Origin of the sequence: Paraburkholderia gardini (assembly GCF_907164545.1) — a bacterium.
Taxonomy (GTDB): Bacteria; Pseudomonadota; Gammaproteobacteria; order Burkholderiales; family Burkholderiaceae; genus Paraburkholderia; species Paraburkholderia gardini.
The window spans coordinates 57,672-112,261 of record NZ_CAJQZB010000014.1; the positions used below are offsets into that span (position 1 = coordinate 57,672).

The 54,590-nt window shown below is 63.1% G+C and carries 60 protein-coding genes, 2 pseudogenes and 1 riboswitch (2 of these 63 cut by a window edge); of the genes and pseudogenes, 18 read left to right on the forward strand and 44 right to left on the reverse strand.

Going from position 1 to position 54,590, the window contains the following annotated elements:
- Positions 1 to 993 carry the 3' portion of a methyl-accepting chemotaxis protein gene (locus LPA37_RS12210; protein ID WP_229012679.1) on the forward strand. Its footprint begins 975 nt before the window's first position, so only the last 993 of its 1,968 coding nucleotides appear in the window; the start codon falls outside the window, past its left edge; its stop codon occupies positions 991 to 993.
- Positions 994 to 1,049: 56 nt separating this feature from the next.
- Here LPA37_RS12210 and LPA37_RS12215 read toward each other — a convergent pair whose 3' ends face one another.
- From LPA37_RS12215 to LPA37_RS12240, 6 genes are all read right to left on the reverse strand, one after another.
- Positions 1,050 to 1,667, reverse strand: coding sequence for a flavin reductase family protein (locus tag LPA37_RS12215; protein WP_228978318.1), 618 nt, complete (start codon positions 1,665 to 1,667; stop codon positions 1,050 to 1,052).
- A 46-nt stretch (positions 1,668 to 1,713) separates the two neighbouring features.
- Entirely contained in the window at positions 1,714 to 2,589 is an 876-nt protein-coding gene (locus LPA37_RS12220; protein ID WP_228978494.1) for a 3-hydroxyacyl-CoA dehydrogenase family protein, read from the reverse strand.
- 215 nt (positions 2,590 to 2,804) lie between these two features.
- The gene (locus LPA37_RS12225; protein ID WP_229012680.1) at positions 2,805 to 3,107 is read right to left on the reverse strand and encodes a hypothetical protein; all 303 of its coding nucleotides are present in this window, start codon (positions 3,105 to 3,107) and stop codon (positions 2,805 to 2,807) included.
- A 485-nt stretch (positions 3,108 to 3,592) separates the two neighbouring features.
- Complete coding sequence (locus tag LPA37_RS12230) at positions 3,593 to 3,751, reverse strand: hypothetical protein (RefSeq protein WP_228978315.1); 159 nt, start codon at positions 3,749 to 3,751, stop codon at positions 3,593 to 3,595.
- Between the two features lie 167 nt (positions 3,752 to 3,918).
- Positions 3,919 to 5,340, reverse strand: coding sequence for a hypothetical protein (locus tag LPA37_RS12235; RefSeq protein ID WP_229012681.1), 1,422 nt, complete (start codon positions 5,338 to 5,340; stop codon positions 3,919 to 3,921).
- Positions 5,341 to 5,526: 186 nt separating this feature from the next.
- On the reverse strand, positions 5,527 to 6,210 hold the full coding sequence (locus tag LPA37_RS12240; protein WP_228978313.1) for an MgtC/SapB family protein: 684 nt from the start codon (positions 6,208 to 6,210) through the stop codon (positions 5,527 to 5,529).
- Positions 6,211 to 6,386: 176 nt separating this feature from the next.
- On the opposite strand from LPA37_RS12240, the gene LPA37_RS12245 reads away from it, so the two are divergent.
- Entirely contained in the window at positions 6,387 to 7,481 is a 1,095-nt protein-coding gene (locus tag LPA37_RS12245; protein WP_228978311.1) for an AGE family epimerase/isomerase, read from the forward strand.
- 344 nt (positions 7,482 to 7,825) lie between these two features.
- A complete protein-coding gene (locus LPA37_RS12250; RefSeq protein ID WP_228978309.1) occupies positions 7,826 to 8,260 on the forward strand; it encodes a PaaI family thioesterase in 435 nt (144 codons plus the stop codon).
- Positions 8,261 to 8,341: 81 nt separating this feature from the next.
- Here the strand turns inward: LPA37_RS12250 and LPA37_RS12255 are convergent, their stop codons facing one another.
- From LPA37_RS12255 to LPA37_RS12295, 9 genes are all read right to left on the reverse strand, one after another.
- Complete coding sequence (locus LPA37_RS12255; protein ID WP_228978308.1) at positions 8,342 to 9,190, reverse strand: ureidoglycolate lyase; 849 nt, start codon at positions 9,188 to 9,190, stop codon at positions 8,342 to 8,344.
- A gap of 65 nt (positions 9,191 to 9,255) precedes the next feature.
- Positions 9,256 to 9,999 carry an SDR family oxidoreductase gene (locus LPA37_RS12260; protein WP_228978306.1) on the reverse strand — a complete coding sequence of 248 codons (744 nt, stop codon included), beginning with the start codon at positions 9,997 to 9,999 and terminating at the stop codon, positions 9,256 to 9,258.
- An 84-nt stretch (positions 10,000 to 10,083) separates the two neighbouring features.
- Positions 10,084 to 10,920, reverse strand: coding sequence for an amidohydrolase family protein (locus LPA37_RS12265; RefSeq protein ID WP_229012682.1), 837 nt, complete (start codon positions 10,918 to 10,920; stop codon positions 10,084 to 10,086).
- Position 10,921: 1 nt separating this feature from the next.
- Positions 10,922 to 11,959, reverse strand: coding sequence for an aldo/keto reductase (locus tag LPA37_RS12270; protein WP_229012683.1), 1,038 nt, complete (start codon positions 11,957 to 11,959; stop codon positions 10,922 to 10,924).
- 32 nt (positions 11,960 to 11,991) lie between these two features.
- Positions 11,992 to 13,320, reverse strand: a complete 1,329-nt coding sequence (locus LPA37_RS12275) for a UxaA family hydrolase (protein ID WP_229012684.1) — start codon at positions 13,318 to 13,320, stop codon at positions 11,992 to 11,994.
- Positions 13,321 to 13,353: 33 nt separating this feature from the next.
- Positions 13,354 to 13,674 carry a UxaA family hydrolase gene (locus LPA37_RS12280; protein ID WP_229012685.1) on the reverse strand — a complete coding sequence of 107 codons (321 nt, stop codon included), beginning with the start codon at positions 13,672 to 13,674 and terminating at the stop codon, positions 13,354 to 13,356.
- 68 nt (positions 13,675 to 13,742) lie between these two features.
- Entirely contained in the window at positions 13,743 to 14,786 is a 1,044-nt protein-coding gene (locus LPA37_RS12285; protein ID WP_228978296.1) for an ABC transporter permease, read from the reverse strand.
- Positions 14,776 to 16,302 (reverse strand): sugar ABC transporter ATP-binding protein, encoded by a 1,527-nt coding sequence (locus LPA37_RS12290; protein ID WP_228978294.1) that lies wholly within the window; start codon positions 16,300 to 16,302, stop codon positions 14,776 to 14,778. The genes LPA37_RS12285 and LPA37_RS12290 overlap by 11 nt, the downstream gene beginning before the upstream one ends.
- On the reverse strand, positions 16,299 to 17,351 hold the full coding sequence (locus tag LPA37_RS12295; protein WP_229012686.1) for a sugar ABC transporter substrate-binding protein: 1,053 nt from the start codon (positions 17,349 to 17,351) through the stop codon (positions 16,299 to 16,301). The genes LPA37_RS12290 and LPA37_RS12295 overlap by 4 nt, the downstream gene beginning before the upstream one ends.
- A gap of 251 nt (positions 17,352 to 17,602) precedes the next feature.
- On the opposite strand from LPA37_RS12295, the gene LPA37_RS12300 reads away from it, so the two are divergent.
- Together LPA37_RS12300 and LPA37_RS12305 are read left to right on the forward strand one after the other, a co-directional pair.
- Positions 17,603 to 18,394, forward strand: coding sequence for an IclR family transcriptional regulator (locus tag LPA37_RS12300; RefSeq protein ID WP_228978290.1), 792 nt, complete (start codon positions 17,603 to 17,605; stop codon positions 18,392 to 18,394).
- A 118-nt stretch (positions 18,395 to 18,512) separates the two neighbouring features.
- On the forward strand, positions 18,513 to 19,055 hold the full coding sequence (locus LPA37_RS12305; RefSeq protein WP_229012687.1) for a hypothetical protein: 543 nt from the start codon (positions 18,513 to 18,515) through the stop codon (positions 19,053 to 19,055).
- Between the two features lie 196 nt (positions 19,056 to 19,251).
- On the opposite strand, the pseudogene LPA37_RS12310 reads toward LPA37_RS12305, so the two are convergent.
- The 3 genes and pseudogenes from LPA37_RS12310 to LPA37_RS12320 form a co-directional block, all read right to left on the reverse strand.
- Positions 19,252 to 19,521: pseudogene (locus LPA37_RS12310) on the reverse strand (type II toxin-antitoxin system RelE/ParE family toxin); the annotation flags it as partial.
- Positions 19,522 to 19,528: 7 nt separating this feature from the next.
- Positions 19,529 to 19,798: a type II toxin-antitoxin system ParD family antitoxin gene (locus LPA37_RS12315; RefSeq protein ID WP_228978287.1), complete on the reverse strand. Its 270-nt coding sequence runs from the start codon at positions 19,796 to 19,798 to the stop codon at positions 19,529 to 19,531.
- Between the two features lie 167 nt (positions 19,799 to 19,965).
- A complete protein-coding gene (locus LPA37_RS12320) occupies positions 19,966 to 22,365 on the reverse strand; it encodes a GNAT family N-acetyltransferase (RefSeq protein WP_229012688.1) in 2,400 nt (799 codons plus the stop codon).
- Positions 22,366 to 22,554: 189 nt separating this feature from the next.
- A riboswitch (yybP-ykoY riboswitch) is annotated at positions 22,555 to 22,741 on the forward strand.
- A 90-nt stretch (positions 22,742 to 22,831) separates the two neighbouring features.
- Between LPA37_RS12320 and LPA37_RS12325 the strand changes: the two genes are divergently transcribed.
- A complete protein-coding gene (locus tag LPA37_RS12325) occupies positions 22,832 to 23,842 on the forward strand; it encodes a sodium:calcium antiporter (protein WP_229012689.1) in 1,011 nt (336 codons plus the stop codon).
- Between the two features lie 172 nt (positions 23,843 to 24,014).
- On the opposite strand, the pseudogene LPA37_RS12330 reads toward LPA37_RS12325, so the two are convergent.
- The 6 genes and pseudogenes from LPA37_RS12330 to LPA37_RS12355 form a co-directional block, all read right to left on the reverse strand.
- A pseudogene (locus tag LPA37_RS12330) lies at positions 24,015 to 24,251 on the reverse strand (MFS transporter); the annotation flags it as partial.
- Positions 24,252 to 24,423: 172 nt separating this feature from the next.
- Positions 24,424 to 26,025, reverse strand: coding sequence for a peptide chain release factor 3 (locus tag LPA37_RS12335; protein ID WP_228978282.1), 1,602 nt, complete (start codon positions 26,023 to 26,025; stop codon positions 24,424 to 24,426).
- A gap of 770 nt (positions 26,026 to 26,795) precedes the next feature.
- Positions 26,796 to 27,110 (reverse strand): H-NS histone family protein, encoded by a 315-nt coding sequence (locus tag LPA37_RS12340; protein WP_229012690.1) that lies wholly within the window; start codon positions 27,108 to 27,110, stop codon positions 26,796 to 26,798.
- Positions 27,111 to 27,225: 115 nt separating this feature from the next.
- Positions 27,226 to 28,425, reverse strand: coding sequence for a serine hydrolase domain-containing protein (locus LPA37_RS12345; RefSeq protein WP_229012691.1), 1,200 nt, complete (start codon positions 28,423 to 28,425; stop codon positions 27,226 to 27,228).
- Between the two features lie 133 nt (positions 28,426 to 28,558).
- The gene (locus LPA37_RS12350) at positions 28,559 to 28,765 is read right to left on the reverse strand and encodes a hypothetical protein (RefSeq protein WP_228978492.1); all 207 of its coding nucleotides are present in this window, start codon (positions 28,763 to 28,765) and stop codon (positions 28,559 to 28,561) included.
- Positions 28,766 to 28,958: 193 nt separating this feature from the next.
- The gene (locus LPA37_RS12355; protein WP_229012692.1) at positions 28,959 to 29,102 is read right to left on the reverse strand and encodes a hypothetical protein; all 144 of its coding nucleotides are present in this window, start codon (positions 29,100 to 29,102) and stop codon (positions 28,959 to 28,961) included.
- Positions 29,103 to 29,654: 552 nt separating this feature from the next.
- Between LPA37_RS12355 and LPA37_RS12360 the strand changes: the two genes are divergently transcribed.
- On the forward strand, positions 29,655 to 30,302 hold the full coding sequence (locus tag LPA37_RS12360) for a helix-turn-helix transcriptional regulator (protein ID WP_229012693.1): 648 nt from the start codon (positions 29,655 to 29,657) through the stop codon (positions 30,300 to 30,302).
- A gap of 38 nt (positions 30,303 to 30,340) precedes the next feature.
- Here the strand turns inward: LPA37_RS12360 and LPA37_RS12365 are convergent, their stop codons facing one another.
- From LPA37_RS12365 to LPA37_RS12375, 3 genes are all read right to left on the reverse strand, one after another.
- Positions 30,341 to 30,634 (reverse strand): hypothetical protein, encoded by a 294-nt coding sequence (locus LPA37_RS12365; protein WP_229012694.1) that lies wholly within the window; start codon positions 30,632 to 30,634, stop codon positions 30,341 to 30,343.
- A gap of 67 nt (positions 30,635 to 30,701) precedes the next feature.
- A complete protein-coding gene (locus LPA37_RS12370) occupies positions 30,702 to 31,196 on the reverse strand; it encodes a BON domain-containing protein (RefSeq protein ID WP_229012716.1) in 495 nt (164 codons plus the stop codon).
- Between the two features lie 76 nt (positions 31,197 to 31,272).
- A complete protein-coding gene (locus LPA37_RS12375; RefSeq protein WP_324251878.1) occupies positions 31,273 to 32,745 on the reverse strand; it encodes a sigma-54 interaction domain-containing protein in 1,473 nt (490 codons plus the stop codon).
- Positions 32,746 to 33,079: 334 nt separating this feature from the next.
- On the opposite strand from LPA37_RS12375, the gene LPA37_RS12380 reads away from it, so the two are divergent.
- Complete coding sequence (locus tag LPA37_RS12380; protein WP_228978272.1) at positions 33,080 to 34,480, forward strand: GntP family permease; 1,401 nt, start codon at positions 33,080 to 33,082, stop codon at positions 34,478 to 34,480.
- Between the two features lie 89 nt (positions 34,481 to 34,569).
- On the opposite strand, the gene LPA37_RS12385 is transcribed toward LPA37_RS12380, so the two are convergent.
- Both LPA37_RS12385 and LPA37_RS12390 read right to left on the reverse strand, forming a co-directional pair.
- Positions 34,570 to 34,830 (reverse strand): DUF6723 family protein, encoded by a 261-nt coding sequence (locus LPA37_RS12385; RefSeq protein WP_229012695.1) that lies wholly within the window; start codon positions 34,828 to 34,830, stop codon positions 34,570 to 34,572.
- Positions 34,831 to 34,935: 105 nt separating this feature from the next.
- Complete coding sequence (locus LPA37_RS12390) at positions 34,936 to 35,208, reverse strand: hypothetical protein (protein WP_229012696.1); 273 nt, start codon at positions 35,206 to 35,208, stop codon at positions 34,936 to 34,938.
- 222 nt (positions 35,209 to 35,430) lie between these two features.
- Here LPA37_RS12390 and LPA37_RS12395 point away from each other — a divergent pair, with 222 nt between their 5' ends.
- Positions 35,431 to 35,634 (forward strand): cold-shock protein, encoded by a 204-nt coding sequence (locus LPA37_RS12395; protein WP_090535384.1) that lies wholly within the window; start codon positions 35,431 to 35,433, stop codon positions 35,632 to 35,634.
- Between the two features lie 204 nt (positions 35,635 to 35,838).
- Here the strand turns inward: LPA37_RS12395 and LPA37_RS12400 are convergent, their stop codons facing one another.
- Complete coding sequence (locus LPA37_RS12400; protein ID WP_229012697.1) at positions 35,839 to 36,693, reverse strand: CHAD domain-containing protein; 855 nt, start codon at positions 36,691 to 36,693, stop codon at positions 35,839 to 35,841.
- Positions 36,694 to 36,817: 124 nt separating this feature from the next.
- Between LPA37_RS12400 and LPA37_RS12405 the strand changes: the two genes are divergently transcribed.
- Positions 36,818 to 37,180, forward strand: coding sequence for a hypothetical protein (locus LPA37_RS12405; RefSeq protein WP_228978263.1), 363 nt, complete (start codon positions 36,818 to 36,820; stop codon positions 37,178 to 37,180).
- 94 nt (positions 37,181 to 37,274) lie between these two features.
- On the opposite strand, the gene LPA37_RS12410 is transcribed toward LPA37_RS12405, so the two are convergent.
- Positions 37,275 to 37,931, reverse strand: a complete 657-nt coding sequence (locus LPA37_RS12410; RefSeq protein ID WP_229012698.1) for an H-NS histone family protein — start codon at positions 37,929 to 37,931, stop codon at positions 37,275 to 37,277.
- Between the two features lie 158 nt (positions 37,932 to 38,089).
- Between LPA37_RS12410 and LPA37_RS12415 the strand changes: the two genes are divergently transcribed.
- Positions 38,090 to 38,758 carry a hypothetical protein gene (locus tag LPA37_RS12415; protein ID WP_228978508.1) on the forward strand — a complete coding sequence of 223 codons (669 nt, stop codon included), beginning with the start codon at positions 38,090 to 38,092 and terminating at the stop codon, positions 38,756 to 38,758.
- On the opposite strand, the gene LPA37_RS12420 is transcribed toward LPA37_RS12415, so the two are convergent.
- The gene (locus LPA37_RS12420) at positions 38,713 to 38,973 is read right to left on the reverse strand and encodes a DUF2866 domain-containing protein (RefSeq protein ID WP_324251879.1); all 261 of its coding nucleotides are present in this window, start codon (positions 38,971 to 38,973) and stop codon (positions 38,713 to 38,715) included. The genes LPA37_RS12415 and LPA37_RS12420 overlap by 46 nt on opposite strands.
- Before the next feature lie 643 nt (positions 38,974 to 39,616).
- Between LPA37_RS12420 and LPA37_RS12425 the strand changes: the two genes are divergently transcribed.
- Positions 39,617 to 39,889, forward strand: a complete 273-nt coding sequence (locus LPA37_RS12425) for a DUF1488 family protein (protein ID WP_228978260.1) — start codon at positions 39,617 to 39,619, stop codon at positions 39,887 to 39,889.
- A gap of 70 nt (positions 39,890 to 39,959) precedes the next feature.
- Here LPA37_RS12425 and LPA37_RS12430 read toward each other — a convergent pair whose 3' ends face one another.
- Positions 39,960 to 40,907, reverse strand: coding sequence for an RDD family protein (locus tag LPA37_RS12430; protein ID WP_229012699.1), 948 nt, complete (start codon positions 40,905 to 40,907; stop codon positions 39,960 to 39,962).
- Between the two features lie 114 nt (positions 40,908 to 41,021).
- Positions 41,022 to 41,636: a J domain-containing protein gene (locus LPA37_RS12435; RefSeq protein WP_229012700.1), complete on the reverse strand. Its 615-nt coding sequence runs from the start codon at positions 41,634 to 41,636 to the stop codon at positions 41,022 to 41,024.
- A gap of 288 nt (positions 41,637 to 41,924) precedes the next feature.
- Between LPA37_RS12435 and LPA37_RS12440 the strand changes: the two genes are divergently transcribed.
- Positions 41,925 to 42,323: a RidA family protein gene (locus LPA37_RS12440; RefSeq protein ID WP_228978254.1), complete on the forward strand. Its 399-nt coding sequence runs from the start codon at positions 41,925 to 41,927 to the stop codon at positions 42,321 to 42,323.
- Positions 42,324 to 42,440: 117 nt separating this feature from the next.
- Positions 42,441 to 42,737 (forward strand): PXPV repeat protein, encoded by a 297-nt coding sequence (locus LPA37_RS12445; protein ID WP_228978251.1) that lies wholly within the window; start codon positions 42,441 to 42,443, stop codon positions 42,735 to 42,737.
- A 166-nt stretch (positions 42,738 to 42,903) separates the two neighbouring features.
- Here the strand turns inward: LPA37_RS12445 and LPA37_RS12450 are convergent, their stop codons facing one another.
- From LPA37_RS12450 to LPA37_RS12465, 4 genes are all read right to left on the reverse strand, one after another.
- Positions 42,904 to 43,491 (reverse strand): PqiC family protein, encoded by a 588-nt coding sequence (locus tag LPA37_RS12450; protein ID WP_229012701.1) that lies wholly within the window; start codon positions 43,489 to 43,491, stop codon positions 42,904 to 42,906.
- Entirely contained in the window at positions 43,488 to 45,032 is a 1,545-nt protein-coding gene (locus tag LPA37_RS12455) for a PqiB family protein (RefSeq protein WP_229012702.1), read from the reverse strand. The genes LPA37_RS12450 and LPA37_RS12455 overlap by 4 nt, the downstream gene beginning before the upstream one ends.
- A 76-nt stretch (positions 45,033 to 45,108) precedes the next feature.
- Positions 45,109 to 46,380, reverse strand: coding sequence for a paraquat-inducible protein A (locus tag LPA37_RS12460; protein ID WP_229012703.1), 1,272 nt, complete (start codon positions 46,378 to 46,380; stop codon positions 45,109 to 45,111).
- Positions 46,381 to 46,485: 105 nt separating this feature from the next.
- The gene (locus LPA37_RS12465) at positions 46,486 to 47,148 is read right to left on the reverse strand and encodes a DUF3313 domain-containing protein (protein WP_229012704.1); all 663 of its coding nucleotides are present in this window, start codon (positions 47,146 to 47,148) and stop codon (positions 46,486 to 46,488) included.
- Between the two features lie 308 nt (positions 47,149 to 47,456).
- Here LPA37_RS12465 and LPA37_RS12470 point away from each other — a divergent pair, with 308 nt between their 5' ends.
- On the forward strand, positions 47,457 to 48,053 hold the full coding sequence (locus LPA37_RS12470) for a TetR/AcrR family transcriptional regulator (RefSeq protein ID WP_229012705.1): 597 nt from the start codon (positions 47,457 to 47,459) through the stop codon (positions 48,051 to 48,053).
- A gap of 223 nt (positions 48,054 to 48,276) precedes the next feature.
- On the opposite strand, the gene msrA is transcribed toward LPA37_RS12470, so the two are convergent.
- Complete coding sequence (msrA, locus tag LPA37_RS12475; protein WP_228978236.1) at positions 48,277 to 49,017, reverse strand: peptide-methionine (S)-S-oxide reductase MsrA; 741 nt, start codon at positions 49,015 to 49,017, stop codon at positions 48,277 to 48,279.
- Between the two features lie 112 nt (positions 49,018 to 49,129).
- Positions 49,130 to 49,642, reverse strand: coding sequence for a peptide-methionine (R)-S-oxide reductase MsrB (gene msrB / locus LPA37_RS12480; protein WP_228978234.1), 513 nt, complete (start codon positions 49,640 to 49,642; stop codon positions 49,130 to 49,132).
- 344 nt (positions 49,643 to 49,986) lie between these two features.
- Here msrB and LPA37_RS12485 point away from each other — a divergent pair, with 344 nt between their 5' ends.
- On the forward strand, positions 49,987 to 50,595 hold the full coding sequence (locus tag LPA37_RS12485; RefSeq protein WP_229012706.1) for a cytochrome b: 609 nt from the start codon (positions 49,987 to 49,989) through the stop codon (positions 50,593 to 50,595).
- Between the two features lie 35 nt (positions 50,596 to 50,630).
- A complete protein-coding gene (locus LPA37_RS12490; RefSeq protein WP_229012718.1) occupies positions 50,631 to 52,133 on the forward strand; it encodes a glycosyltransferase family 2 protein in 1,503 nt (500 codons plus the stop codon).
- 49 nt (positions 52,134 to 52,182) lie between these two features.
- Here LPA37_RS12490 and LPA37_RS12495 read toward each other — a convergent pair whose 3' ends face one another.
- Positions 52,183 to 52,476, reverse strand: coding sequence for a hypothetical protein (locus LPA37_RS12495; protein ID WP_229012707.1), 294 nt, complete (start codon positions 52,474 to 52,476; stop codon positions 52,183 to 52,185).
- Positions 52,477 to 52,613: 137 nt separating this feature from the next.
- On the reverse strand, positions 52,614 to 53,357 hold the full coding sequence (locus LPA37_RS12500; protein ID WP_229012708.1) for a ribonuclease activity regulator RraA: 744 nt from the start codon (positions 53,355 to 53,357) through the stop codon (positions 52,614 to 52,616).
- Positions 53,358 to 53,561: 204 nt separating this feature from the next.
- On the opposite strand from LPA37_RS12500, the gene LPA37_RS12505 reads away from it, so the two are divergent.
- The gene (locus LPA37_RS12505) at positions 53,562 to 53,963 is read left to right on the forward strand and encodes a DUF302 domain-containing protein (RefSeq protein WP_229012709.1); all 402 of its coding nucleotides are present in this window, start codon (positions 53,562 to 53,564) and stop codon (positions 53,961 to 53,963) included.
- 6 nt (positions 53,964 to 53,969) lie between these two features.
- Here LPA37_RS12505 and atpE read toward each other — a convergent pair whose 3' ends face one another.
- Positions 53,970 to 54,209 (reverse strand): F0F1 ATP synthase subunit C, encoded by a 240-nt coding sequence (atpE, locus tag LPA37_RS12510; RefSeq protein ID WP_228875659.1) that lies wholly within the window; start codon positions 54,207 to 54,209, stop codon positions 53,970 to 53,972.
- Between the two features lie 104 nt (positions 54,210 to 54,313).
- Positions 54,314 to 54,590, reverse strand: partial view of a pentapeptide repeat-containing protein gene (locus LPA37_RS12515; RefSeq protein ID WP_228978222.1) — the 3' end only. The gene runs 452 nt beyond the window's last position; 277 of the gene's 729 nt are visible here — the last part of the coding sequence; its start codon lies off the right edge, out of view; the stop codon is at positions 54,314 to 54,316.

Sequence of the window (54,590 nt, forward strand, 5' to 3'; positions counted from 1 at the left end):
CGCTTCCTCGTGGTCGGTTTCGTACTGGTCGCGGCGTTCGCGGCGATCTTCCTGTTCGCCGTGCGCCGGATGGTCAGCCGTCCGCTCGACGAGGCGGCAAAAGCGTCGGAGCGGCTCGCTTCGGGCGATCTGAGCGTGCGCGTCGCGAACGGCCGCACGGACGAAATCGGCCGCCTGCTGACGGCCATCGACGGCATCGGCGAAGGACTTGCGCGCATCGTCACGCAGGTGCGCGGCGCGTCGTCGAACATGACGCAGGGCACGGCGGAAATCGCCGCCGGCAGCGGCGACATCGCGGCGCGCATCGCGACGCAGGCGAGCAGCCTCGAGGAAACCGCGGCGAGCATGGAACAGATCACCTCGACCGTGCAGCAGAACGCCGCGAACGCCGCGCAGGCAAACACGCTCGTCACGAGCGCTTCGGACGCGGCGCTCGACGGCGGCCGCGCGGTGCAGCGCGTCGTGGCGACGATGGGCGACATCAGCCGTTCGTCGCAGAAAATCGCCGACATCACGACGGTCATCGAAGGCATCGCGTTCCAGACCAACATCCTCGCGCTCAACGCAGCGGTCGAAGCCGCGCGCGCGGGCGAACACGGCAAGGGCTTCGCGGTGGTCGCCTCCGAAGTGCGCGCGCTCGCGCAGCGCAGCGCGGCGGCGGTCAAGGAAATCGAGGCGCTGATCGGCGAATCGACGGCGCGCGTCGAATCCGGCTACAGGATCGCCGAAGAAGCCAGCACGACGATGAACGGCATCGTCGAACAGGTGGAACGCGTGCGCGCGATCATGAGCGAGATCAGTGTCGCTTCGAGCGAACAGTCGGGCGGCATCGAGCAGGTGAACCTCGCCGTCACGCAGATCGGCGAGGCGACGCAGCAGAACGCGACGATCGTCGGTGTGGCCGAACACGCCGCCGCCGACCTGCGCGATCAGGCGGAACGGCTTGCGCAGGTGGTCGGTGTGTTCAAGCTGGAGACGTCCGGGCGGCAATGACGTGCAACGCGCGGCCGGGCCTGCCGGAACCGCGGGCCCGTGCGCAGTAGCGCGGCCTACGCCGTCGGCCGGAACATCTGGAACATCTCGCCGATCTGTGCGTAATCGGCGCGATAACCGGCGCGCATGATCGGCTGCGCGGCGTGCGTGTCGAACAGGCCGTCCTTCAGGAACGCCTTCTGGATATGCACGCCGACCACCTGACCGAGCGCCAGATAGTTGTCCATCGGCGTGCCGTCGAGCGCATGCAACCGGATGATCTGCAACAGCCTGCATTCGAGCGCGGCAGGCGCCTGCGCGACATGCGGCACGCCGATGTTGCGCCCGGCGGCGGGCGTGAGCCCCGACAGTTCGAACTCGTCGACTTCGGGTCCGACCGGCGCGGACGACTGGTTCATCTGCTCCGCGAGCGGCCGCGTCGCGAGATTCCACGCGAATTCGCCGGTCGCCTCGATGTTGCGGATGCTGTCCTTGTAGCCTTCGCTGCTAAAGCCGATGATCGAAGGAGACGTCGCGAACGCGCCGAAGAAACTGTACGGCGCGAGATTCAGGCGGCCTTCGGGCGAACGCGTCGAGATCCAGCCGATCAGGCGCGGCGCGACGATCGCCTTGAATGGATCGTGCCGCAGACCGTGGCCTTCGGCGGGATCGTAGAAATGGACGTCGGGATTCATGGGCGGCTGCCTCCAGGGGTTGAACAAATAGCGTCGTTCACCGTGCTCAACCGCGGCTGATCACGCGCCTGCGCCCTTCCTTCACCTGCGCCACGTGCGCGTCGTCCCAGTCGTAGAACCCCGCGCCGCTTCGCACGCCGACGCGCCCCGCACTCACCTGCTCGCGTAGCAGATCGATGACGTCTTCGTCTTTCGCGAGCGCCGGCATCAGATGCGAGGCGATGTCGACAAACGTATCGAGGCCGCCCATATCGGCGCTTTCGAACGGACCGACGATGCCCCAGCGACGCCCAAGCGATGCCTTCATCACACGGTCGACTTCTTCCGGCGTGGCGGCGCCCGAGCGCACGATATTGAGCGCCTCGCGCAGCACGGCGAACTGCAGCCGGTTGCCGACAAAGCCCGGAATCGCCTTCGCCAGTTGCACCGGCTCCATGCCGATCGCCGACATCAGCGCGACGGTTTTCGCCGTCACTTCCGGCGTGGTTTCGCTGCCTGGCACCACTTCGACGAGCGGGATCATGTGCGGCGGATTCCAGAAGTGCGCGATCACGAAACGCTCTTTGGCGCGCAACGGACCGGTCAGCGCATCCGGCGGAAAACCGCTCGTGTTGCTGGCAAGAATGGCGTCGGGGGCGAGAAGCGGGTCGAGCGCTTCGTACAGACGATGCTTGAGCGCCAGCACCTCGGGAATCGCTTCGATGATGAACTGCGCCGAAGCCATGATATCGAGCGCGCCGTGCGTTTCGATGCGGGCGAGCGCGGCCGTTTTAGCCGCGCGGTCGATGCGGCCGGCGTCGATCAGTTCGTCGAGCACGGCTTCGGCCTTGGGGACGACGCTCGCAAGACGCGCTGCATCGACGTCATGGACGATCGTCCGGTATCCGTGCAACGCGGATTGCGTCGCGATGCCGACGCCCATCAAACCCGTTCCGACTACACCCACCACTGCCTGATCATTGTTCAAGCCATTCTCCTGCGCCATCGATGAAAGCGTTCAAGCATAGCGCAGTGTGCTTTTTCGCGGCGGCATGCCCACATGCAACAAAGGCCGGTCTCTCTGGCGAGAGAACCGGCCTCTGCTCGCATGACGCCCTTGCGGACGCCATGCGGTTCGCGCACCCTGCGCTATCGATATCAATAGTGCTGGGGCGGGCGATGCTCGTCGTGATGATGCGGATCGTAGTCGTGCGGATGATGGCGCATCCACTCGTCGTGCTGCCAGTAACGGTGACCGTCGTAATAACGGTCGCCATGCCAGCCGATGCTGATGCTGACGCCCACCGGGATCATGTGCGGCTGGCCGTAAGCGGCCGCGGACGGCCCGTCGTGCCTCACCATCGGAGCGTATTGTGCGAAAGCGGAACCTGCGGTGAGCAGGGCGCCACCGGCAAGCAAGGTGGCAATGACAGTGCGGGTCGTGCGGTTCAAGGTTTTCATGGTGGACCTCCGTTTTTGGATTCAACGCATGCCGGGTCTGAACAATCCGCTGCGCTACTGCTGCGAATGTCGAACCGCCGTGTTGCGCTTGAGACCCACTTTAGCGACGCAAACCGCTCACAACCGTGAGCACTTGTAAGCAGGCGTTTCAGTTCCTGGTTGCCGAACGTCATGGTCCGGCGGTGAAAATATTCAGCAAGCATCAAGACTTATGTCGGACTTCGATCCGGAAGAGCCGGCCAGTCGCGTCAATTGCCGTTACATTCCTTCGGTTTGAGAAATATTGCGGCGCCCGCAAGATTACGAAAAGAATGGAAATTGAAAGAAAATCAAAAGGTTGGCGCAGAGTGCAGCGCTCCGTCCGGGCAGGAAACGTGATGGAATTCGTGCAGTGGCTGCGCGCCGCGATCCGGCGTGCGGGGACGAAAAAAAAAGCCCGATGTGGAAATTCCACATCGGGCTTTTTGAGTCTCGACCCGGGCTGATCAGCCGCGCAGGAAGCCGAAAATTGCGATGCCCTGCGACTTGCGAACGCGTTCGGCTTCGCGATAGCGCGCTTCGTGCGAATAGTCCGAGTCCAGCGGCAGGAACGGCGACGCAAAGAGGTCGCTAACCTTTTGAAACAGTGCAAAGATCAAGCTCATGGCGACTCCCGGTTGAATGATTTGCCAAGGTTTTCCCTTATCTCGAATTATAGGGTTATCCCTTAGTTAAATCTAGTGCAGTGCAACATTTCGTTCGCCGAATTCCACGTCGCACGGCTTCACACGGGTTTGATGCGTTGCATCATTACAACAAAACAGGGGTTAACTCAGTGCGCGGGTTTGGTTTTCGTCTTGTGAGCGTGCCGGGTACTGGCTGAGTGCTTCGTCGAGACAGCCGGCGCCGCTGGCGCGGCGGGCGGCACCGGAATGATTGCCGGCGCGCTGACGGTTGCCGAATCGGTATCGAGCAGCGTCGATAGCGTCGCCTGCTGGTTCAGCATCATCTGTTCGATGCGCTGTTGCTGCGCGGTCGAATCGCGCGTGAGACGCATCAGGAGCAGCGTCTGTGTGATGCCGATCGCGACCGTCACGAGCAGCGCGGCGACCACAATCGAGAGCATCCACTTCATCCGGCGCGAATGATCGGTCGCGGCGCGGCGTTGATCGGCGATCACGCCGTAGAGCGCATCGACGGTATCCGCGAAGGCGGTCGCCCGCGCGCGATCGAGCTCAGGCGCGGCGGTGTTCGTCGCGGACGACGTTTGCGGCGTACCGGAAGACCTCGACGCGGCGCCTGCCGGCGTCGGTTGCGCCTGGGCGCCGAACGATGAGGTGCGCGGTGCGCTGGCCGACGTCGCGGCAGCGACATCGCTGGAAGCCGGGCTTTCGCCTGAAGCGCTGGTATCGCGCGAAGCGTTCGCCGCTTTCGCAAACGTCGATGCAAAGCGCGGCGGCGATGCGCCCGGCTGACTCACCGATGTCGTTTCATTCGTGCGCGCCGCCACAGCCTGACGCAACCCCGCCGACGACGCCGAAGGCGCAGCTGGAATAACCGGCGCGGCCGCGCGGGCTTCGGCCGGCTGACCGGAGACTGCCGGCGTGGCGGCCGGGGATTTCGCGGAGGAATCCGCACTGGCGCCCGTCCGTTTTGCCGATGCGTTACGCGCCGGATCTGCCGCTTCGGTGGACACACTTGCGTGACTGTCCGCGTCCGTCCCGACCGCAGCGGTCGCATCGACCTCGGGCACCGCCGAAGCCGCCGCGTTCGATCCAGTGTGAACGCCTTGCGCCGAGGTAGCGATCGCACGCGCCGGCCCGGTCGTGTCTACCGCCGCGTCGCCGATCGACGGCTCCACGCGCTCATCCAGCACGCTGGCCTGCCTCGACAGCGACGTCGCCTCGTCGATGTTCGCCGCGCGTGTCACGCGACGCGCCGGTTTTGACTCGCCTGCCAGTGCATCGTCTTCGTCCGTGATGCCCACGGCCGCCAGCACTTCGGCGGGCAGCTCGAAACCGGTGAGCGTGCCCTGTCGCGTGTCGATGGTCATGGCTTCGAGCGTGGCCCGCGTCGGATCGTCGGGGAACAGGTCGAACGTGCTGTCGTCGCGCGGGACGTCGCTCAGTTGCGCGAGCCGCTGCGCGGAGCGCGCGGCGCGGGCCAGCTTGTTTTCGGTTTCAGTGGAGACTGTCGTCTCGCCCCGCTTTGCGGAACTGGCGCGACGTGCACGGGAATTCGGGGATGCTGCCAAATCTGCGGAATCTGCCATGAGGGGAAGGAGCGGTTGTTTTAGTCGTCAGCCGGCGCGCGCCGGCCGCAGGTCGCCGCTGCAAAATGCCATCTTCGTTTTTCGAGACCGCATTGTCGCACGGCCGCACGCCCGCTTTGGTCCGCAGCGGGCAAATCGTCGAACTTCGTCGTGCAATAACCCACCCCGCTACGACGAAGCATCCTCCCGAAACTCCTTCACACCCGGCAACGCGCGAAGCTGGTCGCAAATGGCGGTGTACTCGGTCGCCGACACGCGATGCAGCGTGATGGTGATCACGTCCAGCTCAGGTGCGTCGTCGCTCTGCTGCATGACGAACTGCTTCACGCGCGGGCTGGCCGTACCCAGCGCATCGTGCAGCGTATGGAACGTCAGCGTGCCGCGTTCGACCTGCATCGTTATCTGGCGCCGCTGCTTGACCGTGATGAAGCGACGCTCGATCGGCTTGATGCCCGCGAGGATGATCAGGATGATGACCGTCGCCGCAATCGCGGCCGTGTACAGGCCGCCGCCCACCGCAAGGCCGATCGCTGCAACCGACCACAGGCTCGCCGCCGTCGTGAGGCCGCGCACGATCTCGCCGCGCAGCAGGATCGATCCCGCGCCGAGAAAACCGATGCCGGAGACCACCTGCGCGGCGATCCGCGATGGATCGAGCACGACGTGATCGCCACCGAGTGCGTCGGCGAACCCGAACGCCGAAACGATCATGATGAGCGCCGAGCCGACGCAGACCAGCATGTGCGTGCGCAATCCAGCCGCCCACGAAAGGCGTTCGCGCTCGAATCCGATCACACTGCCGAGCAACGCTGCGAACACGAGCCGCGAGACAAGTTCGACGTTTCCGGGCATGGTGGTTCCTCCGTTTCCTGAATCGGGGCGGTCACGGCGCGATACGCTGCGTAACGCGCCGCGCCACCCCTTCTGGTTTATCCTTGCGCACAACAGGTCTGACGGCGCCCGACGAAATCGCGCCGAAACGTGACCCCTACGCCCGTTTTTTTACCCGCACGATACATACCCGCCGCATGACATCATCCGCTTCCACGGCCACGCTCGCCGCCCTGCTACGCAATCATTTCACGCAGGTGGTTTTGCCGATGTGGCGCGGGCCCGGCTTCAATGCCGCGCTCGGGCTGCCCTGTGAAGCGGTCGGCCACGACCACCGGCCGCTGCCTGTCGTACGTTATCGCGCAATGGCGTGTGCGCGCCAGCTATTCGTTTTCTCGCAGGCCGGCGACATCGCGCACGCCGATGTCCTGTTCGATGCACTGCGCCGCCATTTCCATGACGCGCAGCACGGCGGCTGGTTCTATAGCGTCGATGCCGACGGGGCGCCGCTCGATACCACGAAGGATCTGTACACGCACGCGTTTGTCGTGTTCGCCTGCGCGGAATATCTTGCCCGCTCCGGCAATCGGGATGCGCTCGATGTGATGAACGAAACGTCCGCGCAGATCGTCGATCGCTTCGCCGCATACGACGGTTTGCTCAACGCCGCGCTCGACGCAGGCTTTTCCGCCGTCACCGGCACGCCGGTGCAAAACCCGCTGATGCATCTGACCGAAGCGTGGCTCGCCGCGCATGATGCGACCCGGGATGCGGCGTTCGCCACGTCGCTCACGCGTCTTGTCGAGGCCATCGCGCGCACGTTCGTGCATCGGCCGACGGGCTGCATCGCTGAATTGCCAGCGGGATCCGTCGACAATCGCCTTGAACCAGGCCATCAATTCGAATGGTTCTATCTCGTGCGACGCGCCGCCGGTCTTCTCGGGCAATCGGATCTCGACGCCGCACTCACGCGCGCGTTCGATTTCGCCGAAACGCACGGTATCGATCATGCGACGGGCGGCGTCTACGCGTCGCTCGACGAAGTGGGCGCGATAAAGGACAGCGTGCAGCGCATCTGGGCCCAGACCGAGTATCTGCGCGCGCTCGCCACGAAAGGCGGCGAAGCGGCAAACGCCCGCTTGCCGCAGCAGATCGAGCGTTTTCGCGGACGCTTTTTGCGCAGCGACGGCTGGATCGAAAGCATGACGGCCGCCGGCAAGATCATGCGCGCCGAGATGCCCTCGACCACGCCCTATCATCTGGCGACCTCATACGCTTCACTGCCGGTTTAAAGCTTCACGATACCGCGCCCGGAATCCCGGACACCGGTACCGCGTGCATGAGTTGCTGTGCCTGCTGATGCAGCGAAGCCGTGGTTGCGTCTTCGACAATCTTGCTGCGCATCGGGAACGCCTGCATTGCCAAAGGGATGACTACGGGTTTACGGCATATGCGGGAAGCCTTGAGGCCGATCCGCAAAAGAAGCGATATTCCCCGCCCGCAGCAGACTCGCGACGAATTGCCTTTGTTTTCCGCGGCAATCCGAAGGCAATGTCTTCAAATGACCTTGACGCCGTGCGCAAGCGCTTCCTAGAGTGGACAGGAACCAGACGGGCCGACGCCCGAAGGAACCGAGATGACCGATCTACTCGACCGCGCACGCGGCGCGCTGCACGCGCAGCCATTCAGCATGCTGCTTGGCGCCGAACTCATGAATACGGGCGCGCACGAACTGACGCTCTGTCTGCCCATTCGCGACGAACTGAGGCAGCAGCATGGCTTCGTCCATGGCGGGGTGATCAGCTATCTGGCCGACAACGCGTTGACGTTTGCCGGCGCGCTCACGCTTGGGCCGCGCGTGGTGACGTGCGAATACAAGATCAACTACCTGAGGCCCGCGATCAACGGCACCTTGATGGCGCGTGCGCAGGTCCTGCACGCCGGGCGCAATCAGGCGACGTGTCAGTGCAACATCTTCGTGATGGACGGCGGCTCGGAAAAGCTCATCGCCGTGGCGCAGGGCACGATCAACCGCATGGCTGAAGGTACGGAAATCGCGGCGCCGGCCTGAGGGAGGTTTTGACGCGAACACCGGCTGAAGCAGGGTGTTCGCACAGCGCGGCCCGTCGGGCCGCGCGTCACGCTACTACACTTATTCCGCCGCGTAAGTCTTCTGGCTCTGCTCGCCGAGGCCCTGAATGCCAAGGCGCATCGTCTGACCCGGCTTCAGGAACACCGGATCCGGCTTCACACCCATGCCGACGCCCGGCGGCGTGCCGGTCGAAATCACGTCGCCCGGTTGCAGGCTCATGCACTGCGACAGGTACGACACGAGTTTCGCGACCGTGAACACCATCGTCTTCGTGTTGCCGTTCTGGTAGCGGTGGCCGTCCACTTCGAGCCACAGGTCGAGCGCCTGCGGATTGGCCACTTCATCGCGCGTGACGAGCCACGGACCGATCGGGCCGAACGTGTCGAAGCCCTTGCCCTTGTCCCACGTGCCGGTGCGTTCGATCTGCCACTCGCGCTCCGACACGTCGTTGATCACGCAATAGCCCGCGACGTAATCCAGCGCGTTGGCTTCGTCGATGTATTTGGCTGGCTTGCCGATCACCACACCGAGTTCCACTTCCCAGTCGCATTTCTTCGAGTTGCGGGGAATTTCGACGTCGTCGTTCGGGCCTACGATCGCGCTCGTCCACTTGTTGAAGACGACCGGTTCGGCCGGCACCGGCAGGTTCGATTCCGCTGCGTGATCCGCGTAGTTCAGCCCGATACAGACGAACTTGCCGATATTCGCCACGCACGGACCGATGCGCGGATTGCCTTCGACCACCGGCAGCGAAGCCGGATCGAGCGCGCGCAGTTTCGCGAGGCCTGCGTCGGTCAGCACGTCACCACCGATATCGGCGACGACTTTCGACAGATCGCGAATCTTGCCTTGCGCATCGAGCAAGCCCGGCTTTTCCTGACCTTTCGGCCCATAACGAAGCAGTTTCATCGTGGCATTTCCCTGGTGTTCAGTGAAAAAACGCGCTGGCGGCGCGGACTGCGGCCGCCGTGCAGCTAGTTGGACCAGCCACCGTCGATCACGTGCGCGTGACCGGTGGTGAACGCGGATTCGTCCGACGCGAGATACAGCGCGAGCGCCGCGATCTCTTCCGGCTTGCCGACACGCCCCATCGGCTGACGCGCGACGAAGGCCGCCTGGACGGCATCGATTGTAGCGCCCTGGGCCTGCGCCTGCGCCGCGATGCGCTGTTCGAGCGACGGCGAAGCCACCGTGCCCGGACAGATCGCGTTGCAGCGCACGCCGCGCGTCACGAAGTCCGCCGCGACCGCCTTCGTGAGGCCGATCACGGCCGCCTTCGACGCACCGTACACGAAGCGGTTCGGCACGCCCTTGATGCTCGAAGCCGCCGACGACATGTTGATGATCGAGCCGCCGCCCTTCTCGAGCATGCCAGGCAGGAACGCGCGGATCGTCCGGTACATCGCTTTCGCGTTCAGATCGAAAGCAAAGTCCCAGTCTTCCTCGCTCGCTTCGAGAATCGAACCTGCGTGCACGAAGCCCGCGCAGTTGAACAGCACATCGATCGTGCCGAGTTCGGCGGCGAGCGCCTTGATCGCGGCGGCATCACGCACGTCCAGCCTGCGTGCCTCGACGGGCTTCCCGGCGAGTGCATCGATGCGGATATCCGTGGCGATCACGCGGGCGCCCTCGCGCGCGAAGAGCTCCGCGGTCGCGAGTCCGATGCCTTGTCCGGCGGCAGTGATCAAGGCCGTCTTGCCGGCCAGTCTTTGTATCATCTACGGCTCCAGTTGAAATGGCGTTTGAGTCATACCGGGTATTGCAGCGTGTACCGGGATAAGCCTGGCACGCGCATGAAAGATTCATAGTCGATAGAAGGCCGCCGCATTGCCGCCGAACACCGCATCGCATTGCGTCTGCGACAACGATGCCAGCAGGGCGTTCGCGACGGCATGCCACATCGGGTAATCGCCGTTCAGGTTCAGCACCGGCCAGTCGCTGCCCCACATCAGGCGTGACGGGCCGAATTGCGCAAGCAGATGGTCGACATACGGACGCAAGGTTGCCTCGGTCCAGCCCGGCGCCGCTTCGGTGGCAAGACCGGACAGCTTGCAGTGAACCTGCGGAAAACGCGCCAGCCGTTCGATGCCGTCGGCCCACGGCTGCCAGCCCGCCGAGCCATCGCGGATAGCAGGCTTCGCGCCGTGATCGATGACGATACGCAATGACGGAAAGCGCTGGATGAACGTTTCCAGCGCATCGACGTGACGCGCGAAAATCAGCGCATCGAACGCGAGGTCGTGTGCGATGACGGCTTCGATCGCCGGCCTGAGTGCGGGGTTCGCGATCCAGCTGTCGTCGGGCAGGTCCTGAAGCATCGGCCGCACGCCCTTGAACTTCGGCTCGCGTGCAAGTTCGGCGATGAGCGCGGGCGCATCGTCGTCGAGCAGCGGCACCCAGCCCACCACGCCCGCAATCGACGCCTCATTGCGCGCGAGGTCCAGCAGATAACGCGTTTCGTCGACAGTCGGCGCCGCCTGCACGACGACGGTTTTGTCGATGCCCTCAACAGCGCGCAACGGCGCGAGATCGGCCGGACCAAACGTGCGATAGAGCGGCTTCAGATCGGGCGTGAGCCAGCCGTAGTCGCCGCGATCCGGATTCCAGTAGTGCTGGTGTGCATCGACGCGCGTTGCCATGTCAGTCTCCGGGCACGGGCGCGCGTGGATCGAGCAGCCCTTCACGCAACGCTTTCCACAGGGCGGCCGGCAATTCACGCTCGAACGATGCGACGTTCTCGCGCAATTCGCCGGGGTTGCGCGCGCCCGTCAACACGGTGGCGACAGCCGGATGAGCATACGGAAACTGCAGCGCGGCCGCGGCAAGCGGCGCGCCATGCACGCGGCAGATCGCTTCGAGACGCGTCACGCGGTCGATCACATCCTGGGGCGCGTCGCCGTAGTTGTACTTCAGATCGCCCTGCACGCCGCGCGCGAGGATGCCCGAATTGAACGCGCCGCCGAGCAGGATGCTCACCTGCTTCGCTTCGCACGCGGGCAGCAGATCGTTCAACGTATCCTGTTCGAGCAGCGTATAGCGGCCCGCAAGCAACGCGCAGTCGATATCGAATTCCGCCATCGCTTCGAGAATCGCCGCGCCTTCGTTCACGCCGAGACCGACCGCCTTGATCGCGCCGGCCGAGCGCAGCTCGTCGAGCGCCTTGAAGCCGCCGCCTTCGGTCAGCTGCTTCCAGTAGTGCGCGTTACGATCGCCGTGCGTATAGCGGCCGATATCGTGAACCAGCAGGATATCGATATCGACCATGCCAAGCCGGTGCTGGCTGTCTTCGAACGAACGCAGGATGCCGTCGTGCGTGTAGTCGTAGATCGCTTCGAACGGCAGCGGGTTCTGCCAGCCCTCGCTGCCGTCGTAAGGGTGCGTGCGCGGTACGAAGCGCCGACCGGCTTTCGTCGACAGCACATACTCGCCACGCGGATATTTGCGCAGCGCGTGCCCGAGGCGATGTTCGGCTTTCGTGTGTCCGTAGTGCGGCGCGGTGTCGAAATAACGGATGCCGGCGTCCCAGGCGGCGTCGATCGTGCCCTGGGCTTCTGCGTCGGTGAGATCGCGATACAGGCCGCCGAGCGGCGCCGTGCCAAGACCGAGGCCGGTCACTTTCAGGTCGCGCCGGCCAATGCCGCGCCGCTGGCTGACCTTCGGATTCGCCGCTGTCGTCATGCAGATGTCTCCTCTCTCATCGTTACCGCGCTTCAGACCGGCGCGATTTCAACTACGCGATGCCGCGCCGCGCTCGAAGGCAGGCATGCTGGCCCCACCGGCTCGAACGTCTTGTACGTCAGGATAAACTCCTGGTGGCCCAGTGCTTCCGACTTCGATGCCGCGCCCCGCACGACGGCGAGCGTTGTATCGAACACCTCGCGGCCGACTTCGTCGAGCGTTGCGCGGCCCTCAAGAATACGCCCGGCGTCGATATCCATGTCGCCCGCAAGGTTGCGATACGTCGACGGATTCGCGCACACCTTGATCACCGGCGAAATCGCCGAACCGACCACCGAGCCGCGCCCGGTCGTGAACAGGATCACGTGCGCGCCGCACGCGATCAGCTCGCCGATCTCCGCGTTGTCGCTGATGTTCGGAAAGCCGAAGCGCGGCTCGCCATCCGGCACGACGTCGAGCAGATAGAGCCCGCCAGTGGGCGGCACATCGCCAGGTTTCACGATGCCGACAATCGGCGATGCGCCGCTTTTGGCGTACGCGCCCAGCGACTTCTCTTCCTGCGTCGTCAGCCCGCCGTCGGCGTTGCCGACCGCGAAACTGCCGTGTCCGAGAATGGAATAGTAACGCGCCGCCTTCGCAACGCAAGCGACGATTTCGTCGCCCAGATCGTCCCGTGCAGCGCGGCTCTTCATGTGGAATTCGCAACCGACCAGCTCACCGGTTTCCTCGAAGATGCAGGTCGCGCCCGCGTCGATCAGATGATCGAACGCGCGGCCCACGGCGGGATTCGCGGTGATGCCGCTCGTGCCGTCGGAGCCGCCGCAGATCGTGGCGATCACGAGTTCGTCGAGCGCCATCGGCACTTTTTGCTGCGCGGCCAGCTGCCGGCGCGCGTCGCGCACCCAGTCGACGCCATACTGGATCGTGCTGCGCGTGCCGCCCTTTTCCTGGATCGTCAGCACCTCGACGGGCCGGCCGCTCGCGCGCACGACGTCGACGAGGTAGTGCTTGTTCATGCTCTCGCAGCCGAGCGAGACGAACAGCACCGCGCCGACGTTCGGATGCGTGGTGAGCTGCTGCATCATTTTCTCGGCGTAGCTGTTCGGGTAGCAGCCCGGAAAGCCGATCAGATGGACGGGCGGCTCGCGCTCGCCGGAAGGATCGTCGAACGCGTCGAGCGGCTCGCGAAACTGCGTGACGATTTCGCGCGCGACGTGATGCGCGCATTCGACGAGATACGCCACCGCGACGACATTGCGGATGCCCTTGCGGCCATCGCTGCGCGGATAGCCCTGCAGCACCGGCACCGGCGTGGCCTCGAGCGGCTGCGCGGCGGCGGATGCAACGGAAGTGTCAATCATGATCGTTGGTTCCCGCACGGCGAAACGCCGTGTTCAGTGATGCACGAATGCGTGACCCGCGTCGTGCGTGTAGGTCGGCAGATAATCGCTTTCGAGGTTGTGCGTGTGCAGGTGCGCGCCGCGTGCGACGGCTTCGGTCACGTGACCGATCACCGCGCCGTAGCGCAGGACCTTTTCGTCCTGGACGAGGGCGCGCCGCGCGACCTTGTGGCCGAGATCGATGGTCTTCGCGAGCGTGACACGCTCACCTTCGATCATGACCTCGGACCCGGCTTCGAGACGCGCTCCTGCGATCAGACAGTTGTCCTGCGGCGTCAGCAGGATGAGACGCGGGTCGGTTGATGAACTGCTCAAAATAGTGTCTCCGTGATGCGCGCTGGCGTGTTTCCGCCAGCGCTTCTTCCAGCGTTTCGCGTTTCAGGTCAGTTCTGACCTTCGCCACCCGCGAGCCGCGCCACCATCAGCGAGCCGAGAATGATCGCGCCGTAGATCGCCTGGATCCAGAACGACGGCACCTGCGCGAGCGTCAGCAGGTTCTGCACGACGCCGAGCAGCAGCACGCCGGACAGCGCGCCGAGCATCGTGCCCTTGCCGCCATCGAGCGAAATACCGCCGATCACCGCCGCCGCGAACACCGTGAAGATCATGCCGTTGCCCTGATTCGCGTTGATCGCGCCGACGTAACCCGTCACGATCAGGCCGCCGATCGAGGCGAGCATGCTGCCGAGCACGAACACGCCCCACGTGATGCGCTCGACGCGAATGCCCGCCGCGCGCGCCGCTTCCGGGTTGCCGCCGATCGCGTAGAGCGCGCGGCCGACACGGTGATAGCGCAACATGAACGCAGCGATGGCGAACGCGGCGGCCGCGAGCCACACCGAAACCGGCAGGCCGAGCACGATGGTCGTGGCGAGCGTGAAGAATGACGACGGCATGTCGAACAGCGTGCCGCCCTTCGTCGCGCCGACCAGCATGCCGCGCAGCACGATCAGCATCGCGAGCGTGACGATGAACGCGTTCAGCCGCAGCCGCACGACGAGAAAGCCGTTGATGAAGCCGATTACCGCGCCGACCAGCACGATCGCGAGCAGGCCCATCGCGGTCGGCCATTGCAGGCCGAAGCCCGCGGACGCCGCCGGCATCACGAGCATCGCACCGATTGCGGGCGCGATGCCGACCGTCGATTCGAGCGAGAGATCGAACTTGCCGGTCAGCACTATCAGCGATTCGGCGAGCACGACGAGCGCAAGCGCCGCCGATGCGCCGAGCACGCTGATCAGGTTCGCCTTCGTCAGAAAGCTCGGGCTGACGAACGCACCGATCACGAGCAGCAGCGCGATGGCCGGCAGCAGCGCGAGGTCGCGCAGACGCGCGAATTCGATCCGCGCGCGGCGGCGCTGCGCGACGGGCGCGCCGGCCTGTGCCTGACCCGTCGCGAACGCGGGCGTGGGCGCACTATTCTTCATGGAGACTGACTCCTTCAACTGAGGCGATAAGGTCGTGGTCCTGCCAGCCTGCCGGGAATTCGGCGACGACGCGGCCACGGAACATGACCAGCACGCGGTCACAGGTGCGCAGGTCGTCGAGTTCGCCCGAGACGACGAGCACGGCCTTGCCGTCCTCGCGCACGCGGTCCACGACGGACAACAGCGCTTCCTTCGATTTCACATCGACGCCCGCCGTGGGGTCGATCAGCACGAGCACGTCCGGATCGGTCGCGAGCGCACGCGCCATCACCACTTTCTGCTGGTTGCCACCGGACAGGCCCGACACGACGTGCTCCGGTCCCTGCGCGACGATGCCGAGCGCGTCGATCATCTTCCGGCCGAACGCGTTTTTCTTCGCGGGCGGTGCAATGCCGAATTTGCCCAGCAAGCGTGTGATCGTCATCGACGCGTTTTCCGCGATCGACTGCGAGAGTACGAGGCCTTCGTGATGACGGTCCTTCGGCACGCAGCCAATGCCGGCGGCGAGCGCGGCGGGCACATCGCCCGAGGGCAGCACGTTGCCGTCCACGCGGATTTCGCCGCGCTTGATGTTGCGCAGGCCCGCGATCGCTTCGGCGACGCTCGTGCGTCCGCTGCTCGTCGCGCCTGTCAGGCCGACCACTTCGCCGCGCTTCACGGCGAACGACACGTCGTCGTAATCCACACCGGCGAGATTCGCCACTTCGAGCGCGACCGGCGTGTCGTGCGGCAGCGCTTCGCGCGCCGCGGCATCGGCGACGTTCAGGCCGCCGCGCTCGCCCGTCATCGCCTCGATCAGCTGCTCGCGCGGCAACGCGGAAACCGGCGCGCTGACGATATGCCGCGCATCGCGCAACACCGTCACAGCCTGGCAGATCTCGTACACCTCCTGAAGATGGTGCGAGATGAAGAGGAACGTCACGCCTTCGCGCTGCAGTTCCTGAATACGTTTGAAGAGGCGCTTGATTTCGTCGCCGTCGAGCTGCGCCGTGGGTTCATCGAGAATGATGAACCGCGCGCCATACGACAGCGCGCGCGCGATTTCGACGAGCTGGCGCGCTTCGACGGACAGGTCGCCCGCACGGGCGTCCTCGCGCACATCGATCTTCCAGTGGTCCAGCAGCGCGCGCGCATCGCGCCGCATCGCCGGCCAGTCGATCACGCCATGCCGTGCCGGCTGGCGGTTGATGAACAGATTCTCCGCGACACTCAGATCGCGGATGATCGTCGAATGCTGATAGACGCACGCGACGCGTTCGCGCCAGGCATCGCGATCCGCGATCGGCGGCGCCGCGACGCCGCCGAAACGCACCTCGCCGGCATCCGGCTTGCGCAGGCCGCTGAGCATCGACACCAGCGTCGATTTGCCGGCCCCGTTACGCCCGACGAGTGCATGCGACTCGCCGGGCATCACGCGGATGCTCACGTCTTTCAGCGCGGCCGTCGAACCGAAGCGCTTCGTCACATCGAGCGCTTCGACCACGGCGGACACAGCGGAGGACGTCATTTCACTCATTTGACGGTGTTGCCCCAGAGGCTCTTGTCGTCGACGTTCGCCTTCGTCACGAGCGGTGCGGGCAACTGGTCTTCGAGTCGTCCCGGCGCCAGCTCGATGATGGTGCTGCCGTGATCCGTCGGACCCGGCTTGAACGTCTGTCCGGCGAGCGCGGCCTTGATGTAGTACAGGCCGTACTTCGCGTACAGGTCGGCCGGCTGCGACACCGTTGCATCGATATCGCCGCGGCGGATCGCGTCAAATTCCTGCGGAATGCCGTCATTGCTGACGATCACGACGTGCTTCGGGTTGCCCGCCGGATACAGCATCTGCTTGCGGCGCAGCGTCTGCAGCGTCGGCGACAGATACACGCCGCCCGCCTGCATGTAGATGCCCTTCACATCGGGGTTCGCGGTCAGCAGGCTGTCGAGCCCGGTCGCCGCGACGTCGCCCTTCCAGCCCGCCGGGATTTCCAGCACGGTGAGCGCCGGGAATTTCTTCATGCAGGTGCGGAACGCTTCCGAGCGGTCGCGTCCGTTCACCGAACCGAGATCGCCCATGATCTGCACGACCTTGCCCGCTTTCACGTGCTCGCCGATGTAGGTGCACGCCTTCTCGCCGTACGCGTGGTTATCGGCCCGCACGACCATCGCGACCTTGCCCTGCGTCGGTGCCACGTCGACCGTGACGACCGGCACGTTTTTCGCCGCGGCGGCGTCCAGCGCGCGGCTGATCGCCGCCGAATCCAGCGGCCCGACGACGATACCCTTCGAACCGAGGTTCAGCAGGTTGTTCATGTCGGTGATCTGCTGCACCGGGTCGCCGTTCGAGTTCACGGGCGCGAGGATATCGATGCCCATCTGCTTCGCGTACTTCGGCAGGTAGTTGTTGTACGACTGCCAGAACGGCGAGGTGAGCATCGGCAGGCCGAGGCCGATCTTGCCGACTTCCGCGGCGTGCGCGGTCGTGCCGAGGGCCGCGCCCGCGACGCACGAGGCGGCGAGGCTGAGCGATAACGTCTTGCGAATGAAACGGCGGGCCGTGTGCTGCCCTGTTGCCAGATTCGACATGCTTGTCTCCGGGATATGCGTTGTTGAACCGCTGGAAGCCGAGAGTCGGCATCCGGCACGTTGCCATGCGCTTTCTTATAAATTGGTGGTTTTTCATTCACCAATGAACGTATTATTCATATGCGAACTTTCTTAAGTCAAGGGAATTGCGCTGTACCACGTGTCCGTACTTTCCCTGGCGGCTCGCCGCGCGCAACGCTCTACACTCACGCGCCAGGCAGCCGATGAATTGCACGAGGACCTGAAACACGATGGCAACCGATCTGGAAGACAAGGACGACGCCGACCGCTATCGCGCGCCCGCGCTCGACAAGGGTCTCGATATCCTCGAACTGCTGGCCGAGCAGAAGGACGGCCTGACGCGCGCCGAGATCACGAAACTGCTGGGCCGCAACGCGAGCGAGATGTACCGGATGCTGGAGCGGCTCGTCGCGCGGCAGTACGTGGTGCGCTCGCCGGGCGGCGACCGTTATTCGCTGAGCCTGAAGCTGTACGCGCTCGGACACCGGCATCCGCCGATGAACCGGCTGATCTCCGAAGCCCTGCCGCTCATGCAGCGCTTTGCCGATCGTGCCGAACAATCGTGTCACCTTGTTGTGTACGACCGCGGCAATCTGCTTGTGATCGCGCAGGTCGACGGTCCGGGCACGTGGGGCATTTCGGTGCGGCTGGGTTCGCGCGTCGGCCTGATCGACACGGGCTCGGGCCGCGTGATGCTCGCGTTCCAGACGCCCGAGCAGCGCGCGCATCTGCTCGCCGAACATACGAAGGTGAAGGGCGAAGTCACCATCGATCGCGACGCGCTGGAACGCGTATGTGAGGAGACGCGCAAGGCGGGTTTTTCGCGGAAGGACAGCCAGCAGACGGTCGGCGTCACCGACCTGACGTTCCCCGTGCTCGGGCCATCCGGCCAGGCGATCGCGGCGATGACGTGTCCGTATCTGCGCCGTATCGACGAGTATGTCGCGCCCACGCTCGAAGCGGCGACGGCGATGCTGCGCGAGACGGTCGACGCGCTTTCGATGTTTCGCGAGCGTGTCTGACGACGAATGAAGGGGCAGGCGGGAACGGACTTGTGCGAGGCGCGGGACGCGTTAGAATAGCGGCCCTTTCCGAAACCGCCGCACGATTCCCGTGTCGTGCGCGCCCAATGTATACGTCATGGCTAAACTTCTGAACGATCACGAATTCCAGCGTTTTTCCGAGCTTCAGCAGAAGCAGGCCAGCTTCACGATCACGAGCGGGGAAGCCGACGAGTTGCGCGACATCGTCGCGCGCGCGCAGAAAAAACGCGACGATCGCGCAGCGGCGATGCAGGCGATCGAAGCGCACATCCGGCAGTTCGACATCACGCCCGACGAGCTGTTCTCGTCCGACCAGATCGCCGACGCAGCGCGCACCTTCGGCCTGATCCCGGCGGCGAAGAAGGAACGCGTGCTGCCGCCTTCGTTCACGTTCAACGGCAAGCCATATCAATGGACGCGCGCGCTGCCCGAGGAAATCCGCATGCCGCTGTTCGAAGCGTTCACGGGCGGCCAGTCGGTGAAGGGCTTTATCGCCACGCCGAAAGACGTGCTCCGGTGCGCCGCGACGATCGCGCGCCTGGAAAAGGAAACCGGCGCTGTGTATGCGCAAGCGTGGCTTGAAGAACTGGCCGTGTCGCGCGCGCAGGTCGAGGAGCAGGCGGCGAAGCTGGCGGCGTAACTGGCCGTACAACTGGCCACATGGGCGGGCCAGGCTGCTGCGAAAAGGCGCATGGGATTGCGCCTTTCATTTGCGCGCGATCTGGCTGCTCACCGCTATCCCGTACAGCGGATGAGGTATCGGTGTTCTGTGACCATGCGATGCTCATCGTCACACCTGGATCAGGATTCAGTGAGCCCTCATAATCCTGGCCACCATAGAACACACCCTCGATGAATGCCTGTCCCTCACGAACCGCGAACGCAATGACTGTTCGCCGGCGGTAGCTGGTAATACGCAGGCCCGGTCGTATGTCGTCGCGACGTGTGCCCCGGCGCGGGAAGATCCGCAAACTCTCGCAATACGCAAGGATGCCATCGACGTAGCGCGCCGCCAGCGCCGGCGAAGCAGCCTCGGCGATATATCGCTCGATATCCTCGAGTTGCGAGAGCGCTTCAGGCGCAAACTTGACCGGCGGTGTCGTCATGCGTTTTCTATGTTCCTTTCTTTCGTCTGGCGGCAAGCGCCGAGCGCACCTCGCTTACGCCAAGTGCCCGTGAGGGATCGGCCACCAGTGCATCGTGGGCCGGCGCGACCTGCTCGCGCAGCCATGACTCGACGGCACGATCGCGAGCGACCAGCGTGCGCAGGCCATCGCGGATCACCTCGCTTTCAGTGGCGTACTCGCCAGAAGCAACCTTTGACCGCACCATGTCAGCCATTTCGTTCGGCAAGGTGATGCTGAATTGTTGGGTGGAACGCATGACGACTCTCCGAGCCAAATGTATAGGATTTAATCCTACACCATCCTGCCCGGCGACGCCCGTTCAATATTGCTACTTTCACCATGATCACACTCCGTATAACTAACTAATACGAAGCGTAAAGCAGAACGACATTCCGATAAATAGAACGTTCGGCATAGTCACCCTCACGCCCCGCTACCGCCCGCCTCTTCATCCAGCGCCATCCGGAACCCCACCACACCCGGGTCCTCCGTCTTCGTCACGCTAAAGCCGCATGCCTGCGCGAGCCGGATCATCGGCGTGTTCTCGCGCAGTGCCTCGCCGACGAGCCAGTGCGTGCCGCGCGCCCGCGCGTACGCAATGATCCGCTCCATCAACAGACGCCCGAGCTTGCGTCCCTTCTGGTCCGAGCGCAGCGCCACCGCGAATTCAGCCGTTTCGTTATCCGGATCGGCGATCGCGCGCACGACGCCAAGCGTGTGCATCGAACCGTGCTCGTCGGTGATCGTCGCGATCAGTGCCATCTCGCGGTCGTAATCGATCTGCGTCATCCGCGCGAGCTGCGAATGATCGAAACTGCGTACCGCGCCGAAAAAGCGCAGACGCAGATCGTCGGCGGTCATCGCTTTCACCAGCTCGTTGTGCGCGGCTTCGTCTTCGGGGCGAACCGGCCGGATCGTGACGCGCAGGCCGTGCCAGTCGAGCGTCTCTTCGAAGCGGCGCGGGTACGGCACGATCGCAAGGCGGCTGCGCTTGCGTCCAAGCCGCACGCACGGCGCGACGAGCACGGTGCGCGTCTGGAACACCCGCAGCGTCAGCGAGAGTCCGACGATCTCGCGCACGTCGCACACTGCCTGCGAAAGCCCGGTCAACGCAACCAGTGACGGTTCCGCGGACACAAGGCGCGCATACGGCGAACGCCCAACAATGTCGCGCGCGAGGACCGGATTGAGCGGCGGCAAACCGTACGTGTGCATCGGCGGCGACACGCCATCGGTCGAAGGCGCCGTGAAGCGGAACACGGGGCCGAAGTTTTCGTCGTCATGCAGTTCAACCGCGATGTCGACGATCGCCCGCTCCGCCGATTCCTGCTGCTCTACAACGAGGCCAAAGTGGCCGAGTAGCCGCGCGGCTTCCTCGCCGGTGAGCCTGACTGTCGTCGCGTCCGCCACCTGCCCCGCTTCGGCCGCCGTCAGCGCGGCGCATGCCAGGGCCTGCGCCGCGTCGATCGATTCGGGCAGTTGCGCGGGCAAGCCTTCCGGCGTTTGCATCAGCAATTCGCGGCCAAGCCGGTAATCGACAAGACGCGCGAACGCGCTCGCAAGACGCTGCGGCGTGGTGTGCACCGGAATGCCGTGCGCGTGCAGCGCATCGCGCGTCGCGGTATCGACGCCGCCAAAAAAACACACCAGTAGCCCGCGATACGCAAATTTCTGCTGGGCGCACAGCACGCGCGCTACCTCTGCGGCGGGCGCGCTGTGCGTCGATGCGTGGACCACGAACGCCGTGCCTGTCGCGCGCCTCGGCGCCAGCATTTCGAGCGCGATGCCGAAGTGCTCGGGCCGCGCATCGTCGCCGAGCAGCAACGGGTTGCCCGGCGTCGCTTTCGGCAGCGCGTTGGCGACGACCTCGGTGGCGTCGTCGGGCCAGCGCGCGAGCGTGTCGCCTGATGCCGCGAAGGCGTCGCAGGCGAGCGCGGCGACGCCGCGGTCGCTGGTGATCAGCGTCGCCGTATCGCTCGCGGCCACGCGGCCTACGCCCAGGGTTTCGATTTCATCGAGCAGATCGTCCAGCGAATCGACCCGCACCATCCCCGCGCGACGAAACGCGGCCGTGTAGAGCGCATCGGCCGGATCGGAGCGGCCCGCGCGCAACGCGAGCACCGGCTTGTTTCGCGCCGCGGCACGCGCGGCCGACATGAACTTGCGTGCCGCACGCACCGTATCGAGTTCGAGCAGGATCGCGCGTGTGCCCGGATCGCTCGCGAGATAGTCGAGCACATCGCCCGCGTCGACGTCCGCTTCGTCGCCGAGCGCCACGGCATGCGAAAAGCCGAGCCCGCGCGCATGCGCCCAGCCGAGCACGGCGTTCGTCAGCGCATTCGACTGCGAGACCCACGCGACGCCACCTGCCTTCACCGTGCACGACGGCGCGCCGAGATGCGCGCCGAGCGCGGGCGTCACGACGCCGAGACTGGCGGGCCCGACAATGCGCAGCAAATGCGGCTTCGCCGCAGCCAGCGTGTGGCGCAGCGCGGTCCGGTCTTCATCGCAGCGCGTTTCGCCGACGATGATCGCCGCGCGCGTGCCCATGCCGCCGAGACGATGCACGATCGCGGCCCACGTCGCGGGCGGCGTGCAGATCAGCGCGACGGTTGGCGGCCCGGGCAGATCGCCGACGTCGGCCATCACGCGATGTCCGTCGAGTTCGTCGCACTTCGGATTGACCGGCCACAGCGCGCCGCCGAAGCCACCGTCGAGCACGCGTGTCCACACCATTTCGCCGATGCTGCCCGCGCGCTTCGAGGCGCCGATGACGGCAACGGATTGCGGCCGGAACAACGCGTCGAGATTGCGAACGGTCACAGGCACTCCGCGAGAGCGAGAAGATGAGCCCGGGTCGACCCAGGCAGGGAGGAGGCACGCAGGCGCTACGGACGTGCGCATCCTCCAACAGGATAGGCGAAGTCGGCGCGCCGGGCTCGCCCGGATCCCGCAGCGGCATGGCGAATCCAGGGCGGCAAGCTTGTTGAAAGTGCCGCGTGCCGTTAGAATCGCCCGGTCATTGGGGAGTAGCCTTCCTCCTTCCCCGGAGGAGAATGCGTCAACATATCTGGCCCGGCGGTTCAGTCGCCTCGAGCCATGGCGCATTCGACCGCACCGGTCTGGCGAGACCATTGGCGTACTGCTTCGTCCCGGGTCGGACGGGAAGCGGTGCGTCATGGTTCGTGTACGTCCGGCCCCGGAGACTCCCTGTGAAGCATCGCTGTTCCTTTCCAGCCGCATCGTCCATCGATACGCCATCCCGCGCTTGCCGTGCGGAGGGATGCGCGTGACCTCACTCCTCGTCGAACTCGCCATCATGCTGGTCGTCATTCTGGTGGCGGCCGAGCTCTTCACGAACGCACTCGAACACCTCGGCGAACGGCTGAAAATTTCCGAAGGCGTGACCGGCTCGCTGTTCGCGGCCGTCGGCACCGCGTTGCCCGAAACGATCGTGCCGCTCCTCGCCATCGCCAGCAGCACGGGGCCTGGTGGCGTGAACCAGGAGATTGGCGTCGGCGCGATTCTCGGCGCGCCGCTGATGCTCTCCACGCTGTCGACGTTTCTGATGACGCTCGCCGTGCTGCGTACGCGTGGCGTCAATGGACGCATCGTGCCCGAGCGCACCGGTTTTACCCGCGACCTCAACTATTTTCTGTTCGCGTTCTTTCTTGCTGCGGTAGCGATGTACGTACCGCACGAACGCACGTCCGTGCGCGCGCTTTTCAGCGTCGCGCTGGTCGGCGTGTACGTGACGTATGTGGCGATGACGTTCCGCGCATCGAGCGGTCTCGTCGCGGAAGGACACGGCACCGAGGCACCGGGCCGCATGCTGCTCGCGCGCATCGGCCTGCCGGCCACCCTGCTCACGATCGGCGTGCAGCTGCTGCTCGCCGTCGCGTTGCTCGTCTGGGGTGCGGAGGGTTTCATCCACGGCGTGCGCGGCGTCTCCGAAGGGCTCGGCATTTCGCCGCTCCTGCTCTCGCTGCTGATCATTCCGGTCGCAACCGAGCTGCCGGAAAAGGTCAACAGCATCCTGTGGATCCGTCGCGGCAAGGACACGCTCGCGTTCGGCAACATCACCGGCGCGATGGTGTTTCAGGGCACCCTGCTGCCCGCGATCGGTATCCTGCTGACGCCGTGGGAGCCGCGTATCGAAGTGGTGACGGGCATCGTCATCACGCTGATCGCGGCCGCGTGGATACGCATCAATTCGCGCGCGCCCGGTCTCGCGATCTGGGCGTTGCTCGTGAACGGGCTGCTCTACCTCGGCTACCTCGGCATTACGTTGATGCGATGACGCGACTGCCCGGTCGGCGTGATAGTTTAGCGCTCGTACGTGAGTTGTAAACCCGCCTTATCGCTCACATATGAGCGGTAAGGCGATGTCTTCTTGACCGCGCATCGTGCTGCGCCGGATCCTCAAGCATCGTCAGATCGGGGAATCAGTCTTCGCGGCAGGTCCGGCGAGACTGCGCGAGCGTGTAGGTCCACGAAAACGCCGAGAAGACGAAGCCCATCGCCACGGCCGACAGACCCAGCTCCTTGCTGAGTCCCGGTGCGGCGATCCCGAGCACGGACCGGTCGAGATAATTGATCGCAGTGCCGACCGCGAGCAGCGCAAGAATGCCGAACCTGACCCGCGTGCGGCGCTTCGCCTGAACCCCCGCAGCCGCGGGGTTCGTGTCCGGTGCTGTTTCCGTCGCCATACTGTCTCCTCAGGCATCGCCTGTGCTGGGTTAGATCGCCTCGTCGGGCGTTTTCTGTCATCGGGCCGCGTATCGGCAGGCGGACGCGGCTCTGTTCCCGGCGGTGAGATCGCTCGATGATATTCCTTCGACCAGCATCACGGAATCGTCAGTGTGAACGGAACGCTGCCCGCTACATCGCCTTCTTGAACGGCGCGCCGGAATGCTCGCGCAGTTCGTTGAAAACGATCTTCGGCCATGCCTTCTGCGCGACCTCGATCTCGGAGATGTGCGAGGCAAGATACGTCGGCGCGTTCGATGCGTCGAGCGCGATCCGCGCCGCGTAGGAATCCGTGAAGCGGCGCAGTTCCGCCGGATCGTCGCACGTCACCCAGCGCGACATGCGGTAACGCGCGGGCGCCATCCGCACGTCGACCTTGTATTCGGTCGATAGCCGGTGCGACACCACTTCGAACTGCAGCTGGCCGACCGCGCCCAGGATCGTCAGGCCGCCCAGGTCCGGACGGAAGACCTGAATCGCGCCCTCTTCACCCAGTTGCTTGAGCGCTTCGCCCAGCTGCTTCGCGCGCATCGGATCGACCACCTCGACGGTCTGGAAAATTTCCGGCGCGAAAAACGGCAGGCCGACGAACTGCAGCATCTCGCCTTCGGTCAGCGTATCGCCGAGCGAAAGCGTGCCGTGATTCGGAATGCCAATGATGTCGCCCGCGTAGGCTTCGCTGACCGTTTCGCGGCGCTGCGACAGGAATGTCACCACATTGCTCGCGCGGAACGTCTTGCCCGAACGCGTCACCTTCAGCGCCATGCCGCGCTCGAAATGCCCCGAGCACACGCGGATGAACGCCACCCGGTCGCGGTGCGACGGGTCCATGTTGGCCTGCACCTTGAATACGACGCCCGTGAACTTCGGCTCGTCCGGCATGACCGGACGTTGCACGGCCATGCGCATCGAAGGCGGCGGTGCGAGGTCGACGAGCGCGTCGAGAATTTCCTTCACACCGAAGTTGTTGATCGCCGAGCCGAACAGTACCGGCGACTGCTCGCCGGCCAGGAACGCTTCACGATCGAATTCCGGCGACGCGCCGGTGATCAGCTCGATCTCGTCCTTCGCACGTATCCATGCCTGGCCGAAGCGCTTTTCGCCTTCTTCATCGGAAGGGTTATGCAGCGTTTCCACTGCGCCGCCGGCCGTGTCCTGACCGGCGCGGAACACGCGCACCTGGTCGCGCTGGATGTCGTAGACGCCCTGGAAATCCTTGCCCATGCCGATCGGCCACGTGAACGGCACCGCCGCCACGCCAAGATGCTGCTCGATTTCGTCGAGCAGTTCGAGCGGCTCGCGCACTTCGCGGTCGAGCTTGTTGATGAACGTGACGATCGGCGTCTTGCGGCTGCGACACACTTCGAGCAGCTTCAGCGTCTGCGCCTCGACGCCGTTCGCGCCGTCGATCACCATCACGGCGGCGTCGACCGCGGTCAGCACGCGGTACGTGTCTTCAGAGAAGTCTTCGTGGCCCGGCGTGTCGAGCAGGTTGATGACGGCTTCGCCGTACTCGAACTGCATCACCGAACTCGCGACCGAAATGCCGCGCTGCTTTTCGATCTCCATCCAGTCCGACGTGGCGTAGCGATTGCTCTTGCGGCCCTTCACGGTGCCCGCGATCTGGATCGCACCCGAAAACAGCAGCAGCTTTTCGGTAAGCGTGGTCTTGCCCGCATCGGGGTGGGAAATGACCGCGAAGGTGCGGCGGCGTTTGAGTTCGGAGACTGACATCGGTGCTGGGAATCACGGTAGGGGTTCGAGCGCGCGCCACGGCGTACGGCCGGCGCTGGCTGGTGCGCCGGCTGTGCCAGACGCGGGCGGCGAAGGTGGGGGAAACCGCTCGAAAAACGGGAAATCCCGGCACAGAACAGCGCCGGGACGAATGATACACGTCATGGGCGCCCGCGTCGGGAAACGGGGCAGGCCGTCGGACGGCCGATCAGCTCCGGCTGGCTTCGTTCAGCGTGAGGGGCCTTGTTTCCGGCGCCCACGCAATCGAAACGGACATGGCGCATGCGGTGACACGGGCCCGGTTTCCGGCAAAGGTGAGGGTTTTCGGGACCTGCCCGGCAATGGCGTTGGCGACGTGTTTCAGGTGAAGAGCGAAGGCACGCGGGTGAACCACGATGGCATGCACGCGTGCGTGCATATCGAGCCGATAACATCGCTGAAGTGTCGATCGTCAGCGCGATGCACGCATGGTCCTGTCGGGCGGAGAGCCTTTTACTGGAAGGCTTTGCGAGACACGAGGAATAACACACGCGCTGCGCGTTCACCTCGCGCAGTCATCATGCGAGGCCGCGTTGCATGACACCGGTGTCGCGTCGCGATACATGGCGCACGGACGTCGAGGCATCGTTCCATCTGCGGCAACAGGGAGCGGCCGATCGTCAAAGGTGAGAGTTTTCGGGACCAGAGGAAACGGTGCAGAAGCGGCAGCAGCGCAACTCACCCGCGTACGCACGAAGCGCACAGCACCACACACTGCGTTGTGCAGCTGATCAGCTTTCGATCAGGAAGCGTTCGCGATTCTTGCCGGCGAGCCATCCTGGTGAGCGTCCACGTCCGCTCCACGTTTCACCGGTTTTTGGATTGCGATAGCGCGCCGGCAACGCCGGTTTGAGGCCTTTTGCCTTCGCGCTCTTCGTCCCCTTCGTACCGGAGGCGGCAAAGCCGAGTTCTTCAGCCGTGATGTCGAACTCTTCGATCAGCAGCCTGATGTCGGCAACGACCTGCGCCATCTCCTTCTCGCGCGCGACCGCGACTTCCTTGTGAAGCTTCTCGAGTTGCGCAGTCAACTGCTTGTAGCTGGCCATGAGGCAGGGTCTCCAGTCAGTGTCGATGACGGTCTGACTTTACCAGTCCGAAAAGACGCTGGCCATGTGCCGTCATTCCGGCATGCTACGCGACCTGCCTTGCGTGCTGCGTGAATCAGTCGTCGATGGCGTCGTACAGGTGGCGCTCGAAGTCGACCGACATCGGAAACAGCTCGATATCGCGCCGCTGGATCAGCATCATCGCGACCATGTCTTCGACCGGGTCGGCAAGCCAGCTGGTGCCGTACGCGCCGGGCCAGCCGAACGATCCCGTCGAGCGGTAGCCGAGCGGCAGCTGCTGCGCCGGATTGTCGACGACGGCCAGCCCCAGCCCGAAACCCTGCCCCGCCCAGACGATGTGCCCGAACGACGGCTGCCGGCGCTGGTCACGGCTCAGGAAATTCGAGCGCATCAGGTCGACCGAACGATGCGACAGCAACCGCGTATCGTCCACGCGGCCGCGCCCCAGCAGCAGGCGGGCGAACTGGAGATAGTCTTCCGCGGCCGAGACGAGCCCGCCACCGCCACTGTGAAAGCGCGCCGGATCGGCCCAGCGGCTGCGTTCCGGGTGATCCTCGACAACCCGCTGTTTCGTCACCGGATCGATGGCGTAGGCAGTAGCGAGGCGCGAAAGCTGCGCCTCGGGCACCCAGAACGCGGTATCGCGCATGCCGAGCGGCTCGAAGATGCGCGTGCGGAAAAAGTCGCCGAGCGACATGCCCGTGATGCGGTAGACCAGCACGCCGAGCACGTCGGTTGCAATGCTGTAGTGCCAGCGCGAACCGGGCTGAAACATCAGCGGCAGCGCCGCGATGCGTTTGAGCCAGCCGTCCGGCCCCTCCGACGATTCGAAACCGTTGAAGGCGCCCAGATACGCTTCGGCCAGCGGCCCGAGCGCCGTGAAGTGATAGGCAAAGCCGGCGCGATGCGTCAGCAGGTCGAGAATCGTGACCGGCGCGCGAGCTTCGACGGTATCGTCGAGCGGGCCAGCCGGGTCGCGCAGCACCCGCAGGTTCGCGAGTTCCGGCAACCAGCGTGCAACGGGCGCATCGAGCGTCAGCCGGTCTTCCTCTGCGAGCATCATGATCGCCGCGCTCGTCACGGGTTTCGTCATCGAGGCGATGCGAAACAGCGTGTTGCGTGCCATCGGCTGCCCGGAAATGTCGTCGAGCGCGCCGAGCGTGTCCATCTGCGCGATTTCCCCGCGACGCCAGACCAGCGTCACGACACCGGCCACCTCGCCCCGGTCGACATAGCCCTGCATGGCCGCGGTCAGCTTCGCCAGCCGCGCGGCTGAGAATCCTGCGTGGATCATGAGTTGTCCTGGTTGCACGGGTGAAGCGGCACTCGCACAGGGCGGTGCGCGAGGCGCATCCGCGCCGCCGGAGGATTGTCACACGGGAATAGACCGTGGCGCGGCGGGCGAGCCGGCCACGCGCGCGGATGTGTCATTTGACCTGTATGCGCGCTTCCAGCGCGCGCAGCGCGTCATTCAGGCGCTTGACGCGACTCGCCTGCGAAGGCACGAGCGCCGCGCCCAGCACGCGATCGATCCGGTCACGCCAGTACGACAGCGGAATGCGATCCTGATCCGAAAGTCGCGAGATTACGTGTTCCAGATGCTCAATATCTTTTTCGAGTTGGTGATGATTCATTGCTTTCCCCGGAATTGCTGTTTCTGATGCTGTTCTCTCCGCTTGAAATGTGCCGCAATCACGCGTTTTACCTGAAAAAGGAAAATCCTGCTTCCCGACGCTCTGCCCGGCGTCGTCTGAAAAATGCAAGGAAACGCATGTTACGGCAATACTGCGGAACATCGGTGAAGACTATAAGACAGGGATCTTCCATTCATCCGTTAGCCGCCGCACGGAAAAACACCACCGCATGCGCGAGATTGTCGCAAAGGCTGCCAAGGTTAACGGCGGTTAATTGGACTGTATATTCCTCATTTGCGGAAAAGACCGGAAATGCGCGGCCGGTTGAATCTTCCATCGACCACCAGGGCCGCGACGACACGGGGGCGCAGTGGAACGGGACGAAGAACGGTATGACCGGCTGGTACACCGGATATATGACACCGTCACGGCTTCAGAAACCTGGCAGGTACTTTACGCAGAGCTTGCCGAACTCATTGACGCGAAAACCATTCATCTCGTTGGTTTCGATAAAAAGCACAATGCGCTTTCATTTAGCGACGGTTTCAATCTGCTTCCAGGCCGTGAACTCGGTTACATCCGCCGTTATCACCACATTGATCCGCGGCTTTCGATGCTGTGGTCTCAACCGGTACTCAAGTGGTTACATTGTCACGAGCATTTTGACGAAGAATTTGTCCGTAATAACCGGTTCTTTCAGGAATTCCTTTTACCAGGCGGACGTCGTTATGCGTCGTGCGTAAAACTCGTCGACGATGAAACGGTTACCGTTTTTTTCGCATGTCTGAGAACCATTGACCAGGGTCCATTCGCTCTGGACGCGATAGCGATACTCGAACGCCTGACGCCGCATCTCGCCCGCGCGGTCAAATTTCAGGTACAGCGCTTTGTGTTTTCGACGGACGCGCTGGTTGGGCATGCGCTCGTCAACCGCTGGCGTCAGCCGGTCATTCTCGCGAGCACGGAAGGCGACGTGCTCCGGCTCAACGGCGCGGCCGAGCGCCTGCTGCAGACCACGATGATGGTGCGCACGAACAATCGCAAGGTGACGCTGCCCGCGCCGTTCCAGCAACGCTTTCTGGAAGACTGCGCGGCGACCGAAGCGCATCTGCGCGTCGCCAACGCCGACGTGCACGCGGATGCGGCGCGCTATCGCGTGATGCGCATTCAGGACAGCACGAGCCCATTCCCGCAGGACACGCTCTACGCGTTCTATAACCTGATCGCGCCGGGCGAAGTGTCGGCCGTGTTCGGGCTGCGGGCAATCGTGATGCTGATTTTCTATCACCCGCCGTCGGCGCCGCCCGTCGACGAAGACCTGCTCGCCGCCGCGTTCGATCTGACGCCTGCCGAGTGCCGCGTCGCGCATTTTCTGGCGGAAGGCATGTCGCCGAAGGAAATCGCCACGCGCATCGGCGTACAGCACGACACGGTGCGCAAGCAGTTGCAGGCGATCTATCAGAAGACAGCGACGAACCGGCAGCCCGATCTGGTCCGGCTACTGCTCCATTTACCTGGAAACGGCGGCGGCCAGTAGGAAGTCGGTTCATTGCGGTGAGCCGACTGAGGCCAGATTCAGCCCGCCTTCCTGCACGCGAAAATCAGGTTGCGCACGCCGTCGACAGTTGTCTGGCGCACGATCTCGAACGGGCCGCCACACATGCCGCGCGCCTGCTGCTCGCAGCCATCGCCGCCGGCCGCGGAACACTGGACCTGCGTGGTGGGCAGACCATCGGGAGAAAACAGCGGCGGCGCGCTGCTGCAGCCGGCCAGCGCGGCGAGTGCCATGCCCGCGCATGCGGCAGCGGCGGCAGACAGGGCGCGTGCGGCGAAGCGCGGTTGCGCGCGGAACGGACGATTGCGTTTCATTGAAAAACCCCGGTTGATCTCTTGTTCTGCCGATCCCGCGATTTTGCCACGCGGCCGCGGCGCTGCGTCAGTCGGGCGCCGCAAGCGTCTTGTAGGGCAGCGGGCCGCCCGGCGTGGGCGTCACGCGCATGAACACCTGCTCGACGTCGGGAATCGCTTCCAGACGCTTCTGCAATGCGGCTGCATCGAACGATGCCGGCGCGCAGCCTTCCGCATAGACGAAGCGACGCTGCACCGTGATCCAGATACTCGTGCCGGCGAGTTCTTCCGGCTGGGCGAACCGCGCGCGAATCGCAGCGGCGATGTCCGGGTCGTACATATAGGAGTTGGGCTTCGTGCATTTGTGCGCGAGCCAGCACGTCGTGCCGCGCTCGACGCGATAGTGCGCGTCGTCTTCCATCTGCGCCCTCGTCATCAGCGGACCGAGTGGCACCGGACAGTCCGCCACCGCGTGCGACAACGCGAAAAACGGGTCGTTGTACCAGTTCTTGCGCTCGACCGCCGATGCGCCCGCGCCCGATACAGTCGACGCAGCCGACGCGACCGGAGCCGTGGAAGCCATCTGCGCGAACGCGTGCTGTGCGTGGAACGCGATGCCCGTCGCGAGCAGCATCACGGCGAATCGCCCGTGATTCATGTCACACCTCGATACCGTAAGCGGCGATCTTCTTGTAGAGCGTCGCCCGTCCCATACCGATACGCGTCGCGGTTTCCGTCACGCGGCCGCCGCTGGCACGCAGCGCGTCGCTCAGGAACCGTCGCTCGAACGCGGCCATCGCGCCGGTCCAGGTTTCGTGCCCGGCATCCGTCGCGGCCGTGGAACCTGAGCCGGCCGCGCCCGTGACGTCGATGCCCGCTTCGCATGCCGCAACGGGCGCGCGCGCCGGCCCGAGGAACGGTGCCAGCGCCCGGGCGTCGATGCGCTCGCTGTCCGACAGCATCACCGCGCGCTCCAGCGTGTTGTGCAGTTCCCGCACGTTGCCCGGCCAGGCGTATGCGGACAACAGGCGCAACGCGTCGTCCTGCACCTCGAAATGCGCGCCCGCCACGTTCAACGACAGATCCTCGAGTATCGCGTACGCCAGCGCTTCGATATCCGACGCGCGCTCGCGCAGCGGCGGCGCGTGGATCGTCAGCACGTTGAGCCGGTAAAAGAGGTCCGCGCGAAAGCGCCCGGCGGCGACGAGTGCCGGCAGGTCCGCCGAGGTCGCCGCGATGATCCGCACGTCCGCACGCACGATCCGGTTCGAGCCGAGCGGCTCGAACTCCTTGTCTTGCAGCACACGCAGCAGCTTGCCCTGCAGGGGTAGCGGCATGTCGCCGATTTCATCGAGAAAGAGCGTGCCGCCGTCGGCGAGTTCGAACTTGCCGACGCGGCCCTTGCGGTCGGCGCCCGTGTAGGCGCCCGCCGCCGCGCCAAAGAACTCGACTTCGAGCAGCGTATCCGGGATCGCCGCGACGTTCACTGTCACCAGCGGTTTGTTCGCCCGCGCGGAAGCGCCGTGAATCGCATGCGCCAGCAATTCCTTGCCGGTGCCTGTCTCGCCGAGCAGCAGCACCGGCGACTCGACCTGCGCCGCGCGCCGCGCCTGGCGCTTGACTTCGAGGCTCGCCGCACTCGTGCCGACGAAACTCGCGAACGTATATTTCGCCCGCCGCGCCTGCGCGAGCGACTGACGCGTCGCGATCAGTTCCTGCTGGACGCGCGAGTAATGCGAAAAGAGCGGCGTGAGCGCCTTGAGTTCGTCGAAGAGCGCAAACCCGACAGCGCCGACTGTCGCGCCCGCGTCGTCCTTCAGCGGCAGACGGGTGACGACGAGCGGCTCGCGGTCGGTTTCAAGGATATCGAGCAGGATCGGCTTGCCCGTCGCGACGACGTCGCGCATCAGGCTGTTCGGAATCACCGCTTCGCAATCGCGGCCAATGGCCTGCTGTGGATCGGAGAATCCGAAACGCGCCGCGTAACGCTTGTTGATCCAGACGACACGCGCATCGGCGTCGACGATAAAGGTCCCTTCGCTGAAATTCTCGAACGTGCGAAAGAGCGAATCCATCGCCCTTCGCAATACATCGCTGTAGTTATCAGGCAGGCCTGCCCAGTCGTTCATCATGATGTCGCTGTCTCCCACTATCGTTTTATGTGCGCCGCCGTCTACATATATAGACAGCTTATCTCAACGTCGAGATCGCCAGCAAGGCCGTCTGTCTTGATATTGCCATGTTTCAGGCGCCCGGGATTGCAGCTTTCAATCTCCAATTCGAGACTTTATGTACAATCGGTCGCGCCGCGCGCTGGACAGCGGGCCGCTCACGTACCTGGCACCCCCACTCCGACGCCGTCTGGCGGCGATTGGCACGGAAGCTGCGTACGCGAGCGCCGGCTCGCTGCGTCCACGGTCAGGCCGTCGACGCGCGTGCGCACAACAAACCAGTTCTGGAGACTTAATGTCCTTTGTCATCGTCCTCGCCGCACTGGCGTTTCTGATGTTCGCCGCCTATCGCGGCTACAGCGTGATCCTCGTCGCGCCGATTGCCGCGCTTGGCGCCGTGCTGCTGACCGACCCGGCCGCCGTCGCGCCGGTTTTTTCCGGCATCTTCATGGAAAAGATGGTCGGCTTCGTCAAGCTCTACTTCCCTGTGTTTCTGCTCGGCGCCGTGTTCGGCAAGGTGATCGAGCTGTCGGGCTTCTCCGAATCGATCGTTGCCGCCGCGATTCGCTACATCGGCCGTTCGCGGGCGAATGCGGTGATCGTTGCGGTGTGCGCGCTGCTCACATACGGAGGCGTTTCGCTCTTCGTGGTCGTGTTCGCGGTGTACCCGTTCGCCGCTGAACTGTATCGCCAGAGCAACATCCCGAAGCGCTTGATGCCGGGTGCGATCGCGCTGGGCGCCTTCTCGTTCACGATGGATTCGCTGCCGGGCACGCCGCAGATCCAGAACATCATCCCGACGACGTTCTTCAAGACCACCTCGTGGGCCGCGCCGTGGCTCGGCGTGATCGGCTCGGTCTTCATCATCGTGGTCGGGCTCACGTATCTGGAATGGCGTCGCCGTGCGGCGATGGCAACGGGCGAAGGCTACGGCACCGAACTCGTGAACGAGCCGGAACGTGTCGAATCGAAGGCGCTGCCGCATCCGCTGCTGGCCGTCGCGCCGCTCGTCCTCGTGGGCGTCGCGAACTTCATGCTGACGCGCATGATTCCCGAATGGTATGGCGCAAGCTACACCGTCGCGCCGGAAATCCTGCCGGGCGTGCACGCGCCGGTGACGACATCGGTGAAAGCCGTGGTCGCGATCTGGTCGGTGGAAGGCGCGCTGCTCCTGGGCATCCTGCTCGTCATGCTGACGGCGTTCGGCCGCGTGCGCGAGCGTTTCGCGACCGGCACCAAGGCTGCCGTGGGCGGCGCGTTGCTGGCTTCGCTGAATACGGCCTCGGAATACGGTTTTGGCGGCGTGATCGCCGCGCTGCCGGGGTTCCTCGTGGTCAGCGACGCGCTCAAGAGCATTCCGAATCCGCTCGTCAACGCGGCGGTGTCGGTCAGCTCACTGGCGGGGATTACCGGATCGGCGTCCGGCGGCATGAGCATCGCGCTGGCCGCGATGTCGGATCTGTTCATCAAGGGCGCGGAAGCCGCGCACATCCCGATGGAAGTGCTGCACCGCGTGGTCGCCATGGCCAGCGGCGGCATGGACACGCTGCCGCACAACGGCGCCGTGATCACGCTGCTCGCGGTAACCGGCCTCACGCACCGTCAATCGTATCGGGATATCTTTGCGGTCACCGTCATCAAGACGCTGGCGGTGTTCTTCGTGATCACGGTGTACTACACGACCGGGATCGTCTGATTCTGGCTGGCGGGCGGGCCGGTAGACGCGCAACGCGCCGCCGACCCGCTTGCCGGCGCTCTGGTGACGGACCTGAAAGGCTTGAACGCCTACAGCTCCGGGTGCGCCAGGTCGCCGGCGACGATCTGCTCGCCCTGCACCTGGGCGGCCGCCAGCGCCTCGTTTTTCGTCGCGAAAGGGCCGAATTCCGGCGCACCGTCGAAGGGAAACAACACTTTCCCATCCGTCTTTCGAACCACCCGCAAAACCCCGTAGAACCGGAGATAGCCGGCGAGTTTCGTCGTGGCGAAGACGTCGAAATCGTCTTCCGACGTGGGGGGCATACTGGGGATAAATCTGAAGTTGGGCATGACAGGCTTCTGGATTGCTGTGCCGGGCGGCCATCCAGCGACCTCAAGGCCCGCTGTCGCACCGCTGGCGAAAGAGACAGGGACGGTGACGTCCCTTTTACCGCGTTACTGCCAGGTTTCCCGCTGCCACGGACCCCATTCAGCGCCCGCGAGCTTGAAACGGGTGTAGGTCGCACTCTGCCCGGTCGGATTTTCCGATGTATCGCCTGCCGGTTTGACGTCGGTGGTGTGAAGCGCGAAGGCCTGATGGTCGTCGGTATCGATCGTCACGCGGCCGATGGGATCGGTTCCATCCTGTTGATTTGACTCAAGAATTACGAAATAAGGGGTGAGCCGGCCCCAAAAGGCAGTCAATTCATCTTGCAAATAATGTGTCATGGAGTTCCTGGATGTGTGGGTCCAGTTTACCCTGGTCACTATCGGCGACGATTTGTGACCACCCGGGCGCACCAAAAGAAGGCGCGAATATCGCAAAAAATCGTTACCCCGTGTACTTGCTGATAGGCGGTTTTCATAAAGGCGTGGTACAACTCTAACTTCGCGTCTGCCGATCCAGAAATACGGCGGCCGCGATGGAACACAACTTTTACTGGATTAAAAATGGCAACTGGTACCGTGAAGTGGTTCAACGATGCGAAGGGTTTCGGATTCATCACGCCGGATGACGGCGGCGAAGATCTGTTCGCACACTTTTCTGAAGTTCAAGGTAGCGGCTTCAAGTCGCTGCAAGAAAATCAGAAGGTTAGCTTCGAAGTGAAGCAAGGACCGAAGGGCAAGCAAGCCGCCAACATCCAGCCGCTGTAAGCAGCTGGACAAGTCGGTTTTGCGACTACGAATGGCCCGCCCTCGCGGGCCATTCGTACTTTAACGGCAGCGAAACAGTCGCCGCCGCGTGACGGGTCGTTGGTGTTGCGCGTGTCGTGCGCTTCATGCCGCTCTACCCGCACGGGTATTCAACGTGTTGATCCATCGCCTCGTCGTTCGTATCGCGCGACGGCAACGGCACATCTACGCATCGCACAACAGCTTGCGCGCGGCCCGCACGCGCCGCCTGCGCTCCTGCTTCAGCCATCGCAAGACGGAATCCCGGGCGCCGCGGTCCTCAAACAGGTTTTCGTTCTGTTCAAGCAGTGCTTCACTCGCGACGACGTCGTTCAGCGCACCAAACCGCTTCTGGATTTTCGTGAGGCGTTTGAGCGTCCGGCGATGATCGCCGTTCAATACCGGTTCAAACAGCTCGAGCAGATAGCGCAGTGTCTTGCCTGCTTTTCGCACTTCATGCAACGACGCGTAGTCGGATTTCTTCGCACGTGAAGCGCGCTTCATCCGTTTGCGCAGTAACTTTTCGCACGCCGCGACCCGACGGTCTCCAAATTTCCGGAGCGATACGCACTCGTGCGCAGTGTTCAGCGCCTTCGCTGCGTCCGAAAGCGTTGCGCGCAGCACGTCTTTCACGCCCGCGTTCGCGAGTGTCTCCACACTCATGGTCAGTGCCTGTGCACGCACCGCTTTTAGCTCGCTCGAAGAGGCGGATTCGGCCTCTACTTCTTCTTCGAGCAACTGCAGGAGAATGTCCCAGTCGCGCGTTTTGCCGGCAGTCGTCGCGAGGAATTTGAGCAGCGAACGCTGTTGCCTGACGACGTCTTTATCGAAGAGCGGCCTGTAGGCCCACCACAGCGAACGCAAGCGTCGCAGCACGACACGCAGCCCGTGAATCGATTCGGGCTCGGCGTCCTCGCTTAACAGCGCAGCGCATGCGATTGCCTCGTGAACGAGCGGCGACGCAAGCGATGAGAATGCGGCAGCAGCGTCCTGCCGGGCTTCAATGCCGGTACCTGTGTCAGTTGTATCGTCGCGCTTCATTCGATCCCCCACACGAAGAGGGTTTTATGCGAACCCGGAAAAGAGATTGCCAACGCGCGTGCGCATCCTCTTGCTTCATCATAGACGCACGGGAGAGCAGTGCTCTCGACCCTATGACGGGAGAGTGGACACTGAAAAACAAGCCATTGAAAAACAAACATGGACCACGGGGCGCGTAGTGAGCAACATCGTCTGGCCAGAATTGCCAGATCGCCGCCCGGCAGAACTTTCATCCAGGCGGCGCTCGCGATCGTGCCTGGCATCATTGCGGCACTCGCGCTTCACATGGTGTTCGGTGATGAATTCGCTACCCGCAAGGCAGCGAAATTCTATGCGCCTGTCGAAGGCAAGGCTTACGGAAGCGGATCGCGAGATTTACATACCCAAGCCGGTATTCATGGACATCGTCTTTAAAAACGGATCAGGTTTTCAGTCGAAATCTAAAGTCACCCGAGCGATCATGGCGCCTTCAGGTGGCGATCGCTAACAACATGGCGAGCACGACGGCAAAACCGGTTCCGGTTCTGGCCGTGTCCACTGCGTCGTCGAACCATTTGCGCCCGACGACGCGCATCCACGACTTACGACGCAGCAACAGTGTCCGCAGCAGCAGCGATCTTTTTGACCGCGACCTTCTTCACCGCTGTTGCCTTTTTAGCCGCCCCTTTTTTAGCTGCCGTCTTTTTGACAGCAGCCTTTCTACCGGCAGTCGCGGCAGTACGCTTTACTGCCGTTTTTACACCGGCGGCTTTTTTCACGGTCACTTTCTTTGCAGCCGCCGTTTTCTTTGCAACGACCTTCTTTGCCGTTGTCTTTTTAGCAGCAGCGCCGCGTTTAGCCGTGACCTTCGCTTTCCCGGCGGCACCCGATACCGCAGCGGCCGATTCCGCCGCCGCATCGATCAGAAACTTCGTGCGGTCCTTGACGTTCTTGATCCAGACTGGCGGACGTGCGTGGCCACTCCATGTAGCACCTGTTTTCGGGTCGCGATACTTCGCCGGAAGTTTGCCTTTGGCAGCACCGACTGGTTTTGCCTTGCCATTCGCCGAACGACCGCTTAAAGCATTTGCCTCACGTCGTGCTTTTGCTTTCGCTTCAATATCCGCTGTCGTCAGACCATGCTTGAGCATCAGTTCACGAATCTGGTTTACCGCTACTTGTGTCTTGCGCGCGATAAGCGCATCGGCTTGCGCCTGGAGTTTTTTCAGTCGCGCCTGGATCTGTTCCAGTGTGGCCATCAGAGCCTCCCTTCAGGTTTAGATGGTCGCACTATGCCACGTACAACCACTCAATGACAAAAGTTTTGTCAATACTTCACGTTTTTAAAGCAACAGCTGCATCATTCACCGCTCGCTTCTTTCGCTTTCGACATTCACTTTAAAGCCGCTTTTCAAGCTTGCTTCATATCTCCGCCAACCGGATTCAGATTCTGAAAGCCGTTCGCTTTAGCTGCATAAACCAAAATCACGACAGCCGGTTGCATCGCTTTCGAAAGCTCCGTCCCGGACTGGAATCAGCACTGCTGAAAAACACCATCCATGGGTTCCAGACGGCAGGCCGTCATGACTACGCCCCGCGGACACTCAGGATCCACGTCGCAAACTGTTCCGGCAAAGCGCTTACCCGTGTCTCGGGCGACCTCGGATTCTTCGACGGGCTGGGCGCAGATGTCGGGACTGTTTATCTTTCAATACGCGAGAACATCCGGCCGGGTGGCGAATATGCCGGGTCGGATCGTCTCGAATATGATGCTTTCCTTGAAGAGCAGCAAGCCGTCTGGAACCCCGGGAAAAGAGGTATCAGACGCTTTTCATTCCACATTCAATCGTGTTTGCCGATGAAACGGAACTCGTCGCCCCCGAATAAGGTGGCGGTATTAAAGCGACCGACAACAGGCACGCGGCGGCATCTCGCGAATCTCAAGCTACGGTTCGCGAAGCATGCGTCTAAACAGGCTGTGGAGTTAGCAGTTGCTAAAAAGGCACGCGTGAAACCAGCACCGCTGTCGCAGGTATTGCCTCAGGCGTCTTCGCCGGAAAGTCGCACACGCCTTCCGGGAACGTGAGCCATGAGTGTCGCGACAATCTCTTCCGCGCTGCTTTCCGCAGGCACGACGCGGCGACACGCATCTTCTTCCGCATGCGGCGACCACTCGACAAACCGGTACGGGCGCCCCCAGAGCGGCTGAAAAGGCTCGGAAATCCGGCACGTCCGTGGTGCGAATCCGCGCTCCGCGCTGGACATGGCCCGAAGCTGTTCACGCACATTATCCTGAACCATCGTCGACTCTCCATTGCTGGTTGCATTTCGCTTCACGTCGAACTCCCCTCGTGCCTAAAAAAATTGCCGCCGATGAACTGGCGGCCAAACAGGGGTCGACTCATAGTCGCAGCGAACAATTAAGCGAGCCTTAAGGCGAACGTAAAAGGTTGGATTTAAACAGGCCTGGCAGCGAAACAACGTATGCAGCGACGCGCGAACCAGTCGGCCGTGTGTATTCCGCAATCGTTACGGCGGGCACGCAGCTTGCGCGACCGGTGAATGACACCGGTGAGGAGAGCGTCATAAGCGCACCCGGTCCCACCTCGCAACCACCCGCGGGCGACGACGGCGCGAATAGCGTCGGTGCTCTCCCAGGTGACAACCCAGGTCCGGCCTTGCAATACCCGCAGGGGTGACTCCCCGAAAGCCCGAGCCAGATCCCGCATATATGACATTACCGTGCGGCGGCTAACGGTCTGGTACACGAATTGCTGATGAAATGTCCCGCGTGGCCTCCTGCCGGAGCATGGACGCTACCGGGCGGCGCGTTCCGGTGGCAACGCTAAAACGCGCACGCTCCGTGCTTCTGTTAGTTAAATTAATCCGGGCGCCACGCGAAGTGTGAGGTTTCGCTGGCCAACCGGATGCTGCGAGGAACGTCATGGAGACTGTGCAGATCGAGCCCAGTATCTCGCCCGACAGACGGGCAGTGATCTTCGTTCTGTCACTTCGGGAGAAGGACCATGAGTGCTCGATAACGCGCGAAGCGCTGGAGCAGCATTTCTGGCTGCAGCCCGGCGCATCCGAAGCGCGAATCCTCAGAACGTTCAACGACGGCCGCAAACGCATTTTCGCCGTCGCGGAAAGAAAACTGCTGGCTAATCCTGGTGGACGCGTCGTCGTTACCGCGAGCGACTTCGGCACGCGACGCTAGCCCAACGCATGATCGACACGGCGAGCATGGTCCTGGTTATCAGCGGGCACCGCATCCACATCTGCAATGACTAAAGCTTTTTAGCGCCCGCAACTGTCTCCAGCGTTTTGCTGATTGCGGGTTTCACACGTGTCGCTTCGGGCCGCATTTTCGCTGCTGGCGGCAAGGCGCCAGTGCTGTGATGCATCGCGCGATGGTAAGCAACCGTCGATACAAGCAACGCCGCAAACACAACGGCCAGCAGATAGTGAACGGCCGTGCACGGTTCGCGAATCACACGAAACTTCAGACGCGCATCCCATGCGGTAATCCCGTCGCGCTTAAGTAGTACCGCATTCAGGATCATGACAAGCTGCTGCGCAGCGGGCAGGCCAAACGCAAAGCCGCGCGCCCACACCGAGAAATTACGCGCGAGATAACGGCCAAATGAAGGCGCGGCGCCATCCGGCTCCACGACGCGAATGCCCAGCAATGCCTTGCCGATGCTATTCCCGCACGCGGCGTGAACCAGGGCGTCGAGAAAGAGCGCAAGTGGCAGATAAACCATGCCCAGAAAACTCATGTTCACCATAAGCATCGAGCGAAACTGCAGCAGGTGCCAACCCGTCACCGTGTTGACAAACGCCACGACGTAGCCGGCAAGGAACGTCCAGAGCAGCAGGTCGAGTGTCCGCGCAGCGTAGCGACGCCATGCGCCCGTCGCCGCCGGTGCGACCGTCGTCGGATCGGCGCTCACGGCTGCCAGATGCGGCGCACCGGCGGGCGATGTTGCATGCGGGACGCTGGCTAACGGCTGCGTTTTAAACGTGACATCGCCTTGCGTCGCCGGCAGCCTTTCCTTGCCCATCGCGCTTGCGAAGAGCCACACGATGGCCCACAGCAAGGCAATCGGCCCCATTCCGAGCGCCAGCATCGCGAACAGTGGATTGAGTGTGTGAACGGCGAAACCGCAGGCAAACGCCAGCCAGATTGCCGAAGGGACAGCGAGTGTCCTGACCGTCCATGACCTGTATGTCATGTCGCCCCCGCGTTCTTTTCAGATAGAATTTTTCTGAACTCTACTGCGGCGCCCGGAGTGCGTCTACAGGCGAGAGTGCGGCACCACTCAGTTCCGCACAAGGGGTACCTTCGATCAGAGCCGTAGTCCGCTCAGGAACTGATACCACAGCGTACCGAGGCCACCGCCCGGCACATCTGCTTTTGCATTTGCATGGCGGGTATCTCCGTCGGATGCAGCGGAGTGATGTGCGGCGTCAGCGGCTGCGACCTGAGCCTCCTCGACCACCGGTGATGTCTGCCGCGACGCGTGCAACGCCACCGCGCTTGCCGCGATCTGCGCAGCGAGACCGGCTTCGCATTGCTGACCGATGAGCACGCCGAAAACGACATCGCGATTATGTCCCTCGTCAGCGAAGCGCATTGCCACGGCGACCCGTTCCGCGTATTCCGCTTCGGCCACCCGGCGCGCCTCCGCTTCGCGTTCGGCCTGCTCGCGCGCTTCACGTTCCCGGTGCGCTTCCCACCCACGCATCTGCTCGGCGTACACGGCGTCGTAGACCTCGCGCTGCGAGACGTCGGAGAGGATCGCGTACGCGCTCTTGATGTCCTGAAACGCCGCGCGCGCAAGCTCCTCGTGTCCGGCGTTGCGGTCCGGATGCCAGCGCATCGCGGCTTTCCGGTAAGCACGCTTGATTTCTTCGCCCGTGGCGCTCGCGGACACGCCCAGCGTGTTATAGAGGGTTGTCATTGCCTGTCAGCCTGTCGATCACATTGCGGGTCATCGTAGCATGTGAAAAATGCGCGCCTGTTACAGCAGTCCGCCGATTGCGTGCCGGATGGGGGAACCAGCAGGTTATCCCCACTTTGTGTTGGCAAGCCTGTGGACAACCGCGCCGGATACGTCGCAAGTGCATGACCGGAAACGACTATCGCCCACCGATGCAAACGCAGGCGCGTGATCTGCGCAGCGCTTTTTTTGGCGCGCTACCTTCTGACGGAACCCCATCACGCCGGTCGCCCACACAAGGAGACGCCCATGAGTCACGACATCAAGTTCTGGATGGTCCCGGGCGCGCCGACGCCGGTCGGCCCGTTCTGTCACGCCACCGAATCAGACAGCTGGATCTTCATCACCGGACAGATGCCGACGTCACCCGACGACGATCACGCGGCGTTACCCGAGGGCGTCGTCGCGCAGACAAAGCGCGTGATGGATAACCTCGTGCTCGTGCTGCAAGGCATGGGATCTGGACTCGGACACGTCGTATCGGCACGCATCTTCCTCACCGAATTCAAACGCGATTTTGCGTCGATGAACGAGACGTACCGCGCGTATTTTCCGAAGAACGCATTGCCGGCCCGCACATGTATCGGCGTGACGGCGCTCGCGTGCGACGCGCTCGTGGAGATCGATTTCATCGCGCGCAGGCCGTAAGTGCTTCGTAACGTAGCGTTACCTTTCTCGCATCGCTGTTTCACCTGTGTCCGACCTCGCCTCATAGACTTCGAGCCGTGGTCACTGACAACGCACACGACGTGCAAGGAGAAACAGATGAACAAGAAGATCCTTGGAACAGTACTGGGTATCGCCGTGCTCGCGGCGTCGTCAGCCGCATCCGCGCATGTCGATGTGGCGATTGGACTCGGCATTCCGGGCCCTGCGGTGTACGCACCCGCACCTGTCTATGTGGCGCCCGCGCCGGTCGTCGCAGGCTACGGCTATGGCGGCTACGACGACTGGCGCGCGCGTCAGTGGCGTGAGCGCGAATGGCGTCAGCGTCAGTGGCATCGTGAAGCCTGGCGCGAACACGAATGGCGTGGGCGTCACGGCGGATGGCGCGGGGATTGAGTTCAGCCCGACGCTCAGGGGAAACAGAATCGGCGCAAGTGACGGCAATCCGCCCTTTGCGCTTTTTTCATCATTGACCGCGTGCAAACGCCGTTTGTCGCGCTTCAGCCTGTTCGCCGTTCGCTTCGCCAGTGCAATTGCTGTCAGGCCCGGCGACTCTTCGCTTTCACTGCCGCATCGCCGAATGCGTCGCTGCAACGATATCGCTTGCCACCGAAGCGAGGGCTCGACTATATGCGCTAGCGAGGGCGTCGTAGCCAGGACCGGTAGCCGTCCCGGTTACAACAGAGCGCCCGCTCATTTTTTCTCCCTGCTTCGGCGGACGCACGGACCAGATCACACGTAGCATCACTGTGCCGTCCATTGATGAATCGAAGTTTTGCACGTCGACCGATACGCGGTATGCGTTTTCGTCCACACGCTGCGGATAAGTGGATACGATGGCTCCCGGAATTAACTGTGCAAGATCCGCAGCAAGTACGCGTGCGATCTGACTCTTCAGGGGCTCCGCCCAACGAGCAAATTCGTCGATCGACACACGGTTCGCGCTCAGCCTCGAGACTATTTGCGGTCGATCGATCAGTTCGGGAACCGAAACCGGATCGATCGCGATGATCACGCGATCTACCGCTTTCGACGGTTCGGCAACCTGAGCCGGGCTCAACGTGTAGAACTTCGACTCCGGCGAGGTTGCGCACCCCGCGAGAAGACCCAGCGCGATTATCGTGAAAGATAACGACGTCAACCTGTTCATGGCTTGTCCTCGACCTTGCCACGGAGAAGCGCCTCTGGATGCCGGTCGAGATACTCGGCAAGCGAGTGGATCGAGACGGCAGCCCGTGACAGTTCCTGCATTGTTTCCGCGGCGTTTTGCTGCAACGGCGAGTCGCTTTGCAACGTGCGATTCGCCGACGTGAGTGCCTCACGAGCCGCGCTTAGTGTTGCTTTTGCCTCAGGCGCAATATCTGTATTGAGCTTGTTTAGCAACGTGTCGGCGTCATTGAGCGTTTTACGCAGGTCCGTGCTGATTCCCTCGAATGGAATGCTGTTCAGTCTGGCGACGAGGCTTGTAATGGAGTCCTGCAAGCCCTGCAGATTGCCTGGCACCGTTGGGAGTTGCGGCGTCTTTTTTCTCCAGTCCATGGTCGCCTTAGGCGCGGCGGGGAAGAAGTCGAACGCGATATACAGTTGTCCGGTAAGAAGACTCGCCGTCCTCAACTGCGCCCGCAGCCCTTTCGCGACCAGGTAGTCAGCGAACGTTTTTCGTTCCGACTGCGTACCCTCGACGTTGCCGTGCCAGTCGTCGCGCGATATCAGGCGCTCAGGAAAAATGCTTACCTCGACAGGGATGCTGAATTCCTTCCTGACCGGATCGAACTGCGAACGGATCGCCGAGACTTCACCGATAACTATTCCGCGAAAGTCGATGGGGGCGCCAACCGTCAGGCCACGCACAGATTCGTTAAAGGTCAGCACATATTTGTCGACGATCGCGTCATGCCGTTTCATGGCGTCGGCCCGGTCGAGAAAAAGCGCGTACCGGTGTTGCGCGTCTGCTTCATTTTTGTCCGTTGTATCTGGCGGGTTCTCGAATGCGAGGCCACCGACCAGGATCGATACGAGCGATTCGGTGTTGATCTTCACGCCGGTTGTATCCAGAGTCACATCGACGCCGCTCGCGTGCCAGAAGCGCGTGTCATTCGTCACATACTTGTCGTAAGGAGCATTGATAAAGACGTGCAGGGTCATTCCGGTGCCATCGGCGTCAAGTGCGTAAGAGACGATCTGACCCACCTGAAGGCGCCGGAAGAATACTGGCGAGCCGATATCCAGTGAGCCGATGGTGTCGCTCTTCAGCACGAACTCCCGTCCTGGCGCCCCCGATGCGAGGACCGGCGGCGACTCGAGACCGGTGAAGTCGCGTCGCGCCGTGTGCGATGTGCCGATGTCCATGCCGATGTGAGCACCAGATATCAGTGTGCTGATGCCCGACACGGTGCCGCCTGTAATCCGTGGCCGCACCACCCAGAAGCGCGTGTTGTCGACGAGCATGCGTGAGGCACTGCGGGACATTTCGGCGGTGGCAAGCACGGTCTTGTGATCGTCGGAAAGTGTCAGGCTCCTGATTACGCCAATATCCACATTCTTGAACTTGATCTTCGTCTTGCCGGCCTCGATACCTTCACCGGTAGCAAAGCTGATCGTGATGGTCGGACCTCTTTGCAGGATCGACTGTGCTGCCAGCCAGCCGGCTAGCAGCACGGCGACTAGCGGGACTAACCAGACAAGCTGCATGCGCCACTTCGATGGCGTGACAGAAACCGCGACGGGAAAATCGGGTGCGGTGAGATCATCGTTCTGCTCAGGTAACTTATTCACCGCCCGGCTCCACGGCGTCCCATATGAGTCGCGGATCGAATGACAACGTGGCGAACATGGTCAGCACGACGACCGCACCGAATGCAAGCGCCCCAGGGCCCGCATCGATCGTTGCAATCGAGCCGAATTGCACAAACGCGACCAGAATCGTGATGACGTAGATATCGAGCATCGACCAGCGGCCGATGAACTCCACAATCCGGTAGATACGTGTTCGCCCACATGGGATGAGAGGGGAGTTCAGCTGGGTACTCCAGGCTAGAAAAGCCAGTGACAGGATTTTGAGCATCGGCACTACGATGCTCGCGATGAAGACAATGACTGCAAGCGTCCACGATCCAGCGTTCCAGAGATAGACGACGCCGCTCAGTATCGTGTCGGCTTGAACGCCGAACAGGGTACTGGTGACCATGACCGGGAGAAGTACGGCCGGGATATAGAGAACCATGGCCGCGAAAAGGAAGGCCCAGGTGCGTGTGAGGCTGGCGGGTTTTCGCAGATGCAGGGATGCACTACAACGTGGGCACTTCCTGGTTCGAACATCAGCGGGGAGCGGGCTGCCGAGCATGCCGCAGTCGTGACAGGCGAATAGACCGGCGCGTGCGGCGGTAGTCCCGGTGGTAATGGTCTTGATGGCGTGCGGCATGACGCCGTTGCCTCGTGCAGACTCGATACGTGCCCATATTTCACGCGGATTGAACTCGGCGGCCGCGGCCGCGAGCAACACCATCACCGCTCCAAACGCCCATGTCGCGATGCCGGGGACAACGGTTGCGAAATGCTGAAGTTTGACGAGCGCAACCAGCATGGCAAGAACAAGCACCTCGATCATTCCCCATGGCGCGACATGTCGCAGCAGACGAAGACCGGACTCGGGCCGTCGGGGAATATGTCCAGGATGCAACGGCAAGAGTAGATAGATCACAACCGCTATGTTCAGCGAAGGCATCAATAGCGTGGTCACGAGGACCAATCCTGCAATGGGCCACATACCGTTCACGTACAGATGTGAAGCTGCTCCGAAAAGCGTGGCTTCAACGAGCGTGCCGTTGACCCAGAGCCCGAAGACCGGAAAGCAGTTGGCAACCACGAACAGGATCGCGGCGGCCAGCGTGAATGCCAGCGCCCGATCGAACGTCGCGGGCGAATTTTTATAGAGCGCGGCATCGCAGCGTCGGCATTTCGCGGTACCGCCCTGCGGCAGTAGCGTCTCCCACTGGAGAAACTCGCATTCGCGACAGGCAATCAACTTCATTTCATTCATTTTCGGCATCCGGTTTCTGGCGCACGATCCCGACGCCCCATGCCTTTTGACCTGCGGCTCCGGCTTGCCGGCAGGGGGCGCGCAACGCGTCGGACTCCAGTCAGGTCAATGAAGCTGTGCTACTAGCGCATCAGCTCCCTTGTCGAGACCCGTCTTTGCAGCACTCAATGAACCGAAGGCTGCCGGCAGATTCATGGCATTCGGATACTGCTTCGAAACGTATGCCTTTAGCAGCTGGCCGCTCTCGCTGTCATAGACTTCCACCGCGTAGGAAACCGATCCGCTGAATGCGCCCTGCCCTCCGCGGATCGACTGCACTCCGTTATAGAGATTGCCCGCAAGGTCGAAATGCATGACCTGTCCGACAAGCAATGTCGTGCTTTCGGCGCCCGTAAGCGTCAGCTTGACCCGCAAGGTGTTCGGGCCGGCCTGCTTCGCAATGTCGAACCGCTTCGCCAGCCTGTCCGAAAACGTCTTCGCCATGTAATCGGCAAGCGCGGTCCTGTCGGCGGCCTTCATGTCGCCGAACTGGTTGTCATGACCCTGATACACGACCACCGGGTCCAGCACGATCTGCGTGTATCGCGCCAAGACCACAGGAGCCGTGTATTTGTAGGGCACCTTGCCCGCATCGTCATCCCGGTTCTGCTTCAACTGCGACGAAGAAGAGATGCCCGTGTATGCAACGGGTTGCACACCCGCGCATGCCGTGAGAGCCAGTACCACCGTGCCGGCGAAAAGAAGCGGGACGAGTTTGTTCGTGAACATTGCGTGTTCCTTGAAGGGCAAATTGACTGCCAGGTGGTGAGTGCCGGACGGCGTTCAGTTCAGGCGAGAACCGATAAGGCCGAACAGTAGCATCACCATGGCCGGATGTAAACCGTCCAGACGGTTTGTTTCTTTGACAATCAGCGCGGTACAATCCGGTCCTTCAGAGGCGAACGCTTTTCACGCTGGCAGCTGGCGAGGCCGCGTGCCGAACCGGTTCACTTCAACGAATTACCCGCACAACACCATAACGTCGCGGCAGCCATCAGGGCTGCACCACAATCGTCGCGACGTCATCAATATCGATAATGGACAACCAGACCCGTTCGGAGATTTCCCGCAGAAAGGCCATTGAGGCTGCTCTCGTCATTCTGACCCGGGACGGTGTCGGTGGGCTCACGTTTGATTCGCTGGCGCGCGAAAGCGGCATCAGCAAAGGTGGACTGCTGCATCAGTTCCGCACCAGGCACGGCGTGTTGTGCGCGTTGCTGGAATATCAGCAACAGCAGTTCGAGCAGATTGCGCGCGACTATATGGCAAAGGAAGGCGCATCGAAGGCCGAACCGAACCTGGCGGCCCAGATTGCGATTTATCGGGAGTCCATCAACCAGCCGCATTCCGTGGCGCGGGCGGTGCTCGCCGCACTGGTCGAAAATCCCACTCTGCTCGACGATATGAAGACGTCCGATGCAGCGAAAATGAAAGCGTTGCAGGATGAAGCGACCGACCTCGATCTATCGCTGTTGCGATACTTCGCTGCCAGCGGTCTGGCATTTCACTCTCTGCTAGGACTGTCACCTTTGAGCAACGCTGCGCGGAACAGGCTGTTCGAGCGTCTCCTCGACGAAGATAGCTGGCAAGCCCAGAAGCCGCAGCCGAAAGCGCGCAGGAAGCCCGCGCGCTGAGTGTCGACCGCATCGGCACATGTCGATGTGGCGCTTGAGCCTGCCTGAAACGACACGGGCGGCCTGCCCGGCCGGCCGCCCTGCTCACGACGTCACTAACATCCCCGGCCCACGCAGGTTATCCCCACATTTTGTTCACAAGGCTGTGGACAACCTGCGCACACCTCGCTCAAGTCCCTGACACGCAACGACTATCTGCCTGCGGCGAGACCGCAGGCAGCGCTCATTTCGAAGCCGTCGTCACAAGCACCGGCTTGTCGCGATAGAGCGTCGGGAAAAGCCGCTTGAGGTTCGCGACCTTCGGCAGGTCGTTGATGGCGATATACATCGAGTCCGGGTGCAGCGTCAGATAGTTCTGGTGATAGCCCTCGGCCGGATAAAACGCCTTCAGCGAATCGGTCTTCGTCACGATCGGCGCGGGGAACGCGTGCGACTTGTTGAGCTGCGCGATGTAGCTCTGCGCGACCTGCTTCTGCATGTCGTTTGCCGGAAAGATCGCCGACCGGTATTGCGTGCCGACGTCCGGGCCCTGCCGGTTCAGCTCGGTCGGATCGTGCGCCACCGAAAAGTAGATCTGCAGCAGCCGCCCATACGTGATCTGCGACGGGTCGTACGTGATCTGCACGGATTCCGCATGGCCTGTCTGCCCGGTGCTGACCGTTTCATATTCGGCCGTATCGCGCGCGCCGCCCGAGTAGCCGGAGACGACGTTCGTCACGCCGCGCACATGCTGGAACACGCCCTGCACGCCCCAGAAGCAGCCGCCCGCGAGCACCGCCGTCTCCGTATGCGCGGCCGTTGGCGGTTCGTCCATGGCCGGCGGTGCGATCACGACAGCGGCTTCCGCCGACATCGCCGTGCGCTGCGTGACGACAAGCGCGCCGCCAGCGAGGCCAAGCGCCACCACGACGGCCAGCGCACGCGTGCGCGTCGACCGTCTGAAAGTTTGAGTCAGGAACTTCATGATCCACGTCCTCGTTCAGCGCGCCGTTTCGCGTCATGCCCGGCCGGCGCAGGACCGTTGCTGCCTTACGTGCGGATAACCGCGCCGGGACACGGCCGTCGCGGCACGGGCGTCATACGGCCTTGGGCGTAAACGTCATCGCAAGGCCGTTCATGCAATAGCGCAGACCGGTGGGCGGCGGGCCGTCATCGAAGACGTGTCCGAGGTGCCCCCCGCAGCGCCGGCAGTGCACCTCGTTGCGCGCCATGCCGAACGACGTGTCGGTCTGCGTCGCGACGGCGCCATCCAGCGGCTTCCAGAAGCTCGGCCAGCCGGTGTGGCTCTCGAATTTCGTCTTCGATGAAAACAGGTCCAGCCGGCACCCGGCGCACGCGAAGATGCCCGCGCGGTGCTCGCTGTTCAGCGGGCTGCTGTACGGGCGCTCGGTGCCTTCCTCGCGCAGCACGTTGTATTGCGCGTCAGTCAGAATCTTGTGCCACTCGGCGTTCGAATGGCTGACTTCGAACGACGTGCCGGCCGCCTGCGCCTGCGCGGGCGCGGCGCCGAACAGGCGCCACGCGGCCGTGCCGCCTGCGAGCGTGGTCGCCCCGAATACCTTCAGGAAAATCCGTTTCGAGCGTTTCATGATATTCATCCGCGTAATGTCTCCGGCCCCGGTGTCAGGGCCGCCACGGCGCCTGACGCTGGCCGGAATCCGCACGTTTGCCTGCGGGGCCCGCCAAACGTTTTTGCGCGTTCGTGAGCATGAGTCGCGCGACGCGCCGATAAATGACAGTACGCCTGCACTGTTTACACATCCAGTACCAGGTTATTCCGTGAAATATCCGGAAATGTTCGAAAGGGGGGCATCCGGAATAAAGTACGCGCGAGCGGCGTTTGACTTGAGACCATGACAGGGTCGCGAGCGGGATACACTAGCGCCCCATTTCTAACAGCTTTCATCGCCTCATCCTTCTAAAGACGCCACCGATGAATACACAAGCCAACCCGTCGCGCGCCGAGCGGGCCGCCGCGACGACGCCTTCGCAGTATTCCCGCACCGCGATGCTGCTGCACTGGATCATCGCGGTGCTCATTCTCGTCAACGTTGCGCTCGGGTTGAGCGCGGATTCGCTTCCGGACGACTGGGTGCGCCCCGTCATCGATACGCACAAGTCGATCGGCATTACGGTGCTGGGCCTCGTGCTGTTGCGCATCCTGTGGCGCGCGTCGCACCGGCCGCCGCCGCTGCCGCGCAGTTTTCCGGACTGGGAGCGCGGTGCGGCGCACGTCGCGCACTTTCTGCTCTACCTGCTGATGATCGGTCTGCCGCTCTCGGGATGGATGCACGACTCCGCGTGGAAAGACGCGGCAACGCATCCGATGCGTCTCTTCGGCATCGTGCCGTGGCCGCGCATCAGATTCATCATGAACATCGATCCGGCCGTGAAGGAACATCTGCACCTGCACGACAGATTCGGCACGCTGCATACGTGGCTTGGCTACGCGCTGTATGCGCTCCTCGCGATGCATATCGGCGGCGCACTCAAGCACGAATGGATCGACCGCAAATCAGTACTGAAACGGATGCTGCCGTGACCCAGGATGTCGATCTTCCCGTCGAGGCTGCGCCGGTGAATTCCGCCGACGCGGCGCGAAGCGCGAAAGCTTCGCTCGAAAGCGCGCTCGCGCTCGCCTCGCCGCGCATCCTGCCGCGTCCGGCGACGATGCTGGGCATGGCGATTCATTGCAGCGTCGTCGCCCTGTGGCTGGTGCTGTTCGCGCGGGCGTTCTTCCTGCACGGCGTCGTCGCGTGGTCGACGGGCATCGCGTACGTGATCTACGACACCTTGCTGCTCGCGTTCGTCACGCTGAAAACGCTGCCCCTGATCCGCCCGGTGCAACCGCCAGCCGTGCCGGCACGCGCGGCTAACCTGGCTAACCTGGCTAACCCGACGATGCCGGACATGGGCGTCATCGTCGCGTCGCATAACGAGGCGGCCGTGCTGCCCGTAACGCTCGCCGCGCTGCTGCAGCAGACGCACGGGCCGGCGCAGATCGTCATCGCCGACGACGGTTCGACCGACGGCACACACGATCTCCTCACACGTCGCTTTGGTCTGATCTCGCCCGCCGAAGGCGAGCTGAGCGCGCCGAGCACGCTGTATCCGAACCTCTACTGGCTGCGCGTGCCGCACGGCGGCAAGGCGCGCGCGCTGAACGCGGCCATTACCGTCATGACGACCGGGACGGTGATGACCGTCGACGCCGACACGCTGCTCGCCGCCGACGCCACCTTCGCGATGCGCGCCGCGTTTGCCGGGAACCCCGATCTGGTCGCCGCCGCGGGCATTCTCGTGCCGGTCTGCAGCAAGACCGTGGCGGGGCGGCTCTTTCAGTTTTTCCAGACGTACGAGTACATGCGCAATTTCATCGCGCGCTTTGCCTGGATGCGCGCGGACAGCCTGCTGCTGATTTCAGGCGCGTTTGCCTCGTTCCGGCGCGACGCGCTGCTCGCCGTCGGCGGCTTCGATCCGCAGTGTCTGGTCGAGGATTACGAGCTGATTCACCGCCTGCGCCGTTACGCGGTCGATCACGGTTTGCACTGGGACGTAAGCGTGATCGGCAACGCGCACGCGCGCACCGATGCGCCCGGCACGCTGGCGGGTTTTCTTCGCCAGCGGCGTCGCTGGTTCGCGGGCTTCCTGCAGACGCAGTACTGGAATCGCGACATGACGGGCAATCCGCGCTACGGCACGCTCGGCATGCTGATGCTGCCCGTCAAGGCAATCGATACGATGCAGCCGGTCTACGGGCTCACCGCATTCGTGCTGCTGCTCGGCTTCGTGTTCGGCGGACATGGCGCAATCGTCATTTCGATCTTTGGCGTGATTGGCCTGAAAACCGCCATCGATCTCATGTTCTACCTGTGGTGCGTGCATCTGTACCGTCGCTGGACGGGCGACCGTTCGGGCTCGAGCATCGGAATGGCAATGGTGGCCGCGATCGCCGAACCGTTCACGTTCCAGTTGATTCGCCATGCGGGCGCGGTGCTGGGCTGGCTGCATTTCCTGCGCGGCGGACGCTCGTGGGGCAAGCAGCGCCGTTCAGGTCTCGTCGCACCGGACGAGCATTGATGTGCTGCGCCTGACAGTTGCGGCTGGCAGGCGCGCGAGCGAGCGCTTTTTAGTGTTTCTGATGCGCCTCGCCGCCGATGCCGGGGAAAAACGCGTTCCATGCCGCGCGGACGCCTTCGGCCGCCGTGACTTCGGCGTCGATGGTTTCTGTTTCGTCTGACTGGGCGGGATCGGAAACAAGGCCACGCCAGTGTGTAAAAACGAGCATCGGTTTCTCGGTCCACTCGCCTTCGCTGAACTTCGCGAAGGCCGTGTCTCCGTTAACGAGCTGCACCTCGTACCAGCCGTCGCGGACAGGCGCGTGCTGGTCTAACGGGAACCACGCAGTTGATTCGATTTCCATATTGACCTCATTGATCCACGGAGTGTGAGGTCAGAAAGAGGCATTCTTCGTGCCTGATTTCAAGGGTCGAAATCCCATCCGGCACGCTGCGGCGCATCAAACGGTTTCGTGTTCGGGCAGATGAAATCCGGCGCCGGTCACTCCGGCTTGCTGCGCGATTTGCGCCACTGCTGGTAAGCGGCCAGCGTTTCTTCGTTCGGCGGATAGGTGCCGCGCAGCGGCGCGCCCGCCTCGATGCGCTCCGTGATGAACGCTTCCATCAGTTCCTGCTCGCCCGCCGCGTGTGCGATCTCTTCGGCGAGATGGCGCGGGACGATCACGACGCCATCGGCATCGCCGACGACGATATCGCCCGGATACACCGCCACGCCGCCGCAGCCGATCGGCACGTTGACGTCGATAGCGTGATGCTTCGCCAGATTCAGCGGCGCGCTTGCGCCCGCGCAGAAGAGCGGCAGGCCGAGCGCGGCGATCGTCGCGCTGTCGCGGATCGGACCGTCCGACACCATGCCCGCGACGCCGCGCATTTTGAGGCGCGTCGCGAGAATCGAGCCAACCGATGCGACACTGCGCTCGCCCCGGCAGTCCTGCACGAACACGCTGCCAGGCGGCGCGGTTTCGATGGCCTTGCGCTGCGGATGATCAGGATCCTGAAAAATGCCGACGTGATCGATATCCTCGCGCGCCGGGATATTTCGCAGCGTAAAGGCCGGGCCGACGAGATTCGGCGCACCGGCCGCGGGCTTCACGAGCGGCACGATGCCCTGGATGAACACGTTGCGCAGGCCGTGCTTGAAGAGTTGCGTCGTGAGCGTGGCGGTGCTGACATGGCGCAGTTGTTCGAGCGCTGCTTCGCTGACGGGGTGTTCGGTCGAAGTCATCGGATGGGTTCCGTGGTGAGATTCAGACGGGTTCGCGACATGACATGCCGGCGCGTTTTGCCGGCCGATGTTATCGCTACGACCATGCCCACACCCGCCAGGGATTACGCGTACACGCATGCTGTCCGCCATCGCGAAGCGCAGTATGCTGGCGGCAGCCGCGCTGCGCTTCCCGCAGCGAGCCAATCGCAAAGGATCATGACCATGCCTGCCTTCACCGCGCCGCCCGCCGTCGTCACATTGCAAAGCCGTTTCGATTTCGACCGCACCGTGAACCTTGTCATCGAGGCACTGACTTCACGCGGCATGACGATTTTCGCCGACATCGATCAGGCCGCCGCCGCGGAAAAATCTGGAACGACGCTGCGTCCGACGCGGCTGATTCTCTTCGGCAATCCCAGGGGCGGAACGCCGGTCATGCAGGCCAATCCGCACGCCGCGCTGGAATTGCCGCTGAAGATCGCGATCTGGCAGGACCCGCAGGAACCGGTATGCGTCGATTATCTTGATCCCGGCGCGTTGCTGAGCGAGCGATACGGCATCGATGCCGCGCTTACCGGCGCATTCCGGCAGGTCGCACAGCTATTGGCGCAGACGTTCCAGTAAGGCCCGTCAGTGAAACGGGTTGGCGAACGAGTACATCATCGCGATGCCGGCGCCGATCAGGAAGTTCGCGTCGATCAGTCCGGCCAGCAGGAACATCCGTGTTTGCAGCTCGGTCATCATCTGCGGCTGACGGCCGGATGTTTCGATGAAGCGGCCGCCCATGATGCCGATACCGATACACGCGCCGATCGCGCCGAGTCCGATGATGAGGCCGCATGCGAGTGCGACGAACGAGACGTTGGTCATCTGCTTTCTCCGGTGGTTGCATGGCCCGACTACGACCCGATTCTCGCCAGCCTCACGCGGACGTTCAATTACCTCACAGGTAAGCAGATCGTTGCACCGTTCGCTTACGCGACCCGCAGTCCAAGCTCTTCCATCAGCAACGCGGCCTGTGCGTGCGAAATCGTCGCGCCGCGAAACTGCGCGGCATCCGTGAGGCGCAGGCCGCCGAGGTCGGCGTCCCGCAGATCCGCGCCGGCGAAGCGCGCGTTCTTCAACAGCGCGTTGCGCAGACTGCCGCCGTTGAACACGGCATCGCGAAAGTCAGCGCCACCGAGATCGGCATCGGAAAAATCGAGCTGATCGAGCGCCGCCTTTCTGAACGACACGCCGCGCAGGTCCGCG

Excerpts from the sequence above, each read along its gene's own strand:
- LPA37_RS12215 (WP_228978318.1), bottom strand. The coding sequence starts at position 1,667 with ATGAATCCCGACGTCCATTTCTACGATCCCGCCGAAGGCCACGGTCTG.
- LPA37_RS12220 (WP_228978494.1), bottom strand. The coding sequence starts at position 2,589 with ATGGGCGTCGGCATCGCGACGCAATCCGCGTTGCACGGATACCGGACG.
- LPA37_RS12225 (WP_229012680.1), bottom strand. The coding sequence starts at position 3,107 with ATGAAAACCTTGAACCGCACGACCCGCACTGTCATTGCCACCTTGCTT.
- LPA37_RS12230 (WP_228978315.1), bottom strand. The coding sequence starts at position 3,751 with ATGAGCTTGATCTTTGCACTGTTTCAAAAGGTTAGCGACCTCTTTGCG.
- LPA37_RS12240 (WP_228978313.1), bottom strand. The coding sequence starts at position 6,210 with ATGCCCGGAAACGTCGAACTTGTCTCGCGGCTCGTGTTCGCAGCGTTG.
- LPA37_RS12245 (WP_228978311.1), top strand. The coding sequence starts at position 6,387 with ATGACATCATCCGCTTCCACGGCCACGCTCGCCGCCCTGCTACGCAAT.
- LPA37_RS12250 (WP_228978309.1), top strand. The coding sequence starts at position 7,826 with ATGACCGATCTACTCGACCGCGCACGCGGCGCGCTGCACGCGCAGCCA.
- LPA37_RS12255 (WP_228978308.1), bottom strand. The coding sequence starts at position 9,190 with ATGAAACTGCTTCGTTATGGGCCGAAAGGTCAGGAAAAGCCGGGCTTG.
- LPA37_RS12260 (WP_228978306.1), bottom strand. The coding sequence starts at position 9,999 with ATGATACAAAGACTGGCCGGCAAGACGGCCTTGATCACTGCCGCCGGA.
- LPA37_RS12265 (WP_229012682.1), bottom strand. The coding sequence starts at position 10,920 with ATGGCAACGCGCGTCGATGCACACCAGCACTACTGGAATCCGGATCGC.
- LPA37_RS12270 (WP_229012683.1), bottom strand. The coding sequence starts at position 11,959 with ATGACGACAGCGGCGAATCCGAAGGTCAGCCAGCGGCGCGGCATTGGC.
- LPA37_RS12275 (WP_229012684.1), bottom strand. The coding sequence starts at position 13,320 with ATGATTGACACTTCCGTTGCATCCGCCGCCGCGCAGCCGCTCGAGGCC.
- LPA37_RS12285 (WP_228978296.1), bottom strand. The coding sequence starts at position 14,786 with ATGAAGAATAGTGCGCCCACGCCCGCGTTCGCGACGGGTCAGGCACAG.
- LPA37_RS12290 (WP_228978294.1), bottom strand. The coding sequence starts at position 16,302 with ATGAGTGAAATGACGTCCTCCGCTGTGTCCGCCGTGGTCGAAGCGCTC.
- LPA37_RS12295 (WP_229012686.1), bottom strand. The coding sequence starts at position 17,351 with ATGTCGAATCTGGCAACAGGGCAGCACACGGCCCGCCGTTTCATTCGC.
- LPA37_RS12300 (WP_228978290.1), top strand. The coding sequence starts at position 17,603 with ATGGCAACCGATCTGGAAGACAAGGACGACGCCGACCGCTATCGCGCG.
- LPA37_RS12305 (WP_229012687.1), top strand. The coding sequence starts at position 18,513 with ATGGCTAAACTTCTGAACGATCACGAATTCCAGCGTTTTTCCGAGCTT.
- LPA37_RS12315 (WP_228978287.1), bottom strand. The coding sequence starts at position 19,798 with ATGCGTTCCACCCAACAATTCAGCATCACCTTGCCGAACGAAATGGCT.
- LPA37_RS12335 (WP_228978282.1), bottom strand. The coding sequence starts at position 26,025 with ATGTCAGTCTCCGAACTCAAACGCCGCCGCACCTTCGCGGTCATTTCC.
- LPA37_RS12340 (WP_229012690.1), bottom strand. The coding sequence starts at position 27,110 with ATGGCCAGCTACAAGCAGTTGACTGCGCAACTCGAGAAGCTTCACAAG.
- LPA37_RS12345 (WP_229012691.1), bottom strand. The coding sequence starts at position 28,425 with ATGATCCACGCAGGATTCTCAGCCGCGCGGCTGGCGAAGCTGACCGCG.
- LPA37_RS12350 (WP_228978492.1), bottom strand. The coding sequence starts at position 28,765 with ATGAATCATCACCAACTCGAAAAAGATATTGAGCATCTGGAACACGTA.
- LPA37_RS12355 (WP_229012692.1), bottom strand. The coding sequence starts at position 29,102 with ATGGAAGATTCAACCGGCCGCGCATTTCCGGTCTTTTCCGCAAATGAG.
- LPA37_RS12365 (WP_229012694.1), bottom strand. The coding sequence starts at position 30,634 with ATGAAACGCAATCGTCCGTTCCGCGCGCAACCGCGCTTCGCCGCACGC.
- LPA37_RS12370 (WP_229012716.1), bottom strand. The coding sequence starts at position 31,196 with ATGGCTTCCACGGCTCCGGTCGCGTCGGCTGCGTCGACTGTATCGGGC.
- LPA37_RS12375 (WP_324251878.1), bottom strand. The coding sequence starts at position 32,745 with ATGATGAACGACTGGGCAGGCCTGCCTGATAACTACAGCGATGTATTG.
- LPA37_RS12380 (WP_228978272.1), top strand. The coding sequence starts at position 33,080 with ATGTCCTTTGTCATCGTCCTCGCCGCACTGGCGTTTCTGATGTTCGCC.
- LPA37_RS12385 (WP_229012695.1), bottom strand. The coding sequence starts at position 34,830 with ATGCCCAACTTCAGATTTATCCCCAGTATGCCCCCCACGTCGGAAGAC.
- LPA37_RS12390 (WP_229012696.1), bottom strand. The coding sequence starts at position 35,208 with ATGACACATTATTTGCAAGATGAATTGACTGCCTTTTGGGGCCGGCTC.
- LPA37_RS12395 (WP_090535384.1), top strand. The coding sequence starts at position 35,431 with ATGGCAACTGGTACCGTGAAGTGGTTCAACGATGCGAAGGGTTTCGGA.
- LPA37_RS12400 (WP_229012697.1), bottom strand. The coding sequence starts at position 36,693 with ATGAAGCGCGACGATACAACTGACACAGGTACCGGCATTGAAGCCCGG.
- LPA37_RS12410 (WP_229012698.1), bottom strand. The coding sequence starts at position 37,931 with ATGGCCACACTGGAACAGATCCAGGCGCGACTGAAAAAACTCCAGGCG.
- LPA37_RS12420 (WP_324251879.1), bottom strand. The coding sequence starts at position 38,973 with ATGGTTCAGGATAATGTGCGTGAACAGCTTCGGGCCATGTCCAGCGCG.
- LPA37_RS12425 (WP_228978260.1), top strand. The coding sequence starts at position 39,617 with ATGGAGACTGTGCAGATCGAGCCCAGTATCTCGCCCGACAGACGGGCA.
- LPA37_RS12430 (WP_229012699.1), bottom strand. The coding sequence starts at position 40,907 with ATGACATACAGGTCATGGACGGTCAGGACACTCGCTGTCCCTTCGGCA.
- LPA37_RS12435 (WP_229012700.1), bottom strand. The coding sequence starts at position 41,636 with ATGACAACCCTCTATAACACGCTGGGCGTGTCCGCGAGCGCCACGGGC.
- LPA37_RS12440 (WP_228978254.1), top strand. The coding sequence starts at position 41,925 with ATGAGTCACGACATCAAGTTCTGGATGGTCCCGGGCGCGCCGACGCCG.
- LPA37_RS12445 (WP_228978251.1), top strand. The coding sequence starts at position 42,441 with ATGAACAAGAAGATCCTTGGAACAGTACTGGGTATCGCCGTGCTCGCG.
- LPA37_RS12450 (WP_229012701.1), bottom strand. The coding sequence starts at position 43,491 with ATGAACAGGTTGACGTCGTTATCTTTCACGATAATCGCGCTGGGTCTT.
- LPA37_RS12455 (WP_229012702.1), bottom strand. The coding sequence starts at position 45,032 with ATGCAGCTTGTCTGGTTAGTCCCGCTAGTCGCCGTGCTGCTAGCCGGC.
- LPA37_RS12460 (WP_229012703.1), bottom strand. The coding sequence starts at position 46,380 with ATGAATGAAATGAAGTTGATTGCCTGTCGCGAATGCGAGTTTCTCCAG.
- LPA37_RS12465 (WP_229012704.1), bottom strand. The coding sequence starts at position 47,148 with ATGTTCACGAACAAACTCGTCCCGCTTCTTTTCGCCGGCACGGTGGTA.
- LPA37_RS12470 (WP_229012705.1), top strand. The coding sequence starts at position 47,457 with ATGGACAACCAGACCCGTTCGGAGATTTCCCGCAGAAAGGCCATTGAG.
- msrA (WP_228978236.1), bottom strand. The coding sequence starts at position 49,017 with ATGAAGTTCCTGACTCAAACTTTCAGACGGTCGACGCGCACGCGTGCG.
- msrB (WP_228978234.1), bottom strand. The coding sequence starts at position 49,642 with ATGAAACGCTCGAAACGGATTTTCCTGAAGGTATTCGGGGCGACCACG.
- LPA37_RS12485 (WP_229012706.1), top strand. The coding sequence starts at position 49,987 with ATGAATACACAAGCCAACCCGTCGCGCGCCGAGCGGGCCGCCGCGACG.
- LPA37_RS12495 (WP_229012707.1), bottom strand. The coding sequence starts at position 52,476 with ATGGAAATCGAATCAACTGCGTGGTTCCCGTTAGACCAGCACGCGCCT.
- LPA37_RS12500 (WP_229012708.1), bottom strand. The coding sequence starts at position 53,357 with ATGACTTCGACCGAACACCCCGTCAGCGAAGCAGCGCTCGAACAACTG.
- LPA37_RS12505 (WP_229012709.1), top strand. The coding sequence starts at position 53,562 with ATGCCTGCCTTCACCGCGCCGCCCGCCGTCGTCACATTGCAAAGCCGT.
- atpE (WP_228875659.1), bottom strand. The coding sequence starts at position 54,209 with ATGACCAACGTCTCGTTCGTCGCACTCGCATGCGGCCTCATCATCGGA.